The 42,588-nt window shown below is 41.7% G+C and carries 33 protein-coding genes and 1 tRNA gene (1 of these 34 cut by a window edge); 12 read left to right on the plus strand and 22 right to left on the minus strand.

The genetic code is table 11. The features are described 5' to 3' along the window. Window positions 1-557: the 5' portion of a helix-turn-helix domain-containing protein gene (locus tag BLQ87_RS31010; protein WP_074612786.1), read on the minus strand. 505 nt of this gene lie to the left of the window's left edge; the window shows 557 of its 1,062 coding nt (coding positions 1-557); its start codon is at window positions 555-557; its stop codon lies off the left edge, out of view. 127 nt (window positions 558-684) lie between these two features. Between BLQ87_RS31010 and BLQ87_RS31015 the strand changes: the two genes are divergently transcribed. Next, window positions 685-3,294, plus strand: a complete 2,610-nt coding sequence (locus tag BLQ87_RS31015) for an MGH1-like glycoside hydrolase domain-containing protein (protein ID WP_074612823.1) — start codon at window positions 685-687, stop codon at window positions 3,292-3,294. On the opposite strand, the gene BLQ87_RS31020 is transcribed toward BLQ87_RS31015, so the two are convergent. Then, window positions 3,265-4,788 (minus strand): AMP-binding protein, encoded by a 1,524-nt coding sequence (locus BLQ87_RS31020; RefSeq protein WP_074612787.1) that lies wholly within the window; start codon window positions 4,786-4,788, stop codon window positions 3,265-3,267. The genes BLQ87_RS31015 and BLQ87_RS31020 overlap by 30 nt on opposite strands. After that, the gene (locus tag BLQ87_RS31025) at window positions 4,772-5,632 is read right to left on the minus strand and encodes an SDR family NAD(P)-dependent oxidoreductase (RefSeq protein WP_216857889.1); all 861 of its coding nucleotides are present in this window, start codon (window positions 5,630-5,632) and stop codon (window positions 4,772-4,774) included. Before BLQ87_RS31025 ends, BLQ87_RS31020 begins: the two co-directional genes overlap by 17 nt. 105 nt (window positions 5,633-5,737) lie before the next feature. On the opposite strand from BLQ87_RS31025, the gene BLQ87_RS31030 reads away from it, so the two are divergent. Both BLQ87_RS31030 and BLQ87_RS31035 read left to right on the plus strand, forming a co-directional pair. Beyond that, the gene (locus tag BLQ87_RS31030) at window positions 5,738-6,403 is read left to right on the plus strand and encodes a DUF2625 domain-containing protein (protein WP_074612788.1); all 666 of its coding nucleotides are present in this window, start codon (window positions 5,738-5,740) and stop codon (window positions 6,401-6,403) included. A gap of 7 nt (window positions 6,404-6,410) precedes the next feature. Beyond that, window positions 6,411-7,025, plus strand: coding sequence for an HD domain-containing protein (locus BLQ87_RS31035; RefSeq protein ID WP_074612789.1), 615 nt, complete (start codon window positions 6,411-6,413; stop codon window positions 7,023-7,025). On the opposite strand, the gene BLQ87_RS31040 is transcribed toward BLQ87_RS31035, so the two are convergent. Next, window positions 7,022-9,058: a hypothetical protein gene (locus tag BLQ87_RS31040; protein WP_143010605.1), complete on the minus strand. Its 2,037-nt coding sequence runs from the start codon at window positions 9,056-9,058 to the stop codon at window positions 7,022-7,024. The two genes, BLQ87_RS31035 and BLQ87_RS31040, sit on opposite strands and share 4 nt — an antisense overlap. Before the next feature lie 105 nt (window positions 9,059-9,163). On the opposite strand from BLQ87_RS31040, the gene BLQ87_RS31045 reads away from it, so the two are divergent. Beyond that, window positions 9,164-9,733: a DUF922 domain-containing protein gene (locus BLQ87_RS31045; protein ID WP_074612791.1), complete on the plus strand. Its 570-nt coding sequence runs from the start codon at window positions 9,164-9,166 to the stop codon at window positions 9,731-9,733. Window positions 9,734-9,788: 55 nt separating this feature from the next. On the opposite strand, the gene BLQ87_RS31050 is transcribed toward BLQ87_RS31045, so the two are convergent. Next, complete coding sequence (locus tag BLQ87_RS31050; RefSeq protein WP_074612792.1) at window positions 9,789-10,526, minus strand: LytR/AlgR family response regulator transcription factor; 738 nt, start codon at window positions 10,524-10,526, stop codon at window positions 9,789-9,791. Then, on the minus strand, window positions 10,523-12,019 hold the full coding sequence (locus tag BLQ87_RS31055; RefSeq protein ID WP_074612793.1) for a sensor histidine kinase: 1,497 nt from the start codon (window positions 12,017-12,019) through the stop codon (window positions 10,523-10,525). Before BLQ87_RS31055 ends, BLQ87_RS31050 begins: the two co-directional genes overlap by 4 nt. A 204-nt stretch (window positions 12,020-12,223) precedes the next feature. Here BLQ87_RS31055 and BLQ87_RS31060 point away from each other — a divergent pair, with 204 nt between their 5' ends. From BLQ87_RS31060 to BLQ87_RS31070, 3 genes are all read left to right on the plus strand, one after another. After that, on the plus strand, window positions 12,224-13,129 hold the full coding sequence (locus tag BLQ87_RS31060; protein WP_216857890.1) for an ABC transporter ATP-binding protein: 906 nt from the start codon (window positions 12,224-12,226) through the stop codon (window positions 13,127-13,129). Further along, window positions 13,123-16,656 (plus strand): M1 family aminopeptidase, encoded by a 3,534-nt coding sequence (locus tag BLQ87_RS31065; protein WP_074612795.1) that lies wholly within the window; start codon window positions 13,123-13,125, stop codon window positions 16,654-16,656. Before BLQ87_RS31060 ends, BLQ87_RS31065 begins: the two co-directional genes overlap by 7 nt. Before the next feature lie 144 nt (window positions 16,657-16,800). Next, complete coding sequence (locus BLQ87_RS31070; RefSeq protein WP_074612796.1) at window positions 16,801-17,760, plus strand: XAC2610-related protein; 960 nt, start codon at window positions 16,801-16,803, stop codon at window positions 17,758-17,760. 159 nt (window positions 17,761-17,919) lie between these two features. Here the strand turns inward: BLQ87_RS31070 and BLQ87_RS31075 are convergent, their stop codons facing one another. The 9 genes from BLQ87_RS31075 to BLQ87_RS33935 all read right to left on the minus strand — a co-directional run bounded on the left by BLQ87_RS31075 (window position 17,920) and on the right by BLQ87_RS33935 (window position 28,337). Beyond that, on the minus strand, window positions 17,920-20,055 hold the full coding sequence (locus tag BLQ87_RS31075) for a hypothetical protein (RefSeq protein WP_143010606.1): 2,136 nt from the start codon (window positions 20,053-20,055) through the stop codon (window positions 17,920-17,922). Window positions 20,056-20,100: 45 nt separating this feature from the next. Further along, window positions 20,101-22,848: an outer membrane beta-barrel protein gene (locus BLQ87_RS31080; protein ID WP_143010607.1), complete on the minus strand. Its 2,748-nt coding sequence runs from the start codon at window positions 22,846-22,848 to the stop codon at window positions 20,101-20,103. A gap of 89 nt (window positions 22,849-22,937) precedes the next feature. Further along, window positions 22,938-24,185, minus strand: coding sequence for a 6-bladed beta-propeller (locus BLQ87_RS31085; RefSeq protein WP_074612799.1), 1,248 nt, complete (start codon window positions 24,183-24,185; stop codon window positions 22,938-22,940). Window positions 24,186-24,244: 59 nt separating this feature from the next. Continuing rightward, window positions 24,245-25,486 carry an O-antigen ligase family protein gene (locus BLQ87_RS31090; protein WP_143010608.1) on the minus strand — a complete coding sequence of 414 codons (1,242 nt, stop codon included), beginning with the start codon at window positions 25,484-25,486 and terminating at the stop codon, window positions 24,245-24,247. A gap of 545 nt (window positions 25,487-26,031) precedes the next feature. Next, window positions 26,032-26,460: a MauE/DoxX family redox-associated membrane protein gene (locus BLQ87_RS34315; protein ID WP_074612801.1), complete on the minus strand. Its 429-nt coding sequence runs from the start codon at window positions 26,458-26,460 to the stop codon at window positions 26,032-26,034. Then, the gene (locus BLQ87_RS31100) at window positions 26,444-27,493 is read right to left on the minus strand and encodes a hypothetical protein (RefSeq protein ID WP_074612802.1); all 1,050 of its coding nucleotides are present in this window, start codon (window positions 27,491-27,493) and stop codon (window positions 26,444-26,446) included. Before BLQ87_RS31100 ends, BLQ87_RS34315 begins: the two co-directional genes overlap by 17 nt. Before the next feature lie 45 nt (window positions 27,494-27,538). Then, on the minus strand, window positions 27,539-27,739 hold the full coding sequence (locus BLQ87_RS31105; protein ID WP_074612803.1) for a hypothetical protein: 201 nt from the start codon (window positions 27,737-27,739) through the stop codon (window positions 27,539-27,541). A gap of 4 nt (window positions 27,740-27,743) precedes the next feature. Further along, entirely contained in the window at window positions 27,744-27,935 is a 192-nt protein-coding gene (locus BLQ87_RS33640) for a hypothetical protein (RefSeq protein ID WP_143010609.1), read from the minus strand. Between the two features lie 162 nt (window positions 27,936-28,097). Next, on the minus strand, window positions 28,098-28,337 hold the full coding sequence (locus BLQ87_RS33935; protein WP_172665004.1) for a helix-turn-helix domain-containing protein: 240 nt from the start codon (window positions 28,335-28,337) through the stop codon (window positions 28,098-28,100). A 1,042-nt stretch (window positions 28,338-29,379) separates the two neighbouring features. Here BLQ87_RS33935 and BLQ87_RS31115 point away from each other — a divergent pair. Together BLQ87_RS31115 and BLQ87_RS31120 are read left to right on the plus strand one after the other, a co-directional pair. Next, the gene (locus tag BLQ87_RS31115) at window positions 29,380-30,366 is read left to right on the plus strand and encodes a hypothetical protein (protein ID WP_074612805.1); all 987 of its coding nucleotides are present in this window, start codon (window positions 29,380-29,382) and stop codon (window positions 30,364-30,366) included. A gap of 80 nt (window positions 30,367-30,446) precedes the next feature. After that, window positions 30,447-31,478 carry an adenylate/guanylate cyclase domain-containing protein gene (locus BLQ87_RS31120; protein ID WP_074612825.1) on the plus strand — a complete coding sequence of 344 codons (1,032 nt, stop codon included), beginning with the start codon at window positions 30,447-30,449 and terminating at the stop codon, window positions 31,476-31,478. A 50-nt stretch (window positions 31,479-31,528) separates the two neighbouring features. Here BLQ87_RS31120 and BLQ87_RS31125 read toward each other — a convergent pair whose 3' ends face one another. From BLQ87_RS31125 to BLQ87_RS31155, 7 genes are all read right to left on the minus strand, one after another. Further along, window positions 31,529-31,966 (minus strand): tail fiber domain-containing protein, encoded by a 438-nt coding sequence (locus tag BLQ87_RS31125; RefSeq protein ID WP_074612806.1) that lies wholly within the window; start codon window positions 31,964-31,966, stop codon window positions 31,529-31,531. Window positions 31,967-32,022: 56 nt separating this feature from the next. Further along, window positions 32,023-32,325 (minus strand): hypothetical protein, encoded by a 303-nt coding sequence (locus BLQ87_RS31130; protein WP_143010610.1) that lies wholly within the window; start codon window positions 32,323-32,325, stop codon window positions 32,023-32,025. 82 nt (window positions 32,326-32,407) lie between these two features. Further along, window positions 32,408-33,187 carry a hypothetical protein gene (locus BLQ87_RS31135; RefSeq protein WP_074612808.1) on the minus strand — a complete coding sequence of 260 codons (780 nt, stop codon included), beginning with the start codon at window positions 33,185-33,187 and terminating at the stop codon, window positions 32,408-32,410. 6 nt (window positions 33,188-33,193) lie between these two features. Continuing rightward, window positions 33,194-33,922 carry an MIP/aquaporin family protein gene (locus tag BLQ87_RS31140; RefSeq protein WP_074612809.1) on the minus strand — a complete coding sequence of 243 codons (729 nt, stop codon included), beginning with the start codon at window positions 33,920-33,922 and terminating at the stop codon, window positions 33,194-33,196. Window positions 33,923-34,058: 136 nt separating this feature from the next. Then, the gene (glpK, locus tag BLQ87_RS31145) at window positions 34,059-35,561 is read right to left on the minus strand and encodes a glycerol kinase GlpK (protein WP_074612810.1); all 1,503 of its coding nucleotides are present in this window, start codon (window positions 35,559-35,561) and stop codon (window positions 34,059-34,061) included. Between the two features lie 51 nt (window positions 35,562-35,612). Beyond that, window positions 35,613-37,175, minus strand: a complete 1,563-nt coding sequence (locus BLQ87_RS31150; RefSeq protein ID WP_074612811.1) for a glycerol-3-phosphate dehydrogenase/oxidase — start codon at window positions 37,173-37,175, stop codon at window positions 35,613-35,615. A 271-nt stretch (window positions 37,176-37,446) separates the two neighbouring features. Continuing rightward, the gene (locus tag BLQ87_RS31155; protein ID WP_074612812.1) at window positions 37,447-38,439 is read right to left on the minus strand and encodes a helix-turn-helix transcriptional regulator; all 993 of its coding nucleotides are present in this window, start codon (window positions 38,437-38,439) and stop codon (window positions 37,447-37,449) included. 157 nt (window positions 38,440-38,596) lie between these two features. On the opposite strand from BLQ87_RS31155, the gene BLQ87_RS31160 reads away from it, so the two are divergent. The 3 genes from BLQ87_RS31160 (at window position 38,597) to BLQ87_RS31170 (ending at window position 42,388) form a co-directional block, all read left to right on the plus strand. After that, window positions 38,597-40,846: a TonB-dependent receptor domain-containing protein gene (locus BLQ87_RS31160; RefSeq protein WP_074612813.1), complete on the plus strand. Its 2,250-nt coding sequence runs from the start codon at window positions 38,597-38,599 to the stop codon at window positions 40,844-40,846. A 56-nt stretch (window positions 40,847-40,902) separates the two neighbouring features. Further along, window positions 40,903-42,099 (plus strand): hypothetical protein, encoded by a 1,197-nt coding sequence (locus tag BLQ87_RS31165; RefSeq protein WP_083362154.1) that lies wholly within the window; start codon window positions 40,903-40,905, stop codon window positions 42,097-42,099. Between the two features lie 213 nt (window positions 42,100-42,312). Beyond that, a tRNA-Lys gene (locus BLQ87_RS31170) sits at window positions 42,313-42,388 on the plus strand. The last annotated feature ends 200 nt before the right edge of the window (window positions 42,389-42,588 follow it).

Here is a 42,588-nt window from a genome sequence, read left to right on the forward strand (position 1 = left end):
AAAAAGCTGATGAAGATGACCACATTTCCAAAAAAGATCATCAGCAACCATACCTCAGCGGCAGTAAGCTGTTGCCCTTTTGCAATCATCTTCTTTAGGGTATCTTTGATCACAAAGCCGGAAACAACAAGAAAAATAAACCATTGGCAATAAATAACCTTGCCAAAATATTGATTCCAGAGCCCTGGATAATTTTCATAAGGATAACAGATCCCTACAACAAGCACCGGCAGAAATAGCAAAGCAATCATCCATTTCCAGGATTTAGGCATGACCTCCAATCCCTTAACCGCAGATTTTAGAAAACAATAAAGGAGCGGGCCGATGAAAAAGCAGGCCGAAAGACCAATCTGCAGGTAAATCTTCGGCAAGTTGCCATCAAAATATACAAAGACGGATTTACCAATCCGTACACTCAGGGCAAACAATAAGGCACCAAGGAAATAATTGCTGAGGTACTTCTTCTTCGTAAAAAAGGAAAAGTATAAGCTCAGAATAAGCCCGTTGAAAGCGCCCAAAGCACTAAAAAAAAATAAAAGTTCCTTACCGATGTTCATAAATGGCTATAGCTTCTGGCATTTCAAATGTAATTCTTTTTCTGCGAATAGCCCGCAAATTGACATTCATCTGCATTTTAAGCAAAGATTAAAGTGCTAACTTTAAAGATCAATTTTAATCATGCAGATGAGTCAGGAAGCAAAGCGCCTAAAAACAGAGGGTTGGAAAAAATGGGGGCCATACGTATCGAACCGCCAATGGGGAACTGTGAGAGAAGATTATAGCGATAACGGTGACGCCTGGCAATATAGCACCCACGACATGGCCAGAAGTAAAGCCTGGCGATGGGGAGAAGAAGGTATTGGCGGCATCTCCGACGACCGGCAGCTCTTATGTTTTGCGCCTTCTTTCTGGAACGGAAAGGACCCTATACTTAAAGAAGTCTTTTACGGCCTCACGAACAGCGAAGGCAATCATGGGGAAGATGTAAAAGAACTTTTTTACTACCTGGACTCCTCACCCAGCCATGCTTACCTGAAAATGCTGTACAAATATCCGCAACAGGCATTTCCATACGAATCACTGCTTCAGGAAAATGCCCGCCGGAGCAAGAAAGATCCTGAATTTGAACTGATAGACACCGGTATTTTCGACAACAATGAATATTTCGATATTTTTATTGAATATGCGAAGTCCGATACCGAAGATATCCTGATTAAAATCACCGCCCATAACCGAAGCGCAAACCAGGCGCCTTTAACGGTGCTCCCTACCCTTTGGTTTCGCAACCGCTGGTCCTGGGGACATCACGACAAAGACCTTTCCATTTCAGAAAAGAGCCAGGCAGAACTGGCCATCCAGCACCATACTTTAGGGGATTACTTCTTTTACGCAGAAAATCCATCACAATGGCTGTTCACGGAGAATGAAAGCAATACCATGAGGCTCTATAACTACGACAATGGCAAACAATACTATAAAGATGCGATCAATAGCTTTGTAGTAGAGCACCTAAAGAAAGCGGTCAACCCAGCGGGAACAGGCAGCAAGGTGGCTGCATTTTGCCATTTCGATATCCCTGCCGGTGAATCCGTAACCTTACAATTCCGGTTGTGTAAAGGAATCAATAAAAAGCCATTCGCGGATTTCCAAAAGATCTTTGCGCTCCGCAAGCAGGAAACGGACGATTTTTATGAGAACTTACAAAAGAAAACCAAATCAGTCGAAGAGCAGTTGATTCAGCGTCAGGCTTTAGCAGGATTGCTTTGGAATAAACAGTTTTACAATTATAGTGTGAGCCGCTGGCTGAAAGGCGACCCTGCCGAACTTCCCCCTCCGGCAGGTCATAGCAGTTCCCGAAACCTGAACTGGAAACACATCAACAATGCCGATATCATCTCCATGCCTGATAAGTGGGAGTTTCCATGGTATGCCTCCTGGGACCTGGGTTTTCATTGCCTCAGCCTCGCACTGGTAGATGCCGACTTTGCCAAACAACAGCTCTCCATGCTCTGCAAAGAATGGTACATGCACCCCAACGGACAGTTGCCGGCATACGAATGGAACTTCGACGACACGAATCCTCCGGTTCATGCCTGGGCAACATTAGAGGTCTATAAAATGGACAAACAGCAAAATAATGGCAAAGGAGACCTGTTTTTCCTGGAATCTGTTTTCCAAAAACTACTGATCAACTTTACCTGGTGGGTAAACCGAAAAGACGATAAAGGAAGTAACATCTTTTCCGGAGGCTTCCTCGGTCTGGATAACATCGGGGTGTTCGACCGCAATACCAAACTTCCCTCGGGTGTACGCATAGAACAGGCAGACGGAACGAGCTGGATGGCCATGTATGCACTCAATATGATGCAAATCTCGCTGGAACTGGCACTCCATAACAAGGTTTATGAAGATATGGCCTCCAAATTCTTTGAACATTTTCTTTATATCGCAGGAGCAGTCATGAACATCATGGGGGTTGGTGATACGGGACTCTGGGATGAAGAAGATGGCTTCTTTTACGATGAATTGTCTACGGACGACAGCCATTCTGTCAAGCTGAAACTGCGCAGCATGGTGGGCCTGATTCCCCTGTTTGCGGTAGCGGTCATCACAGACGAGACCTTAAAAAAACTGCCTGAATTTGCCGCCAGGATGCAATGGTTTCTGGAACACCGCCAGGACCTGGCTTCCCTGGTTTCCCGCTGGACAGAAAAAGGAACGGACGATAAACATTTGCTGAGCCTGCTTCGTGGTCACCGGATGAAACTGATCCTCAACAGAATGCTGGACGAAGCGGAGTTTTTAAGCGATTATGGCATCAGAAGCCTGTCCAAAAGCTATGAACAACAGCCTTATGTATTTCCAACGGAAAAGGAAGAATTCGTGGTCAAATACGTCCCGGGAGAAAGCGACAGCGGCATGTTCGGCGGCAACAGCAATTGGCGGGGCCCGATATGGATGCCGGTGAATTTCCTGATCATCCAGAGTCTCCTTCGCTTCCATGATTATTATTCGGATGATTTTAAGGTGGAATATCCCAAAGGCTCCGGAAACTTCAGCTCACTGAAGGAGATTGCCCATGCCCTCTCCCAAAGGCTGATTTCGATTTTTAAACAGGATGAAGATGGCAAACGCGCCTGTTTTGGAGGGTATGAAAAACTACAAAGCGACCCGGAGTTCAAAGACTACCTCCTTTTTAACGAATATTTTGATGGAGACAACGGTAAAGGACTGGGTGCGTCCCACCAAACCGGATGGACGGCATTAATCGCGAACCTCCTGATCGAGCCATAATCTGGCGACTTTTCTATCTGGCTTTCCCATAGGGGTTAAAGGAATTGCTTCCGTAAACACCAGATGTTTCGGCATCTGGTACCGGGCTGCTTTTCCGGAAAGCCAGGAAAGGATTTCTTCTTTTGTAAGCTGCTCCCGGTCATGAAGGACAACAAATGCAGCCAAACGCTGTCCGAATGTTTCATCCTCAACCCCGGTCACCAGTACTTCCTTGATCAAGGGGTGCTGCATCAGCAGGAGCTCCAATTCATAAGGATAAACATTCTCACCTCCGGAAACGATCATATCATCCGAACGGCCCAGAAGGTAATAATAGCCGGCTCCGTCCTGATATCCCATATCTCCGGTGCTGATCCATTGATCCTTTTCTGCAGACCAGGCGCATTTCAACCAGAGCTGCCCCTCCCTGATCTGAAGGCTAACGCCATCCAGCGGTTTCCCTATTGTTCCAGGATATTTTTTCAAGTCCTCAGGTCCCGCAAGCAGGCAGACACCGGCTTCAGATGTTCCATAAAGATTGTATAGTTTATTGCCTAAATTCAGCATCGCATCCCCGGCTAAAACCGGAGAAAGCACCGCCCCACCGGAAATGATACATTTCAGCGACTGAAGGGCTTCTTTGTGCTCCTCCAGCATGCGCCGCAGCATGACCGGCACCAAGGTGACCGATTCAATCTGTTCCTCCCTGATCAGTGCACAAGCGGCCTTATGGTCAAATCCGGTCCGGATATAAACATCTTTTCCCATCAAATAGGAGAAGCAAAGTGCCGCGAGCCCAAAACCATGCGCAATGGGCGTCGCCACATATACCGACTGATAATTTTCAAATTTCAACCGGTCCAGCAGGGATAAAAACAATCCGGTATAGGCAGAAACAGAAGCTTTTCTTGCAGCAGATTTATAGAGCCCTGTTGTTCCTGAGGTTAGAATGACCACCCGGTTAAAACTCGATCTTTTCAACTTTTTCCCGCTCCTCAGATGGGCCGCATCTTTTAAATAACGGGATACAGTGCTTTCCCCTTCCCCATCAGCAGCAAGGCTTCGGTTTTCATAGCCCATCTCTAAAATCAGGGGAAGAAACGAAGCGTCATAAATGATAAAATCAAACTGATGCTGTTTCACCTGCCTTGTCAACTGTGCAGTCCCCATTTCTGAATTGAGCAGGTACACATCCGTCCCCAGATAAGCGGCAGCAAAGAGCGAGCTGATAAATGCAGGATGGTTCGCACAGACAATGGCTATTTTATTCCCTTTTTCGATCTGGTGATTTTCCTTCAGCCTGATGGCGAGGTTCTTCACGAGATGATACAGCTGCAGGTAGGTAAAACTGTCTTTTTCATGGACTAAAGCCAGCCTTTCGGGATACAACCAAGCCCCGAGACGTAAAATCGCCATGAGGTTTACCCCTCTTTTGAATAACGCTTTCAGCAGATAAAAGATGCCTTTTACAGAAAAGAGCTTTGCCTTTTTCAGCAGTCTAATGGCCTTTAGCATGGATCTTTTTCTTGAGGTTCGCGGAAATGAAGAATTCCCAGGGACGCCGAAACAGCACAGAGAATACCTGCGCAGGAAAGACCCACCAGGGCGAATAAATCCGGCTTCTTTTAATGATCGTCCGAAAGATAATTTCTGCGGCTTGTTCGGGTTGCATCGCCGGCATTTCCCGATAGGCCAGCGTTGGTGCCATCATGCGGGTGCGGACCAATGGAAAATAAAGGGAGGAACAGGCAATCCCCCTGGCTTTCAATTCCGGCGAAACACAGCGAAACCACTGATCAAATGCTGTTTTAGAGGCCTGATAAGCTGCCCATCCTGGCGCAGGTGCCAACAGCACATTGATGGCCGAAATGTTGATGATCTGCCCCTGCTGCTGCTCCAATGCAGGAATCAGCTTCAACATCATTTGCACCGGAGCTTCATAATTAAGCGCCATGGTCCTTTTAAAATCGTGAAAACGATCCAGCGAATCATAAACAAACCTATGGATCGACTTTCCGGCATTGCTGATCAGAATATCCACCTTCTCTAAGGAATACTGCCTCATGTACACGAATAAAGCGTTTAACGCTTCTTCATTTCTGAGGTCTGCAGAAAAAGTATGAACGATGGCCCCTCTTGCTTCCAGATCTTTTTTTAGTTCATGCAGTTTTTCATCTGTACGGGCTACCAAAATCAGTGTTACCCCTTCTCTTGCCAGACCATAAGCAACACATTCCCCAATGCCATAACTGGCTCCTGTGATCAACACAGTTTTGCCTTTTATGGCCCTGTTCAGGTCCTGTTGGTTTACTTTTACCGATGGAAACAAGAGACGTTCCAGTATTTTCTTCTTTTCCAATGTTTTACAAATTATCCCTGGTCCTGCTTAGGTTTCTTACTTTTAAAAGATATGAAGTTAAGAGAAATTTAATAACTTGAGCGCATATTCAATTGAAAAACCCAGATGCGTAAAGTAGAAGAACTGATTAATGAAGCAGATCCGGGATGGCCGGTAGTTCAGGAATGGATCGAAGCAGCAGTAAATAAAGTAGAGATTTTAGCGGTTGATCCGGAAAAAGCAACAGATGCGCTGTATAAAACTCAGGTCACTACACGTTCCCCAATGGGCGCAATTATATATATGACCGGCGGCATCCTGATTGATGATGGATGGATCAGGATTCTTGGTTCAGGAAGTCCGAAACTGAACCGCTCTTTACCGGACTGGAACAAAGGAAAAGCATTTGATAATTTTGGAGATGCCCCGGCATTTTTGATCGTCGCAGATGATATCCTTGGCGGTTCCTTTGTCTTAAATGGTGGCGGCCTTGGTGAAGACGTAGGAAAGATCTATTATTTTGCACCAGATACCCTTTCTTATGAAGCGCTGGACCTGTCCTATTCGGAATTCCTCACTTTCTGCTTCGATAATGACCTGAATTCCTTCTATCGTGGTTTCAGGTGGAAAGACTGGAGAACAGAAGTTTCAAATTCCCCGGGCGATCAGGCTTTTGGATTTTTTCCTTTTCTTTGGACAGCCGAAGGTAAGGACATAGAGAAAAACTCCAGAGAACTGATTCCTGTTGAAGAAGTGTATCGGCTAAACCTTTCCTTCAGGGAACAACTCTAAAACCGGGATGTTAAAGGAAACTTTTGTAAAGCTGGCAGCTACCTACACAGACGACAACCTGCTGATCAATGAGTTGTGGGAAGAAGTTAAGGCTGCCCATTCGACGCCTAAACGACATTACCATACCTTAAAACATCTTGAAAACCTATTGCACCAGCTGGAAGCGGTAAAGGACCAGATCAAAAACTGGGACGTCATCTTGTTTACGCTTTATTACCACGACATCGTTTACAATCCTTTAAAAGATAACAATGAAGAGAAAAGTGCAGAACTGGCGGAAGCCAGACTCTCTGTGCTTGCTGTACCAATAGAACTTGCCCGGCAATGTAAACAACAGATCCTGGCGACAAAAAAACATCTTTTGAATACCGATCCCGACACCAACTATTTTACCGATGCCGACCTCTCTGTTTTGGGGCAAGACTGGCCCCTTTATGCTGCTTACGCCGAAGGTGTAAGAAAAGAGTATTCCATTTATCCCGATCTGATTTACAAACCGGGAAGGAAAAAGGTGCTGCAACATTTCTTACAGATGGACCGCATTTTCAAAACGGATTATTTTTACAACAAGCTGGAAGCAACTGCGAAAAGAAACCTGGAACGGGAATTGGAAGCGCTTTAACGCTCAGTTTCTACTTTAAACAAACCCTTGTATTTATTGCGCAGACCCTCCGCTTGTTCGGGAGAAAGCAACACAAAGTTCTCATCAAGTAAATCCTGACGAAAAAAGTTACTGTCCTCGGGTAAAAAGTAAATGCCATAAGGAATACCTGCTTCCAAAAAAGCTTTGTTAATGGTGTTGATCATCAGATTGTTCTCCCAGGTCTGTCCTTCATTCTCTACTTTAAATTCATATTTCTTTTCCTTACAACGGAAAGAAAAAACCAACATTTCCTGGTCGGCATCTCCTTTTTCCGGAACCTTTTCATAATCGGCTACATATGCTGTAAGCACGTCCTTGTCCGTCTGCAGCAATCCTTTAATGCTCAGGTTTACCTGATACAAAAAACGCTCGAAAGTCCATGCTCCTCCCCCTGAGTTAAAAGCATTGGGAAGTTCTAATAACAAATTAGAAACAGATACCGGATTTTTCTCTCTGAATGTGGCAATGAGCTGCATGCGCTGCGCTTTATTTTTCAGGATGCATGAGGCCAGAAAAAAATCAACAGCTTCCGTAACCTGTGCACGTGTGAATCGCTGTGTCAGGTCATAACGTTCCCATGCGGTGTAGCTATAATCTCCGGGAGTACCGTTATAACAAGGGCTGATCTTACTTGCCATATATACATTTCTGGCAAAAGCTTCCTCTTTCTCGTTCAGCAGGGTCATCAGTATTGTTCCTGGTTCCTGGGATTCATAACCTGTAAACAGACCATGTTGTGTAAAGTACAGCCGACGCGGATCTTTCTGGTCTTCCAGGTAATGGTTCAAAAATTGAAAGTTCTGGGGCAAAATCCAGCTTTCTAATTCCCGCTCCTTTATCATTTCTTTATACAGAATATCATTGATCTTCACGTAAATATAAAACTGCCGGTTGTTCGGATACTTCATTTGGTCTTCCGCTTCGTCTTTTAACACATGAACTTCAAGAGCTGAATATTTGAAATTCAACAGTCTTGATGCCTTTTGCAAAACCAACTCGTAAAGCTGCTTTATTTTATCTGTGGGAATCTGGCCATAATCATCCCTCGTCATGTAATCAAATGGTTTGATCTCCGTTTCGTAATCCAGGCTCAGGTAGTTTTTGGTCGTTAAGGCCAGGTCATTGATGTTCAAAAGGGTATCTCTTTTGTAATTTTCAACCAGTTTCGTTGCAGCAGTTTTGTTTATAAAACCACTGGCAATAAGGCTGTCTAACAGGGAAATCTGTTGTTGCCGGTAATAAGGAAATTTATCATGGTAAGTGATCAGCGCTCTGATGTCGTCCATCATCCGGCGCTGACTTACCGAAGAGATGATTTCCTTTCCGTTATTGAACTTATCCTCCATCCTGGTATCTGCAGCATCGAGCAAACCTGCTTTTTTAAAGATAGCCAGCCATCCTAAATAAGGCTTAACCTGCTTCACCCGTTCCTCCTCCAGCGCTTTCGTATCTTTATCGAAAGAAACACTAAACTCAATGGTGCTGTCCCTGTAAAGCGGTTCCATCGCCGGGCCAAAATAGGCCCCAAAACGATCGGCTAGTATTTTTGTAGAATCAGTACCAGAACGTCCGTCACGATAAAAACCGGCGGCAGTATATAGGAATTGGAAAACATCCGTACGCGTTGGAAAATTAGTGGCAAGGAAACGCTCCTCCCTGATGGCGTATTCCTTTTCAAAATCAGGTTTTAAATTTAAGAGGGAATCAAAGTAGCTGATGGGAAAAATTCCCCGGCCAGGAAGGATATCGGTATAATCATTGAGAAAATAGACAGAAGAATTGGCCTCATCCAAAAAAGCCTTATGGAAGCCTTTGTATACTTCCAAAGGTTTTTTCTCCGCAAACCTGAGCAATTCGGCCTTTCCCTTTTGGGTTAACAATTGCTGATCGGTGAGTGATTCTGCAATACGGTTCAGTTCATCTGCCGATAGACGCTGTGCAAATCCAACATGATGCAGCAGCACAAGTAAAAAGAGTATCGCCCCGATACGGGCAGGGATTTTAGCACTCATCAATTATTTTTTTATAGGTATAGATCAGGATTCTGTAGCAAATTAGCCAAATATTTCTACGGATGAACAAAGCTTCTATTGCTATTTTTTATTTCTTTGTAAAATATGAGCGTTTCCCTCAAACAAATTTACATTCCTGCATGGATCATCGTCATCCTATGTGTTTTTAATCCGCAGCAAGTCTTTAGTCAGCAAAACAACCTGGACAGAATCGCATTGAGATGGGACTCATTTCGTAAGGTGCCCAACAGCAAACGTCCTTTTATTGCTTATACTGCCCATAAGACCATGCATAAATATAGGGCCACACAACGCGGAAATCAACTCTCCCTTAAATTTGAGGTGGGCGTCACACTGGATACGCAGCAAAGCTTTCTGGATCCTAACAAATTAAAAACGCTGGATGCTCCGGGCAAAAAGGCATTGCTAAATCATGAACAGGGACATTCTGATCTTGCCATTATCTATGGCAGAGTCCTTTATAGCCGTTTATCCAAAGGAGAATACAGCATCGCCGGCTATAAGAAAGAAGTGAAAAGCATTTACGATTCGGTCATGAAAGAACTGGCCCGGCTCAATATAAAATATGATATGGAAACCGAGCATGGCCAATATGAAGAAGAGCAGCAAAAATGGGATTTGTATTTTAAGAAGGGGCTCGAAGGAAAGTCTTAGCCTTGCAATAGCTACTTTAACCTTGCAGTAGCTGCTTTGCTTCGTGGTAGCTACTTTAGCCTTGCAACAGTTGCTTTAGCAAGTGTTTATAGTTTTTCCCCAAAGGCAGTTGCGTCGCATTTTTCAGGTATATCGTATTTCCTTCAATGTAATGCACAAACTTCTTGTTTAAGATATAGGATTTATGAATCCTTACAAAGTTTTCTGCAGGAAGCTGACTTTCAAAACTGCTCAAAGTTCTTGGCGTCAGGAGAAACCGCTGTTCTTCCCAAACTTTTACATAATTCCCCAGGCTTTCCAGATAACAGATTTCATCCAGGCGAAGCAGCACAAATTTCTTATCAGACTTGATATAGATCTGTCCTGGTTCAGTAACCGGGTTTGGAACTGGATTTGAAAGCGTGCTTGCTGTTGCGATGCCGGCACTGCTTTTTAAAGTATGCTCTGCAAGTGCCCGGTTTACAGCTTTTAAAAACCGTTCAAAGCGAAAGGGTTTTAACAGATAATCACAAACATCCAGATCGAAACTCTCCAAAGCATGTTCTTCATAGGCAGAAGTAATGATGATCAGCGGGCGCTGTTGTAATGTTCTTAAAAAATCCAGGCCGTTTAGCTTGGGCATCCGGATATCCAGAAAAATGAGGTCTACCGTATTTTTGCTTAAAAACTCCAGTGCTTCTGTTGCCCGGTAACACTGTCCGATGTTCGCTAAAAAAGAGACATCTGAAATGTATTTCAAGATCACATCGTGTGCCAGAGGTTCATCATCAACGATTAAACAGCGCATGCTCATAACAGGTTCAGGTATAATTCAGCCTTAAAAATAGACTTATTTATTTCTGTTTTCAGCATGTGTTCGCCAGGATATAACAAGGCCAGTCTCCTTTCCAGATTCATCAGACCAATGCCCGGCGTTTTTCCCGCCACTGGTTGCTCAAATGAATTTTCACAGCTGAAATAAAGGGTTCCGGCTTTACATTTCAGGAAGAGCTTCAATACGGCCCCCTCTTCGGCGGGCTCGATGCCATGCTTAAACGCGTTTTCTACGAAAATGATCAGCAATAAAGGCGCGATGGGCTGGTCTTCATTGTCGATCTCAGTCACAAATTCTAAAGTCAGGTTTCTCCTCAGGCGAAGCCGCTGCAACTGTATGTAATCCTGAATGTATTTTACTTCTTCCGCAATTCCCACCAAATCTTCTTTCCCTCTGTAAATCACATAACGCATCAGTTCAGAGAGCTGGAGAATGCTCTCCGGTGCTTCTTTTGCCTGCTGCAGACTCAATGCATACAGGTTATTCAGTGTATTGAAGAAGAAATGAGGGTTCAGCTGCTGTCTCAGCAAATCCAGTTCGGTCTGTGTTTTTTCCTTTTCCAGCGCAACGATCCGGCTGTTTTGCCTTGCCCATTGCAGGGCCAGTACGATGGGCAAACTGACCACCATGATTCCTGCCGCCGAAAAAGCATTTTCCATTTTAAAAGGATTACTGGAAATGGTTTCTCCCATAAGGCTGTTGATCGGCAGGCTGATTAAAAACTGCCCAAGGACAGGATATAAAAAGGCCACTGTTGCCAATACACTCAGCGCATACATCACCCTTCCCTGCTCCTTTAGGATTCTGGAAACCAGGAAATGACTGTTGATATAAAACAACAGGTAACCACATAAATACATCAGCAGAAACTGAAAGCTATAACTCAGGAAAGTCCAGAAATGATGGAAGATCAGGCGGAAGTTCAGTTCCAGGTAGATGAGGAGGTATCCCTTTTCCAGGTACTCCGGCTTTTCCAGCGAAGAAACGCCCATTGCCCCCAGAATCACCGAAACCAACACCAGACTGAGGAGAATGGCACCGTCAAGATCCAGCTTTTTCAACCAGTTCACATGCTTTACCTGAAGCTGAAAATAACGGTTAACCTCCAGTATCACTTCAAGTACCAGGGCCAAAATACCAGATACAAAAATAACACCTTCAAAAAAACCCCAGGGTTTTAGCCAGATCGTAAACAGCGTGCTGGCAGGCAGGCAAAGACCAAAACAAATCAGCCAGTATCCGATATAACGTTTCCTGTTTAAGTTGGCCTTTAACCGGCTTTTATGCCAGGAAAAGAACAGCGCAGGAAGCTGAGCCAAACCAAAAACAAGGATTCCTTTTAAATAGTTGCCCCAGCTGGAATCGGCCTCTTCCAGATTGTAGAGAATGGCAATCCAAAGGACCAGGCCCACAAAAAAAAGGAATTCCTGATGCAGCAAGCCCCGACCTGATTTAACTGACAAATTATTCATAAACGCATAAAGAACTATAAAGGAAGGCTGAATATGTTGGAACTACAAATCTTAATGACGAACGTCCTGATTTTAATGATGAAGGTAAAAGAATGCGAATATCAGTCAATAATAGCCGTTCATCACGACACTCCACTCCTTCCTCACTTATAATTCTTTAGCATTCCGATCTCTGCTAATTTACGTCCCAATCATATCCATAAAATGATGTACAGACTGCAAATCATCCAGCTCAGTAAGAGCTATAGCAAAGGGATCAAAGCTTTAGACAATGTTTCCCTGAATATTTCCAATGGCTTATTCGGGCTTCTGGGACCTAATGGTGCAGGTAAATCCTCGTTGATGCGAACCCTGGCCACCCTGCAGCGTCCCGACAGCGGGCAGGTCTTATTTTCCGGGACAGACATTCACCTTCATCCCCAGGAGCTGCGCAGTCAGCTGGGTTACCTGCCTCAGGATTTTGGTGTCTATCCCCGAATTTCCGCAATGGATTTACTGGACCACCTTGCGCTGCTAAAAGGTTTGTTAAACAAAAGAGAGCGAACACAACAGGTGATGGCCTTATTACAGCAAACCAATCTGTATGAGGTCCGCAAACAGTCGGTCAGCACCTTTTCCGGAGGGATGAAACAACGCTTTGGCATTGCCCAGGCGCTACTGGGAAATCCACAGCTGATCATCGTAGATGAGCCTACCGCCGGACTGGATCCACAGGAACGCAACCGCTTTCATGACCTCCTGAGCGAGATCGGGGAACAGGTAGTGGTCCTGCTTTCCACCCATATTGTAGAGGATGTGAAAGACCTCTGCCCTGAAATGGCGGTGATGGCCCGGGGTAAAGTGATGCTTCAGGGAAAACCTGCGGAGTTAACAGAAACGCTAAAGGGACAGGTCTGGCGTAAAACAGTCTCCAAAGAAGTATCAAAAGTCTACCAAAATTCTTTAAATGTGATTTCTACCCGAAGCTTAATGGGCAAAACACAATTACATGTATTGGCAGAAAGCTGTCCGGACACGGGATTTGAACCTTTTTATCCAGGTATGGAAGAGGTCTATTTTTCTGCTTTGTTTGGCGCACAGGGAGCCGGAAAGGAAGGAAACCAATGTTAAGGTCTATGCTTTGGTTTGAGCTGAAGTATCACTTTAGCCAGATTACGTTTAAGATTGCTGTGCTGTTGTTTTTCCTATTGGGAATCCTATCCACTACCTTGAATTTTGGCAGTGAAGAAGTGCATAAAAATGCACCTTACGTGGTCAGCACCATGGTAAGCCTGTTAGCTTTGTTCTCTATTTTTGTGAGCACCCTATTCTGCGCAAATGTGGTATTGAGAGATACCACTTATAAAATGGAATCCCTCTTGTTTACCACGGGAATTAAACGCCTGCCTTATTTCATGATCAGAATTCTGGGCCTGGTCATTTCCGTATTTATGATCCTGGCAATTGCAGTGCTGGGGCTATTTATGGCTTCATTGTTTCAGGATCCTGCTCAGCTTGGTCCTTTTAAACCGGCATACTTCCTGCAGCCACTTTTTGTGCTGGCACTTCCAACGGTAGTACTGATCAGTAGTCTCCTTTTTGCAGTGGCCATCCTGAGCAGAAATGTGAAGCTTGTTTACGTATCCGGAGTTCTGCTTTATGTGTTATACTTACTGGGCTCTATTCTTGGAAACTCTCCCTTAATCGCCAATTCCGCACTAAAGCTGACAGAACCGGATCTGCTGACGGTCCTGGCGGACCCTTTCGGACTGGCTCCGTTTTTTCAGGAAACACGTTCCTGGACAATCGCTCAGCGCAATGAACAACTGTTTGGACTTCAGGGCGATTTTCTGCTGAACCGCCTGGCCTGGACGGGAGTTGCATTATTGCTCCTGGCAGTCAGCTACCGGTATTTCAAATTCCGTGCCTCCTCAGATGCAAAAAGTAAAGCTCCGAGGGAAAAAACACAAGTGTTTGATAAGGTCTGGTACAGAAGACATCAGGTCCAGCCTTCGGGAAAAAGCTATTACCGGGCAATATTCCGGAAACAACTCAAACTGGAGATCAGCGCGGTATTTAAACATTTTCCTTTTTTCCTGATGTTACTGATCTGGGCTTTTCTGATGGCGATTGAATTAAAGGACCATCTTTTCAGCGGGTTTTATGGCATCCATTCCTACCCGGTTGCCGAAAACATCATAGAACAACTGATGGCGGTCCGTCCGGCAATGTTACTGATCGTCTTTTATGCGGCCGAACTGATTTGCCGGGAACGGAGCGTAAACATACAATCCCTGATTTACAGCAGTCCGGCGCCAAACCTGATTTTCTGGGCTTCCAAGGCGCTTACGCTTGGTCTGATGGTGATGTCCATCATCAGTCTGAATATTGGCATTGGGATCGCCACACAGCTTTTCAACGGGCAGTTTAGCATTGACCTGCCGGCTTACCTTTCCCTGTACTATTACGCAGGCCTGCCTTTATTTTTGTTTGCCTTGCTGGTGGTATTTATCCAGACTTTAATCCCCAACAAATACCTGGGTATGATGGTCAACCTATGTGTTGCCGGATTGATTTCATTTAGCCGAAGTATAGGAATTGAGCATTACCTGTTGCGTTATGCAAGTGTTCCCCGCCTGGAATATTCTCAGCTGAACGGCTTTGGGCATTATGCAACCGCTTTCAACTGGTATATGATTTACTGGACGGCTTTTGCCCTGCTCCTTTCCCTTCTGACCATTTCGATGTGGCAGAACGGCAGACAACATAGTTTTAACGAACGCCTGAAATCCATTGGAAAACACCAAACAAAAACAGGCCGACTGGTTTTCCTGCTAAGCCTGGCGGTATGGCTCGGCTCGGGAGCTTACATTTATCATCAAACGAACATCATTGGAAAATACAAAAGCAGTTTTGCGCAACAGGACTGGCAACTGCGCTATGAAAAAAAATATAAAGCAACGGACAGCCTTCCCCAACCGATCATCAGGGCTGTAAAAACTCAGATCGCCCTTTACCCTGAAGATCAAAAATACACCCTCAGTGGCAGTTACCTGATGAGGAATGAATCGGAAAAGCCAATTTCAAAAGTCTGGGTCAACATAGATCAGGAGGTGCATACGGCGAAAGTTGACATTGAAGGCGCTACCAAACAGGTCCATGATGCTGAATTTGATCAGTATTGGATTTCTCTGAAACAGCCTTTATTACCTGGTGCGAGCCTAACAATGCAGTTTTCTATGGAAGTGATCCGTTCGGGATTTATGCCTTTTAACAACGAAAACTCCCTGCTCAAAAACGGAAGTTATATTGAGCTGGAAAAGTACCTGCCCTCAATTGGCTATAACAGCGGAAATGAAAGTGATGATCTCATTGCCAGGAAAAAAGCAGGACTACCAGAAGTACAACCCATGACCAACATTCCCGATCAACAGTACCATTTAATCGATTATGAGAGTACGATTTCTACCCTTCCGGACCAGTATGTAGTGAGCGTAGGAACTTTACAACGCAGCTGGACAGCAAACAAACGCAGGTATTTCCATTATAAAACCGGGAAACCGGTTAATTTTATGCTGGCCTTCAGCTCGGCAAGGTATACCCAAGCGAAAGCACTGTACAAAGACATGGAGCTGACCGTATTTTATCAGGAAGGACATGAATATAATGTCCCTGCCATCCTGCAGGGCATGAAAGATGCGCTCGACTACGGTAACGAACATTTCAACCCCTACCCTTTAAAACAACTTAGTTTCGCAGAAATTCCGCAGTATCGCGGAGCGGCAACGGCCTATCCCGGAGTATTGTTTGGCTCAGAAAAGATCATGTTTCTAAGTGACTACCGGGATACTTCCAAAGTGAATTATACTTATGCAACTACAGCACATGAAACGGCACATCAATGGTGGGCGCATCAGTTATCTCCGGCCAATGCTCCCGGCGCCGCATTCCTTACCGAGTCTTTGGCAAAATATACAGAGGCCAAAGTAGTCGAGCATCGTTTTGGAAAAGCCTACTTAAGTCCTTATTTAAAAGCCGATAACCTATTGTATTTCAACATGCGCAACATGTCTAACCAGGAATTACCTTTGGCAGTAACCACAGACCAGGCCTTTGTTCGTTACCAAAAAGGCGGACTCAGCCTGTATGCAATTTCTGAAGCCATTGGAGAAGCGCAGTTCAGCGCGGCTTTACGCCGGTTATTGGATAAACATATGGCTCCGGAAAGGAAAGCTTTGGCAGAAGACCTGATACAGGAGTTGTATGTTGGCGCATCGGCCAACCAGAAGCAAGGTATTGACGAAGCCCTGAGGAAGGTCATTACCTATTCACTAAAAATCAAACCGTTAAAGACTAAACGGTTAAAAGATGGCCGATACAGCGTCACCCTTCAGGTCAATATTGATAAAAACGAGTTACAGGCATCCGGACAAAAGCCGCTACGGGTCAGCGAAGATTTTGACATCGCCTTTTTTGACCATCAGCCAGGAAGCTGGGACCAGCGTCCAAACCCCTTTTATCTTCAAAAACACCATTTCAGCAAAAAAGAGACAGTCGTGACCATTATTCTTAATCAAAAACCCAAATCAACGGGAATAGATCCTTACGGTTATGTTTTAGATGAAGACCAAAGGGACAATATGCAGGAGGTCAAATAAATAAAATTTTCGTAGCTATCGGAAGCCGGGCAAATGCTCAGGTCCCGGTAGCTAATTTCGTCCAAATTCGCTAACTTTCCAGCTTCCCTGCTTTTAACAAAAACATAGAAAACTCCGGCAGGGAAAATTAAAGTTCAGCAATAAATGAGAATAACATCATCCCTACTATTAATCCTTACTTTTTTCGTACTCACAGGGCAGGCACAGAAATCCAGCATTGCCATTACCCGTCATTTCAGTGGAAAAATTGACAAGTACCCTATCGAAATGACGATTACCAGCTATCCTGGTAAAGATTCCATCAGCGGAAGCTATCACTACACCAAAAGTGGCAGTAACAATGCGATAAATTTAAAAGGAACCTTAAACAACAACACCCTAACCCTCACTGAATTCAATTACACGGTAAAGAACAAGGAACTGATCACGAACATCACCGGCTACCTCAACCTGGAAATGTCCGAAAACTGGGGATTAAGCGGTGTATGGGCAAATGCTAAAGCAGATAAAAAACTAGCAGCTTCTTTAACTTGTCTGGAGAACAAACATGCCTATAATCCGGTAAAAAACCGGTACAAATTCTTACAATATACCATCGACAAATCAACCGTCAACTACCCTGGTTGGAAAATTGACAAGATAAAAGGGCTGGATATATTTAATGAAAAAGGAAGTTTGATCCAATCCTTAAAAGGCTTTGATGAATACATTTACGATAGAACTGCCGAAGTAGAACTTGAAGACTTAAATTTCGACGGCTTGCTGGATCTAAAGATTCAGACCTACCTGCCGGAACAAACAAAAGGAGATATCGCTTACTTGTATTACCTCTACCATCCTGTTCAAAAGAAATACATCCGCAGTCCGGAACTCGAAGACCTGGAAGTTTTAAGTTTTGATGCTAAAAATAAGCTCATCCTGAAAAACTATGCGGATGGAAGTGGCAATGAATCTACACACACGTATCAATGGCTGGATGGTAAGTTCTACCTCGTAAAAAAAGAAATCAATTATGAAAACGACGATGCCACCTATTACGAAGCGTACAAAATCATCAATAAGAAATCAGTAAAGGTCAAATCCTACAAATCTAAGGGTCAATAACTAAAGTAACTATACCAATTTACGATAAGAAAGAAAACTCAAGGCAATTGAGAAATAAAGATCTGTTGATGTACTCATAAACAATCAATCGTTGTTTATGAGTACATCAATAGAAAACTTCAAATCCTTCGATTTGCACCGTTTACCTGCATTAAAGAATTATTTAACGTCGGTATAAATAAATCTTTGATTGCCCTCGGAGTCGAAGATAAAAGGAAATTCTTCTTTTCCTCTGCTTAAATTTTTAAGCCAATATAATTTATTTTTGTACATTTTTGGAAAAAGCAAATAATTATACTGCGCTACTTTGGTTTCTATTTCTTTCCATTCATTAAGCTCGAAATTTAATAGTTGATAACTATCACCAGGAGTAATCCCATTATCAGCGTTTAACGGCGCAAACCGTATGTGTGTAATCACCTGTGGTTCGGACAATCGCATCGTAACGCTTGGGTATGCACTGGGGGCTGTTCCCATTTTCCCATCGTACTCCGGATAATTCTTTCTTTTCTCATAGTCGCTTTCTATCAGCCGGATCAATGTCGTGTCCCCTCTGCTGGTATCCGCCGATTTAAAAACCGGTAAAGCTGCTGGCATCATTACATTAGTATAATTATATAGCTTTTTTGTTAAGAACTGTATTTCGGCTATTGTAAATGAATGATTAGTTCTTGGCGCTTCTACTTTATAAAATTTATATGGTTTTGTGTTGTTTAATGTAATGTCCTGCAGATAAGGTTGTGGTTCAAAGTCTAAAGTATATAAAGTATCGCAAGGTGTAAATTTGGCATTATTTGAGGCCAAAACAACGGCACCGATTAATTTTTTTGCCAGAGCTATCATTTTATCCTTCCTCGGAAATTTCCTGGTCACCACTGCATCGATGCGGTTTGCTTCCTTATCCTTTGATGCAAACTTTCTTACAATTCGCTTGTTCCGGTTTGTACTGTCTATGTTCAGGATAAAAACATCTCCAAATGGGATTAATCCATCATCTTCATCGTAATAAACAGGAAAATATAGCCGACCAGGGATTACATTTTCAAAAAGCACTTTACTTTTTTTACTGTTGATAATACCCCATGTTACGGGCAAAATATCAGTAGCTCCACTGTTAAAGGTGGCTAAATAAGCCAATTTGTTATTTGTTTTCTTTTTGAATGGCAATGTTAACGACGTAGTTTGAATTCTTAGCGCTGTTTCATCTTTTATAAAAGGGCTCGATAAGTTTTCAGGTATCGTTTCCTTGTCATTTTTCAAGCTATAAGGATTGGCCTGTTGCACCGCATAATTTAAGGTATACAAATTCATCCAACCGTCGTATTTTTCATAGGGCATATCCATTATTTCCGGAACTCTGTCCAGATTACCAGAGGCAAACATAGCATAATGTCCAAATTGAGTTGGTATGGCGCAGGAAGAGTGCTTACCTTGTAACATTTTATAAGCGATATTATAATTTGCTGTGGTGGGTATCCCCATAGCATTAAGCACCCTCGAATCGAAACTGGTGATATCAAAACAATCGAAGTCGGGAATCCCATTAAAAAAAAACTCTTCGAACCCCATTCTTGTACTTAAAGGGTATCTCCCTAATAATTTCTTAAAATTATCTATGGTAACGTTGTAATATTGTATCACCTCAGACATATTACTTTCGGTTACATCCGGTAAATATTTTGAAAAAAATAGATAAAGCTCTTTTCCCGGTTTTCTGACATTCCTACCTCTGACCCTTTGAATGCCTATGGTATTTTCACAAAAATCAGTAAAGGCCAGCTGCCTGACAAAGACTGAATTTTCGCGCAGCCAAAAAGCGTGATCGATTTGTTGAATAAGAAAATCGGCACTTAAATGTTCAACTGCAGGTAAATTATTGTCCTTTTCCCTTTCATTGAAATGAGTAGTATCGATTATACTTCTCATGTATTTGTTTGTCCGGGCCAAGCTATCCGTTAATGCTTTTGATGTTAAAAAATCCAGACTTTTGTCTTTCACCATCCGGTAGTATATAGAGTCCGCAATCTTCAATATGTTAATAATTGCAGCATCATCCCCCGTGCTGTTTTCTACAGAGGTATGTCCTGGCAAATTAGCGATTAGAAAACCTGCCGCTTTATAATGCATACTATCTCTAAAATTATCAGTCCCATAATGTTGCATTACTTTTTCTAATGCTGCGCGATTATTCCCGGCCTGTGCCAACGCCTCTTCTACAGCTTTTGGAGAGGCTAAATTTTGCGCCATTAAAAAATGAACGCAACATAAAAAAATCAATGTAAAAATTAATCTCATTTTATTATTCTTTATTAAAACGGTTACTTCCTGAATTTACGCTACTCATTTCTTATTGCTTTTTCCGAATTTTCGGGGATAGTACGACATTCCGAAAATAAAATATTGCTGCAATACATTTTGAGTACCCAGTGTAATTAAACCTCCCCTATTTCCACTAATTATTGAGGTATTTTGGTGTAAGATATCCAACGCAGAAAATTTCATCTCCAAATTATCCCCCTTCAGCAGTCGATAAGTTAGACTTGCATTCCAAATATTATAGTTTATATCCTTCGAGCCCGTTGCCCTTGTTGTAGAAAACGAAATATTGCTGTTTATTCTTAACTTTTTGACCGGATTGTAACTAAAGCTTAAAGAGGAAGACAAATAAGTATTATTAAAATTATCCCTTTCATAATCAGACTGGTAATTGAGGGTCTTAACGAACTGTTGCTTTGCTTCTATAGCCAAATTCGCTTTATAGGTATAGTTGATACTTAAACCATTATTAAAATAATTGGTAGTCCAGATATTTCTGATACTATTTATAATTGTTGGGATTTGGGCGTAGTTATATTCGGTATTAAAATTCAGCTGAACCTCACTAACCTTTAACTTTATAGCTTTGTTTATGGACCCGGATAATCCATATGTATAGTTATCGCTATTATTTATTGCAAATATTGTCCGCACATTCTGGTCGTCTATTTGAGTATTATCTATGATATTGTTGTGGATTTTACTGTAGCTTGCACCAAGTTTATATTCGAAATTATCCTTTTTATCATTGTTATGCTTGAAATTAAAAGCCAGAGACTCCGTTCTTTCTTCGCGCAGATCTAAATTAACCCTACGCAAAAAATAAACATTCGCACTATCCGTAAGTGGGGCAATTTGCGAAATCTGCGGAATGCCTGTTTTATGCTCATAACTCAACGAAAATATTTTTCGATAATCCCCATACTGATTGTCTGAATAGCTAACCTGGGCAGCAGGTAGAAAATTGGAATACAAACGATCAATATTTTGAAAACCCTTATCTGATTTGTTATTTTGATAATAAAACTCCTGCTTTAGATCGAGCGAAAAACTCCATGTCCTATCGAATCTATTGGTTAAATTCTTATTTATAATCCGATTCAAACTAATTGCAGGACTGTATATTAAGGAGTTATATACCATATTATTAGTTAAATAAGTATTGCCAATCAGCTGGCGTGTTGATTTTTGATAATCATAAACTTTATTGTGATTTTTAGTATTGCTTAAATTCAGGTCATTCCGTAAATCAATTTCAAACAATCCGAATTTCCTAACTCCAAAAATCAATTTAATAATCGCCGGTAAACTGAAATCGAAGTGCTGATTGATACCTTGAGAACGCTGATCATATTGACGGTTAAATAAACTGTTTTTTGAAGCGTCATTTATTGACCGAAAATCTGTCCTGGTCTCTCTACGATTCTCTTTTTCATTAATTTTCATTGAATAATTGAAAAAGAGACCCGAAAACCGCGTATCAACATCCCATAAGTTTGGCTGGAAGCTGAAATTTGAATTAAATCCGTAGGACTTATTATTCTCGTTGTTGCTGTTCACATTATTGCTTGTACTTACAATTTGCTTATTATGGTCGGATGAAACACTAGAGCTGCTGCTATTTGACCTGGCATTGTTAAGGTTTATATTTTGCGAAAAATTAAAACTGTACCTTTCTCTTGCAAATTGATAACCGGTATTAAAGCGATGGCCAACATTATCCACATTGCTGTTATTTCTATTTTCTTCCAAAATATCACTTTTGCTTCCAGTAGCAGTCGTAGTTTGGCTGCTCCCTTCCTGCTGGATATGGTTGTTTTGGAGAAAATATTCACTCGTCAACATATTCTTGTTTTGTGTTTTGCTCGCTAAATCTCTAAAATCATATTTCAAGGTATATCCTGCAGAATTTGGCTGATTTATCCCTGATGTCCTGAAATCAGACATGTAATCGAGTTGGACGCCGATGCCTTTATAAGTACTATTGCGCAATAACGTATTTATATCTCCGGGGACCTTGTTAACATTGTTACTTGCGCCTACTAAAGACAATTCGAATTTTGGCGAAAACACATTAAAACTCAAATCTGACTCGAATTGTTTATTTGTTCCCAATCCTCCTCCAATCTTTCCGAAATAGCCGATGTCCATCCCCTTTTTTAGTTTCAAATTCATATTTAAACTGGAGTCCTGTAGATTTTTTGGGTTATCAACGGTATTGTAAACCTGAATTTTTTCCAATGCATTTTTAGGAATATTTTCAATGGAAATTTTGGCATCTCCCCCCATAAATTCTCGTCCATTCACCAACAGGCTCTTTATTTCACGTCCATTTACAGTTATCCTGCCATCTCCCCACTGAGTGATGTTTGGGATCTTTTTCATTAAATCCTGAATAACGGCATTGCTGTCCAGCTTAAAAGCTGCGGCATTAAATTCCAGGGTGTCACCATTCATTTGCATTGGTGGGATGGTGATGACCACCTCTTCCAAATTATTTGATTTTTGATTTACATAAATTGTTTTAAAATCGAGCGTCCTGGCGGACCTGCTTAATGAGAATTTTTTGCTAATCTGATCATAGCCGACATTGCTGATGACAAGTTTTAACCGGGTAGCAAGTGGCAAATCTTTAAAACTGAATTCACCTAGATTATTGCTGACCTGATAACTCAACAATTTGTCTTCATCTATCAGATAAACAGATATTGTCGTAGATTTCATCGCATGGTTATAAAGGCTATCCCGTATAACTCCATTAACTGTGCCCATCTCCTCCGCTTTTTTACTTTGCGCGAAACACTGTGTATGCAGGAAACAGGTAAAAACAAAAAAACAAGCAATCAAAAACCTTATCGTGTTCAATGCTTAGGAGTTAATTTAATGATAACAGGATTGTCCTTTTTGTTCCCTTTATTGAAATAATTTTGCATCACTTCAGGATACTTGTAGTTCTTCTTTTTTTCCTGATTATAATAAGAAAACAATTCTAACGAAGACAATGATGCATAAAGGTGCTTTCCGTCAAACTTTTTGAAATCATTATCCCATCCTCCGATGATTGGGAGATGATGAGAAAGGCTATCCGGGTCTAGTCTGTTTAGTGAGATTAGATGATCATTTTTCAGATCATAAACAAAGGAACCGTTTCTCCTGATATAAGAACTTAGCGAACCACATTTGAAATATAAAAAATCACCAATTTTAAAAGTATAGCCAACGCCATATATATTTTCTACATTTTTGAAGAAGTGATTAATTTTCTTTCCAAAATAAACCTTGTTTGTATTAAAATCTTTAGGAATCGTATTTTTGGCGGGAAATATCAATTCATATGCCGCTGATATTCCCTCACTATCTATCCGATAAATATTGTAATCATAATACCTTACCGCATGTAAGATATCCGGGCTGTCAGTTTCAATAAAACTAGGTCCACCTACGGCAAGATCACCAGACTTACTGTATTTTCCGGTATCAATTTCAAAATATTTGGCAGATGTTTTTCCATCTTTTATTAGCGCATATTGGTAAAGTGACTTATCTTTTCCTTTTGAATCCTGATAATAACTAACAACTTTTGTATCCCCATTAAAATTATAAAACTGCGAAGCTCTATGCTTTTGTTTCTCCTCTATGGTCTCTTTTATTCTTTTCGCATTTGTATCAAACGCATACAATTTACCGGCAATATATACCTGTATGATGCAATCCGAGCCGGTTTTTTTTAAACTGAGGCCATACACATCAAGGGTTTCTGAATTTAATCTTACTCCTTCCACAACTTTCCCAAGCTCAATTTTCACCTTGAATTTTCCGCTTTTTTCAAAGATCAGGATACACTTCGTATCATTATCATATATGATATAGTTATCTTCTGAAACTTCCAATTGTGTGATATCTCCAAACAAACTTTCCTTTGTAGTTTCCAGTGGAACGTAGCTGATCTCGGTAAACACCTGCAACATACTTCCTCCATTGGCAGCACTCGGATCAATCCGGAGCGTTCGCACATTTGACTTGTTTACAGTATTTTCCTGCGCAAAGGTCCTCACGCTAAATAAGGTTGTCGTTAAAAATAACGACAGATAAAAAAAAGGTTTATTCATAATTGTTCAATAAGTACCGCAAGCACGATTTTATTTTTTATTTACTACAAATTTTAATACTACCTGGTAGAGGGCAAATGTCTGTTGATCTCTACAATTTCATTTTTGATCAACACAACGTCACCAGACAAAATCTTAACTGGCATATGCAAAGTGAAATTCGCCAGTTGTTTTGCTTTGTCTACGCGCTGCACTTTTTGGTATAGTTTAATTAATTCAAGTCGGTAGCTGAACCTTGAAGGAAGATAATTGACCAGCCATTCAAAATACTTAATCGCCTTGGAATATTGTTTTTGCTCGATATATAAATAGGCTAAAATTTCAATGGATTCTCTGGAGATAAATTTCTTTTTAGACTTTTCTAAAATTTTAATCGCTGAATCCACATCAGAATTATGCTCATATAGATAATTTCCATAATCAGCCAGGAATTTACCATCGTTTTTTAGATTTGAATACACATAAGTATATCCGTTATTATCTTGTACCGTTGTATCCATATCTTTTTTGATATTGACCCATTGACGGACTGCATCGTATTTTGGATATAAAAATAAAATTGTAAGCGCAGATGATATAAAAATTGTGGTCTTTAAGTAAATACCACTTTTTGTCAACACCGCTGAAAGATTATTTTGTAAAATGGCATCTGATAATGCTAAATAAAAAATTAAGATTAATAAAACACCATTGATATGCAAAGTATAGTAAGTAAGGGCGCAGCAAAATATAATTAATAAACCTTTTCGAATTCCTTTAAGTAAGTCGCTATTCACAACTGCTGTTTTTCGAAGAAAACGACTGAACAAATAAATCAGAAACACAAAAAGCAAGCCTCCAATCGAAATAAACAATTGGATAAATTCATTAAAAATTACATACGTTTCTCCCGCATTCAGAAAAAAGGCCAGGCCCGGATCTGAGTTATTCTTGAAAAAATCTGATTGCCACTGTGGATAATTCCAAGTGAAATTCCCCAAACCCAGCCCCCAAAAAACATAGTCTGAAGCATTCAAAAAGGCAATTTTTATCATTAAAAGTCTTCCCAACGAAGATCCGGTCTTAAGATAAAACAGGTAATAAACGATAAAGCCAGAAGCTATTATAGCAGTAGCCAGCGAGATGATCTTAATATAAAGGCGCTGTGTTCGAAGCCAATAAAAGATCAGGGGAAGACCATAAGCCAAAAATATCGAGATTAATGCCGTTCTGGATTTTAAGAATAGTACAATACCGGATACAATCAGCAGATATACTCCAAAAGATAGGTATAAATACACCCCTTTCAGATTTCTTTTCATTACACAATAACATAACGGTATAAAAATAATGCTATATATTGCATACACGCCTGTATTTCTTAAACCACCTTCCAGGTTTATACTTCGAGTGGTTAGCAGGTTAAAAGAGGTAAACAAGATTTGGGTGATGTATATAAAAAAAATAATATACATCAGCAATACCAGTTTATCCGTATGAATAGATCTCAGCAGGAAAAACATTAAACCAAAAGAAGCAATTGTACCGGCATACTCATTGCCATTATAGACCCAATATATTTGTCCACCCAATAGCATCATCACCAACATATCAGAATTGCGAATGCCTGCCTGGCTGTCCAGCAAAAGGAAAAGCGACCAAAAGGAGGTTGCAACCGCACTGAACAATGCTATAGTATAATAACCATGCTCATATATTTCAAAATTAAACGCAAATTGGAAAGAGGTTAATGCGTATATGAATAGCGTCACGAAAAATATGATGACCACCCCCTCTCTTGCCAGCTTAAAGGAATTTACCTTCAAACCAGATGATCTTATTGATAAATCCATCATTCAAATATTTCTCATTCCACTTCTGTAAAAAAACTATAAAGCATAAAAGATATTGCCATAAAAAACAGGTTAAAATAGATATGCTGATTCCAGGACAAAACTTCTAACAACCCACCGCAAGTACATGGTAAATAAGGACTTAATGTCATCATCATTATGATATATCCGGTAAACATAAACAACAGCAAAAAAGACAGGAGATAACCTAGTTTTGTAGTTCTATTGGAAAACAACAATATTGGAATCAAAAATTCAATCGCTATCACTATAATTGCGATATAGGACGTATACGTATTTGCAAAAAAGGGCGACTTATCCAGATTGTTCACAAACAATTCGAACTTATTTGCCTTTGAAAAAGCAGAATATAAAAATAGTATGAAAATTAAATAGTGACCAAGTAGCAAAACATACTTTCTGCTTTTATAAGCTAAAATCATATACTATAGTTTTATTTGGATATTGAAGTACGAGTGTTTTTCCCTGTATTAAAAAGTCCTGGATGGGTTCTTTACTGTATCTTGTAATGTAAATGGTACCAATGTACTTGCATGATTTTTTGGTATCATATACATCAATCAGATCATTTTCATTTTCCGGATCATTTTCGCCATCATTATCGGCTCTGACGTAAGAATTCACAAATAAAAGACCATCAGCAATTTGCAACAATTGATTAACCGGCCTTGGAGCCTTAATAAATTTAGTAATTGTGTTATTTCTTATCGTAATCGTGTTCGGTCTGGTGGTAATCGTGTCAATGGTGTGAAAACGAATTTCCTCACTGAGTGTTGAATCGATTACCGATATGTTGTTATTATAATAATTCACGTAAAACAAATTCTTTCCGAAACGACTGAACATACCATCGTCAGTCATAGACTCTTTTATAATCTGACTCTCTTTAGCAATGCGTTCATTTCCATCCTTATCAAATGTATTTGCCGTCAAAATCAGTTGATTCTGTTTCTCTCCCTGAATAAAGGCAAAAAATGAACTATCTGAGGACGGAATGGCGTTTTCAAAGTAGGTGTTGAATTTATAGACGGATTTTATTTTTTGTGACCTGGTGTCAAAGACAAATATTTTTTTATCATTATTACAATAGATATCAATCAATTGAGGGTCTGTAGGATGAATTGAGACATTGACAATATTTTGTGGATTTATGATTGCAGGTAACTTAAGGAATGTTTTCGTTTGATCAGCATTGAATACAATCAGATTTTTATCCCCCATCTGATAAATAATAATTTTATCACCAGTTAAACCGACAATACTATAGAACTGTTTTTCTAAACCAAAATCGTTTCTGGGGTGTAAATTTATAGCCAGGGGTTTTCTTTGAAAGCCTCCTTGTTTTAAATATTTTTGACTTGCCTTGTTGGCAGAAAAATTATAATAGAAGGCAATTAAAACAGCTAAAGAACAAATTAGACCGGCTAACAGAAGATAGGTACTTTTTTTTTTCATTTCAATAAGTGATAGAAATGGGGATTACTCCCCATGTTCTTGTTGTTAAGGCTTAATTGTTAATACTCCCTTAATCGTCTTTGTGACGCCAAGAGGTAAATGGATAACCATACAAGTGTTTGTAAAGGGAGCTACACAATTCCCATCACTTCCACCACCTGCTGATTCTGTCTCAGCTTTTGCGCTATTGAAACTAAACACTGCGATAACTGCGGCTGTTAGGCCTAAAATAATTCTGTTTTTCATTTTTTTAAGGTCTTACGTGTAAAACTCCAGTTTTTGTTGTGGTCACTCCATTTATTACAATCTTGTAACATGTGTTGCTAAATGGCGCCTCGCAGGTTCCACCTGATCCTCCTCCAGCAGATTCAGTTTCAGCCATTACTGTACTGAAAGTGAATACTGACAAAACAAGAGCAATTAAGCTTAAGGTTTTTTTCATTTTCATTTAAGTTTTATTGTTAAATTAATTTTAGATCTACCGTCACGTGAACGATTTAAACAAACTTATAGCTTAAATAACTATTACTAAAGTCAATTTTGACTGATTTTTTCAAAATTCTCCATAAATTTCCAAGATATGACAGGGATAGAAAACACCCTGCTAAGTTTTTTTACCGACAAGTAAACAAGGCAGCGAAATGTTCATTTCATCATCTAACAGATCTGCAATCTTGATTTCAAAAACCTCGGCAATTTTATAAAGTATTGATAAGGTTGGTTCACTTTCATTTCGCTCATATCTTCTATATGTACTTTCTGAAATTGATAATTTCTCTGCCATTACGATTGGTTCAATCTTTCTTAAAACGCGGATTATTTTAAGTCTGTGACCGATTTTCATATTTAAATTGTTAAAAAAATTTGATAAAATTTGGTATACTAATCCGGAACTTTCAATATGCTTTATCAGCCATATCTTAGGGCAGGCCTCGGAAAAACAGGCCAATATTTTCCCTGCCGGAATCGAATTCATTTAATGCAAATACTAATTGATCAGTTTTATCGTTTAGATTTGAAATTATTTGATGGAGCTCTTTATACGCCCCTCTCCGCCGGATGATGTGTCAGCCTTGAATACTGTAAATTGAAATGATTAATGTCGATACAATTGTGGGATTGATTCTTTATTCATACGGTTTGGTTTAAATGGTTTAGTTTAGGTTTAGTTTAAAAAAAACATGAGCGCTCAGGATATGCCGATTCTACAAATAGGCTTATTACTTATCAATGAAGTTAAGATGATTCATAAAAGAAAAACATTATAACATTGCGCAAACGTTTGTTTAACGATATGGCAGCAAAAGTGTTAATTTATTTTCCGCGCGGAGTTACACGTTATAATATCCTTTATAAAGTTCAGTTCTGTCTGGCTTTTTTAAAGCTTAAACCATTTTTCATCTGAGTAAAACAGCTCTATAATTAGGTTATTTCAATTACAGATTAAGCCAATTAAGGCCAATAAAATGGAGTTTTTTTTGCTAATCAAGCCTTTTTAAAGGTAAACCGGATGAAAAAATGTCACCGGAGAATTGGCATGACTACTATCTTAATTTGATGATTCATCCGCCATAATATTTAGAATTTCTATCCATTAAATTACATATTTTACTAAAACATGCAGAGGGGCATTAATACCCCCAAACTGACGACCTCAGACGACTTATTGTCATAAACAAGGCTAACATCCTTCGTTTATGTGGAAATTATGGAGATAAAGTGCCAAATTTGACGTTTCAATCAACAATCAATCGTTTGCGTAATAATACTAATACACACTTCATTTAACGAACTCACCTTATTGACATTGCCGTATCCTGCCAAAGCACAGCAGTGCCAGGGTTACCAAAATGAAATTTCCGTATTAAAGAAAAATCAATAAATCTATGGGTTCCAAACGCTTCTTCCTGTTAATGCTCACCTGCAATTTATTCGCCTTCGGCGCAAAAGCACAAATGGACACTTCACATGTAGAAATATGGGGTGTACCTAATGGCTATTCAGAATTTGGCTACATGCGGTTTCTGAATGAGAAAAAAGTGACGGCCTGCATGCAGGATTTGAAAGTATCTGGTTATAAAGAAGCCTCTGTTATTGGTCTTGAAGGACTTCGGCTGGTTTTATTAAGGGCAATCCCTGTCTATAGTTTTAGTCCCCCGGCAAAGAAGCGAAAGCTCTATCCACCGAAGAAAGTGATCGATTTGCTTTACTTTGGAATCGATAACGACGAGGTTAATTTTGTCAAACAGGGTTATTTTGATTTCCTGAACAAGGATTCCGCTGCTGTCGATAAAACGATCGCCATATATCAGCAGCTTGGTTTGCAGATTAAGAAGGAAAAAGTTTACGAAAAATTTGATTTAATCAGGAGCTTAGACAGTACCGATAAAGACAGCTGTCTGTATTTTTTAAAATGGTCCGCTGAGGCAAGGATGAAATCTGCTGCATTGCTGGGATATGTTGCTCAAGCCAGGTCTAAAGCCGATATGCTTGCCCTATTTCCTTTTTTACTGGACTTTACCGTCGGAGATGAAGCCACCACCTATCTAACCCGTTATTTAAGCCGGGTTGAACTGAATGCCCTGGATTGGCAGAAGCACCACACGATGTTCGTGTCCACCTTAAATTGCCCCGATCCTTTTAGGGCTACCACGCTCATGGAGCTTTATCAGGAAGAAAAACATTGTAAGCGTTATGCCAGGCAAATTTTGGCGGATGGGAATGTGACGATAGTTGAAATACTTAAGGGCCGGAGAAGGGAGTTGGATGAGCTAAAAACTAAAACCGTTAAATTCTTAACCTACCTGACAGATCAAAAGTTCGGGAAGGATTATAATGCATGGTTAAACTATATCGGTAAAACCAATCTTTGATATACTTACCATAGTTGTTCTTTGCTTCCCTTTGTGTAAATTTAACTCAACCAAAACCAAAGGAAAGACATTTCATGGCAATGAATAGAAGAATGCAGTTCAAAATAAAACAGCTTTGCATCATCATAGCTTGCTGGATGATCATCGGTTTTATCATTGCAGTATACGATCACCTCGTCTTATTGACGCATAGTGCTCAGGGGCCAGCCCCTGGCTATACTTTTCCAATGGCGCTTGCCATCAATATGGGCGCCGGAATGTTCGGAGCCATCGTTGGCGGCAGTTTTCTCGTGTTTTATGTCAATGTCAAATACCAGGATAAGTCTTATGCCTATACCGTCATTGCGGTTACCCTTTCCTTCATTCTGATCATTGTCATCATTAACATCATCCTGACTATGATGGGCAAGCCAGACCTGCTCAGAATGGCTAAAAACGGATTGGTATGGTCAGTCATTGTGGCCATTACTCAGTTTCTAATCCAGATCAACAGCAAATTTGGCCATGGCATCTTTTGGGACATCATCCGTGGAAAATACAATACCCCAAAAGAAGAACGCAGGATCTTCATGTTTCTCGACATCAATTCCTCCACCAGCATCGCCGAAAAGCTCGGCGACCAGAAATACCATGAGTTGTTAAAAGACTTTTTCAGCGACATTACCAACCCGATCATCGACAATAAGGGCGAAATCTATCAATACGTCGGAGATGAAGTAGTTGTAGCCTGGAAATATGAAGATGGCATTGAAAACGGCAAATGCATCAACTGCTTTTTCGACATTAAAACACAGATCAATAGTCTCCAGGAGAAATATAGGAAACTGTACGGTGTTGTTCCTGCTTTTAAAGCGGGCATTCACTGCGGAAAGGTCATTGCCGGAGAAATCGGGATCATCAAAAGAGACATCACCTATTCCGGCGATGTGCTCAATACCACTTCCAGAATCCAGAGCCTCTGTAAGGAGTTTAACCAGGAAATCATTGCTTCTGCAGACCTGATCACCGAACTCGGGATCACGAGTAATTACAACCTGCAAACACTGGGCTCAATCAAGCTGAGGGGAAAAGAAAAAGAGATGATGCTGGTCGCCCTGGCCCCGGTCAACTAAAAAAGCCGTCCTAAGACGGCATTTTCATCGTATCAAAACTAAAAAAACTATTATTTGGATTTCTCTTTCAAGAGTGTCACTTCTTTCTTCAACAGCTCAATTTCTGCCTGCTGTTCTTTAATCGCAGCCACCAATACCGGAATCAATTGTGCCGTTTCCACTTCATTGAAGCGCATGATCTTCGAATCGTTCTTTCCTGCAGGATAGCTCTTCGCGCTTTCATAAACCATTGCCGGGAATTCAGCTTGTACATTACTCGCTAAAAAGCCGTACTGCTGACCAGCCGGAAGCTTCAGAAAATTATATTTTTTGGTATCATATTTAAAGGTCACCGGTTCCAGTTTTTTCAACTGCCCGATAGAATGACCAATTTTATCAATATTTACTTTTAATGCGCTTTCGTCAATTTTTTGTGCCTGAACAGTTACTGCAGAAGCAGTCAATAAAAGTCCTAGTACAGAACCTTTAAATGCTAAAGGATATTTCATATGTATATAAATTAATGTAGAAAATTCTTGAATTCTTAGCCCGTATTTTCGGGTAACTAAGCGCTAAGATCGGGAGGCGGATTGCTCAGCGTAAGGTAAACCTTTGCCATATCCGGAAAGGCAAAAGGGGGAAATACCGGATCAATCACCATCACTGAAACCGCCAGCATCGCAGGATCTGTAAAATCCTCATCCAGGGCTTCTGCCCTTTCTCCCGCTTTCTGGTCCTGCTCAGGAATTTCTTCTTCCTGCTGATCTGCAACCTGTTCCGTTTGATTAAAAACAGCTGCATACAACGGAGCACTCTTTACCAGCAGGAAAGAGAACAGGAGCAACAGACAGCTTAACTTCTTCATCATAGATCCTGCAAATTTGCAAAATAAAGAGGGGAAAATGGTCATGTTTCCACCATTTTCCCCCTGAATTATTTAACCAGTCGTTTTAAAAAATATTCGCAACCAGTTGTAGCGTACCGGTTTTATGCTCCGGACTAAACATGGCCGTTGCAGCCACCGGAAGGTGGTATTTAAACAGAACCAGGTCTTTATTATAGGTAAGGCCACTATTCACGATGTTCGGATGATCCCCGTAAAAGTTTTTCTCTCTGCCAAAGGCAAAACCTCCACCCACAAAGACATGCAGGCTACTGTTTTCTTCATCCTGCCAAAGCACCTGATCCACCTGTACATAGTTCGAATAGGCATTCGCCCGCTTTCCATTTGCTTTCACATAGGTATCTCTTCCCGCCACAATCGTATTCCAGCTTAAGGTTAAGGGCAGTTTGAAATCAAACTTATAGGCAATTCCTGCATCGATAAAATGCGAGGTCGATCCATTGTTATAATTAAAAAGGTTCGCATTCGGGAAATCGCTGAAATTGTTAATGTCCCAAACACTGACCGTAAAACCTTTCTTCGTATAGCTCACATAATAATCAAACTCTTTGTAATTTCCGTTCAGACTTGCACCGCCCCAGAATCCCGCCTGAAAGCTCCCATCTTTGGATTTATAATGCAGGTCTACATCCGAGATCGGCGCATCCGACACTTTAAAACCTCTCCAGATGTACAAGCTCCGAAGCTGTAAATTCGCATCAAAAGGTTTGTATTTTTTAATCGTTTTTTCGCTCTGATTCAGGGCGGTACTATCTTGTGCCTGAAGCGTCAGACCAGATAACAACAGCAAAGCAACAGCTACCCCACAATTCTTTAACCTATTCATATTTCTTTATTTTAACATCAAATGAAGGAATGCTGCCAGTGCAGCTCCTGTAAGCGGACCTATTACCGGAACCCAGGCATAAGCCCAGTCGTTTCCCGCTTTGTTTTTGATCGGAAGCAACATATGCATGATCCTGGGCCCAAGATCTCTTGCCGGATTAATGGCATATCCTGTGGTTCCTCCAAGGGAAAGCCCAATCACCCAGACCAGTAGCGCCACAGGCAAAGCGCCTACAGAACCCAGCCCTACCACTTGTTTGGTATTCGCAATTTCCGCTCCCGTGATGTGAAAAATGGTGAAGACCAATACAAAGGTGCCGACCACTTCACAAATGAAATTGATGCCGTAATTTCTGATCGCCGGTCCGGTGCAGAATACCGCCATCTTCGCGCCTGCATCTTCTGTACGGTCAAAATGATCTTTATGGGTAAGCCATACCAGAAAGGCGCCCATCATTGCCCCTAAAAACTGGGCAACAACATATCCCGGCACTGCTGCCCATGGAAAAGCACCGCTGATGGCCAGTGCTACCGTTACTGCAGGGTTCAGGTGCGCTCCGCTATACGGCCCCGCCACCACGACCCCAACAAATACCGCCAGGGCCCAGGCCGTCGTGATTACGATCCAGCCACTGTTATTTCCTTTTGTGTCTTTTAAGACCACATTGGCTACTACGCCGTCGCCCAATAGAATGAGCAGCATAGTACCAATCATTTCTGCAATAAATGGTGTCATAGTGTTTGTTTTTGGTTGTTATTGATTGAAAATTTTGGGCAATAGTCTTCCCCCGCAGGGAGAAAACGTTCAAAATGAACATCTCTCCCTGCGTAAAAGCAAGGCGTTTTTATTAAAATTTAAGGGATTCTTTTCGCTATTCTTCCGACCAGTTCATGGTCCTCTCTACTGCTTTTTTCCAGTAATGCAGCAGTTCTTTCGCTTTTTCTTTTTCCATCTCAGGCTCGAATTTCTTCTCTACCGCCCATTGTTTCTTGATCTCATCTACACTTTTCCAGTACCCTACTGCCAGTCCGGCCAGGTAAGCCGCTCCAAGCGCCGTGGTTTCCAATACTTTCGGACGGATCACATCGCTGCCAAAAATATCTGCCTGGAATTGCATCAGCGCATTATTTTCTACCGCACCACCATCTACGCGAAGTTCTGTAGATTTCTTTCCGGAGTCTGATTCCATGCTTTTCAACAAGTCACGTACCTGGAAAGCAATGCCTTCCAATGCTGCACGGGTAATGTGGGCGGAAGTTGTACCTCTGGTAATTCCGAAGATCGCGCCACGGGCATACTGATCCCAATACGGTGCTCCTAAGCCAGTGAGCGCCGGTACAAAATACACCCCGCCATTGTCTTCTACCGAAGCGGCCAGCTTTTCACTTTCTGCCGAAGTCCGGATAATGCCCAAACCATCACGCAACCATTGAATCGCTGCACCACCTACAAAAACACTACCTTCCAGCGCATAAGTAACTTTGCCACCGATCTTCCAGGCCACTGTAGTGAGCAAATTATTTTTAGAAAGCACAGGTTTATGTCCGGTATTCATCAACATGAAACATCCTGTACCATACGTATTTTTAGTCATCCCCTCCTCCACACACATCTGTCCGAATAGTGCGGCCTGCTGATCACCGGCGATACCTGCAATCGGAATTTTAGAGGCAAAAAGTGTCGTTACCGTATCTCCATAGATTTCTGAACTCTGTTTCACTTCAGGAAGCATGCTTTCCGGAATCGTTAACAGTTCCAGCAATTCCTTATCCCATTCCATGGTATGGATGTTAAACATCAGCGTCCGGCTGGCATTAGACACATCTGTGATGTGCATCGCGCCACGGGTAAATTTCCAAACCAGCCAGCTGTCTACCGTACCGAAACAAAGTTCTCCGTTTTCTGCCCTTTCCCTTGCCCCTTTCACATTGTCCAGAATCCATTTCACTTTAGTTCCGGAGAAATAAGCATCAATCACCAATCCTGTTTTTGCCTTCACCTTATCCGACCATCCTTGTTCCTTCAGCTCGTCGCAGTATTTTGCCGTTCTTCTGTCCTGCCATACAATCGCATTGTACACCGGAATTCCTGTTTCTCTATCCCATACAATCGTCGTTTCCCGTTGATTCGTGATCCCGATCGCTGCAATGTTTAATCCGTTCAAATCTGATTTCGCAATCACTTCTGCTGCTACGGACGACTGTGAGTACCAGATCTCATTCGCATCATGTTCCACCCATCCCGGCTTAGGAAAAATCTGTTCAAATGGCTTTTGCGCTACCGCAACAACCTCCCCGTCATGGTTAAAAATAATGGCGCGGGAGCTCGTGGTGCCCTGATCTAGCGCAAGTATGAATTTTTGGTCTGGATTCATATGATATAAGGTTTAATTAGGTATAAAATTTAATTTGGTTAATCTCAAAAACTAAACGAGCGTATAAGTTTTGGCCAGTTTTGTAAAGTCCTCCAGCTCCTGTGCTACCCAGGCCTGATCCAGTTTCAGCTCTTCAGCGATAATCCCGGCAACCGCCGGTGCTGCTGCAACTGCGGCATGTACATCCAGGAACAACAAACGGAAACGACGGCCTAAAATATCTTCTACCCTGCGGGCATATTCATTTCTAACCGCCCATACCACCATGGCTTTGGTATATGGATATTCCGGCACCAATCTTTCCAGCAAGGCCGGATTTTCGTTGATCAGCTTTTGCACTCCTGCGATGTCAGCGCCGTAAAAATGTAAAGGATCCGCACGGTTTGGCTCCGGCACATAACCATGAATATGAAGTTCTTCCGTTACACATTTTTTTGCAGGGAGGAAGTTCTTTTCAATCGCCTTGTCCAGCGTATCCTGTGCCATCCGGCGAAAAGTAGTCCATTTTCCACCCGTAATCGTGATCATTCCGGAATCCGAAACAATGATCTTATGACTTCTGGAGATTTCTTTAGTCTTCGCTCCTTCTGCTTTCGGTGCTGCCAATGGACGTAAACCTGCAAAAACAGCGAGTACATCCGAGCGCATTGGTTTTTTTACAAAGTATTTTCCTGCGGTAGAAAGGATAAACTCAATTTCCGTATCCAGAGCTCTTGGCTCCAGCTCGGCATGATCTACCAAAGTATCCGTCGTACCCACAATCAGTTTATTGTGCCATGGCACGGCAAAAAGCACCCTGCCATCATCCGTCTCCGGGATCATCAGTGCATTTTCACCGATCATAAAGGAACGGTCCAGGGTGATGTGCACCCCCTGACTCGGACGCACCAAATGCGGCGCTTCCGGTTTGTCCATTTTCAGGATATTGTCTACATAAACACCGGTGGCATTGATCACGATCTTTCCAATCTCCTCATAGCTTTCGCCGGTTTCTATATCTTTCACTTTAATCCCGTTCACTTTCTTTTTATCATCTTTCAGCAAGCCTTCTACCTTCATGTAGTTCAGCACCGTTGCCCCGTTTTCAATGGCCGTCTGTGCAATGTTCAGCGCCAGACGGGAATCGTCAAACTGACCATCATGATAAACCACCCCGCCTTTTAAACCTTCCTGTTTGATAGAAGGCAAAGCTTCAATGGTTTTCTTTTTGTTGATGTATTTTGAAGCGCCAAGACTGAGCTTACCCGCAAGCAGATCGTAAAATTTCAATCCAATGGTATACTTCACATTATTGAACCAGGAATAGTTCGGGATCACAAAGGTTTCGTTTTTTGTCAGGTGAGGTGCGTTTTTCAACAACAACCCTCGCTCATGACAAGCCTCACGTACCAGACCAAGATCACCCTGTGCCATATAGCGAACGCCACCATGCACCAGCTTCGTCGCCTTACTGGAAGTTCCCTTGGCATAATCCGCCTGTTCTACCAGCAAAGTTTTGTAACCACGTGTGGCCGCATCCATCGCAATACCTAAACCTGTAGCCCCACCACCAATGATGATGACATCCCATTGGGTGCCGGCAGCTAAATTCTGTATCAATTGAAGTCTATTCATAATGGCATCTATTAATAAAACGAAACTTTCAATTAGTTTCATTTACTTTCACAAATTTGTCTTATTCTACTTTCATTTCCAAATTATTCCTAAGTTTTTTTCTGAAGCCAGCAATTATCAGGAAAGCAGCAAAGCCAAAAACAGTTAAAAAAGCAAGCCAATGAACATTTAAGCAGAATAATTCAAAATCTATAGCAGCAATAACCACACCAGTAAACGGCAGGTATTTATGTTCATTTTACGAAAGCATTTGAAATTAAACAGATCGAAACTATCCGTTTTTAGCCCCTTTAAGGATGATGCTGGGCGGGTATCCCCAATATTGTTTAAATGCAGCAGTAAAGTTCGATAGGTTCTGGTAGCCCAAAAGCTCCGCGATTTCCCCTACATTCTTTTCCTTCTCCAACAAAAACTGCCTGGCCTGTTCCATACGAACCTGCTGCAGGTAACCGAACACGGTAGTGCCAAACAACTCTTTAAAGCCTTTTTTTAGCTTAAAATCATTCGTTCCCACCTTATGCGCCAGCTCAATGATCGAACACGGCGTACTGCTGTTCAGGCGGATATAATCTTTTGCCGCATGGATCTTTTCGACATCCACAGGCTTCAGCGATTGCTTCTGTCCTATATTGGATACCACGTCTGACAGGTCCAGCTGCAAAGCGAAAAGCTCATGTATCTTAGCTTCCAGGAAGATTTTACGCGTTAATCCGGAAAAAGGGCAGGTTTTCATTTCTCCGATAATCCGCTTCATGGCTGGCGTAACCGGCAAGGCTTGTTTAAAAAGCTGGGTAGAAGCACCTCCTTCCATTCCTTTAATAAACCGGTCCAGAATTTTATGCTGCCCATACCATTGGTCCAGAAATCCGGCCGTTAAATGGATATCGAAGGTTTCATATGCTTTCCCTTCTTCAAATTCCACAAAACCCATCCCCCCTTTTAAGCTCAGTAAGTTCTGCTGCATGCCTTCTACCAGTTGTCCCCTTTTTCCCTTTTCACCAAAGCGAACAGGGTTGGTCAGGTTGAAATGCATCTCCAGACAAGGATGTTCCATCTCAGAATTAAAGAGCAGGTCCTTATCCATCTGGTAATTGCCATTTAAAACAGAGCCGATTCCCAATCCGCTTTCCTGATAGCTGATCGTTCCAAATTCATGGTCCAAAGAAGTAGTCGTTTCTAAAACGAAACCATCCGAAAGGACTGTCGCCTCTGCCTGATCATAAAACAACTCTTGCAAAAAATTAGACTCCAGACTAAACTTCATACACCTCAGATTATTTGGAAAGCGTCTAAATTACGAAAAGAATAAATAATCCCAAATTCATAATTCTTGCTCCCTAATTGGTAAACAGCCTTTTTGTAGCCCGATTACTTTTGCATCGCCTTTAATCACCTATCCTTAAAGGCAGTTACACAAAAGGATGATCATAAATAACTTCTACAAAAAGCCACTGCTCACCATGACCTGGTTATTTCTAATCGGCTCCGCCGCTGCGCAGGACGTCAGAAAAGACAGTGTTTCCAAATCAAAAGCACTGAAGGAAGTAGAAATCAAGACCCGCACAAAAATTAACGAAATAAAAGCATCCCCCGTTAACATCACGGTTATTGATGTGAAAAAAGTACATGGAGAAAGTGGAAACCTCGTTGACCTCATCAATCGATCCCCCGGAGTCAGGCTGCGAAGCGATGGCTACCTCGGTGCGCCCATCAACATCTCCCTGAATGGACTGGAAGGCAAGGCTATTGCGCTGTTTAAAGACGGAATCCCCCTATCCGTTTTCGGCCATAGCTTTGACCCCAGTTTACTTCCAGTCAATATGCTCGATCGTGTAGAGGTTTACAAAGGCGTATTGCCCGTATCGCTGGGTGCAGATGCATTAGGTGGCGCCATTAACTTCATCAGCCGCTATCCTGCCAAAAGAACAATAGACCTTTCTTACGAGATCAGCAGCTATAACACGCATCGCGCCTCCCTTACCTTTTATGCACCCTCCCCTAAAACGCAGCTCTATACCGGACTCAATGCCTCCTTCGCTTACTCCGATAACGACTATACCGAGCAAAGAGAATACAACGACAGGCCCAACAGCTCCGAACCCTATTACGAAAGGGTAAAATACCTCAACAACAAAACCAGAACTGCCACTGCCGAAGCCTATATCGGCCTCCGCCACCAAAGCTGGGCAGATGACATCCGCCTTACCCTTATTGGCTCCAGCTTCTACAAAGGCGTTCCCTTCATTCCTTTTGCTACACCAAGGTATTTTGCGGTACATGCTTATTCCGACGAAAAGAACATCACGCCGATGCTGCGTTACGATAAAAAACTCTTCAACAACAAGCTTGAACTCAATGCAGTCGTTTCCTATAGCTGGGTAAGTACCATATTCCGGGATACGAGCCTAAATAAATACGACCGGTATGGCAACTTTATAAAGCGGGAAACGCTTAGCCCTCAAATCAGAAGAGAACTCCAGGGCACAGGGCGAGACCTTTCTTTAGACTACAAAATAGCCGCCCTGAGGTTCAATGTCATTTACCGCGTCAATGCACAACATACGCTGGAATTTAACAACGTCTACACCAGCAATCAGCGCGTCGGATCAGACCCATTAGGTGGCATCACTGCTTTTACCAATCTCGATGTGTATCGGACTCCCGCCAGGTACAGCAAAAACATCACCGCAGCAGGCCTTCACTCCTGGCTGCTCGACCACAAACTGGAAAACATGATTGCCGTTAAACATTACCGCATGAACACTTCCGGATTCTCCAACTATCAGGCCGAAGGAGGAGAAAGCATAGAACGGAACTCCGAAAATAAATGGGGATGGATGGAAGGACTCAGTTACCGGCCTCATGAACGATGGCTGGGTAAAGCATCTTACGAATACGCCACCCGTGTACCCGATGATGTAGAAGTTTATGGCGATGCAATCAGAACGAGTGGAAACTTCAATTTAAAACCAGAACGCAGTCACAATTATAACCTTCAGGTACAATATAACAGTCGTAAGCGGGGCGTCGGAGGCCTGGAAATTATGGCGAACTACTTTATCAGAAACACCAGTCAGCTTATACAGCTGTACCGGGACATTCCTAAGTCTTATTACCTGAACCAGGATAAGGTAAAAATACAGGGAATCGAATTTGATGTCCAGTACCGCCCTTTCGCCCTGCTCTCTCTTGCCGCAAACGCCACTTATCAGGATGTGAGGAATTACCAGACCAGGTTGTATTCCTATGGCCCATTGCTTGAAACACCGCTATACAAGGGGCGCCTGGCCAATACACCTCCCCTGTTTGGCAATGTACAGGCAAGGTTGCATTTCAAAGATTTCCTGCAAAAAGGCAGTACGACAGAAGTGTATTGGTATTACAGTTATACGCACCGGTTCTATAGCCAGAATTACGACGACAGTGCTCCGGGGGCTATCGGATTCTTTGAACGCTTTCCTGAGGGCTATGCAAACCAAAGATCCTGGTTGCCACAGGATGGCCGAATGGGCCAGCAAAACCATTCCATAGGCGTCATGCAAAAGTTAGCGCATCCCAATGGAACGCTGAGCCTGGAATGTCACAACCTAACCAATCAGCAGCTCTTTGATAATCTGTATGTCGAAAAACCCGGCAGAACCTTTCACCTCAAACTTAGCATTTCTTTATAACCATAAATACATAAAAAACCATGTTTAAACAAATCAAACCCGCTCTACTTATAGCCATGTGCGCAATCCTCTTTGCTTGTAAAAAGGATTCGAAAGTAGTTACGCCCCCGCCAACATCAGATCCAAAAAGTACCTGGATCATTTATAACGGAGAAGCCAACTGGTCCGGATTAATCAGTCCTTCTCAAGGTCTTCCTACCGGAGAGTTTCCTATATCGAGTCTTAAAGGTGGTTACCAGCTAGGTTATGCTGCAGGTGGCCGTGTATTCGGTAAATACATCTATAAGCTAAACAGCAACGCTAAAAAGGGTATTCAGCGCCTGGAAGTTAATCCTGCAGGAACTGTGGTGGAAGCCGGATTCCTGGAAACGCCTTTCAGCAGCGATGCGGAAGAAGGAAATTTCCACATCAGCAGCGCGGATAAAGGGTATTACTGGGACTCTTCCAGAGGAAGAATGAAAATTCAGACCTTTAATCCGACCACAATGGTTCGTACGGGAGAAATCGACCTGAGTTCTCTAACTAAAGGCGCTGCTTACGAAGCCGCAGGACAATTGGTGATTGCAGAGAAAGAAGGCAAACTGTTTGTAGACCTTCAATATGGCACCAGAACGGCAGCATGGCAGATAGTACCTGATGATGAAAATGTATATATCGCAGTGATTGACATCGCTTCTCAGAAATACGAAAGCACTACGCAATATGCTAAAGCGTCTAACCTTGGCCTTTTTGGCGATCATCCACTCTGGAATGTGGATGCGGTAACAGGAGATTTATATCTGGTAGCGGTAAGCAATATGAAAACCCAAACTCCTGAATCAAAGATTCTACGGATTAAAAAAGGCTCTACTGCTTTTGATGCGACATTTCATCTGAGCATTAAAGATTACCAATATCCAAGTGATTTCAATGCAATATTCGCTCATGACGGCAAGATCTATACGAAGATCTCTTCCCGCCCTGCCGGATATTACAGCGGTGGAACACATGGAACGAGATACCGTGATGACATCTGGTACTGGACTTCAATCGATGTCTTAACTAAAAGAGCAACGAGGTTAAACATCCCGGTAGACAATTTCTTCTGCTACCAGCAACCTTTCCTTGCGGACGGCAAAATATACTTCATCTCGAACAATGCAGTGGATAGCTTCTCAGGTTTGTATGAGCTGGATCCGAAAACCGGAACAACTAAAGAAAACTTCCGTTTAAAAGGCGGCAGTAAGTTAATGGGCGTTAACAGGCTTCAGTAATACAGATTTATTAAAAGAGGAAAAGCAGGTTTTCCTGATGTTTTCCTCTTTAATTTTGAGATTGGGTATTATTTCTGTTTTTTACGCAAAAACATTTTAGCTGGATTTCAATGCTTTACAATATTTTGTTAATAAATGTTCAAATTTAACACCATTAGGTTGGCAACTTAATTTTAAAATTCTATCTTTGCCGCTCTTCAAAACATCGAAGAAGATTCCGTAGCTCAGCTGGTAGAGCATTACACTTTTAATGTAGTGGTCCTGGGTTCGAATCCCAGCGGGATCACCAGATTTAGAATCAAAACTTATAAAACCCCTGCAAACAATATGTTTGCAGGGGTTTTGTTTACCGGGAAACCCAAAATAGGCATCAATATTTATAGTATAGCATTTGGGATCAATGCCAAAAGTTGTGGAGCAAGTATTAAAAATATAGCTTTGTATTTTTATATAGTTTCAATTTATGCCATCAGCTGCCGCGTCCTTGCT

The sequence above is a fragment of the Pedobacter steynii genome (genome assembly GCF_900103665.1).
GTDB classification, from domain to species: Bacteria; Bacteroidota; Bacteroidia; order Sphingobacteriales; family Sphingobacteriaceae; genus Pedobacter; species Pedobacter steynii.

Bases quoted from the DNA above. Each gene is read 5' to 3' on its own strand.
- BLQ87_RS31015 (WP_074612823.1), top strand. From the start codon at position 685: ATGAGTCAGGAAGCAAAGCGCCTAAAAACAGAGGGTTGGAAAAAATGG.
- BLQ87_RS31020 (WP_074612787.1), bottom strand. From the start codon at position 4,788: ATGCTAAAGGCCATTAGACTGCTGAAAAAGGCAAAGCTCTTTTCTGTA.
- BLQ87_RS31030 (WP_074612788.1), top strand. From the start codon at position 5,738: ATGCGTAAAGTAGAAGAACTGATTAATGAAGCAGATCCGGGATGGCCG.
- BLQ87_RS31035 (WP_074612789.1), top strand. From the start codon at position 6,411: ATGTTAAAGGAAACTTTTGTAAAGCTGGCAGCTACCTACACAGACGAC.
- BLQ87_RS31040 (WP_143010605.1), bottom strand. From the start codon at position 9,058: ATGAGTGCTAAAATCCCTGCCCGTATCGGGGCGATACTCTTTTTACTT.
- BLQ87_RS31045 (WP_074612791.1), top strand. From the start codon at position 9,164: ATGAGCGTTTCCCTCAAACAAATTTACATTCCTGCATGGATCATCGTC.
- BLQ87_RS31050 (WP_074612792.1), bottom strand. From the start codon at position 10,526: ATGAGCATGCGCTGTTTAATCGTTGATGATGAACCTCTGGCACACGAT.
- BLQ87_RS31055 (WP_074612793.1), bottom strand. From the start codon at position 12,019: ATGAATAATTTGTCAGTTAAATCAGGTCGGGGCTTGCTGCATCAGGAA.
- BLQ87_RS31060 (WP_216857890.1), top strand. From the start codon at position 12,224: ATGATGTACAGACTGCAAATCATCCAGCTCAGTAAGAGCTATAGCAAA.
- BLQ87_RS31065 (WP_074612795.1), top strand. From the start codon at position 13,123: ATGTTAAGGTCTATGCTTTGGTTTGAGCTGAAGTATCACTTTAGCCAG.
- BLQ87_RS31070 (WP_074612796.1), top strand. From the start codon at position 16,801: ATGAGAATAACATCATCCCTACTATTAATCCTTACTTTTTTCGTACTC.
- BLQ87_RS31075 (WP_143010606.1), bottom strand. From the start codon at position 20,055: ATGAGATTAATTTTTACATTGATTTTTTTATGTTGCGTTCATTTTTTA.
- BLQ87_RS31080 (WP_143010607.1), bottom strand. From the start codon at position 22,848: ATGGGCACAGTTAATGGAGTTATACGGGATAGCCTTTATAACCATGCG.
- BLQ87_RS31085 (WP_074612799.1), bottom strand. From the start codon at position 24,185: ATGAATAAACCTTTTTTTTATCTGTCGTTATTTTTAACGACAACCTTA.
- BLQ87_RS31090 (WP_143010608.1), bottom strand. From the start codon at position 25,486: ATGAAAAGAAATCTGAAAGGGGTGTATTTATACCTATCTTTTGGAGTA.
- BLQ87_RS34315 (WP_074612801.1), bottom strand. From the start codon at position 26,460: ATGATTTTAGCTTATAAAAGCAGAAAGTATGTTTTGCTACTTGGTCAC.
- BLQ87_RS31100 (WP_074612802.1), bottom strand. From the start codon at position 27,493: ATGAAAAAAAAAAGTACCTATCTTCTGTTAGCCGGTCTAATTTGTTCT.
- BLQ87_RS31105 (WP_074612803.1), bottom strand. From the start codon at position 27,739: ATGAAAAACAGAATTATTTTAGGCCTAACAGCCGCAGTTATCGCAGTG.
- BLQ87_RS33640 (WP_143010609.1), bottom strand. From the start codon at position 27,935: ATGAAAAAAACCTTAAGCTTAATTGCTCTTGTTTTGTCAGTATTCACT.
- BLQ87_RS33935 (WP_172665004.1), bottom strand. From the start codon at position 28,337: ATGAAAATCGGTCACAGACTTAAAATAATCCGCGTTTTAAGAAAGATT.
- BLQ87_RS31115 (WP_074612805.1), top strand. From the start codon at position 29,380: ATGGGTTCCAAACGCTTCTTCCTGTTAATGCTCACCTGCAATTTATTC.
- BLQ87_RS31120 (WP_074612825.1), top strand. From the start codon at position 30,447: ATGAATAGAAGAATGCAGTTCAAAATAAAACAGCTTTGCATCATCATA.
- BLQ87_RS31125 (WP_074612806.1), bottom strand. From the start codon at position 31,966: ATGAAATATCCTTTAGCATTTAAAGGTTCTGTACTAGGACTTTTATTG.
- BLQ87_RS31130 (WP_143010610.1), bottom strand. From the start codon at position 32,325: ATGATGAAGAAGTTAAGCTGTCTGTTGCTCCTGTTCTCTTTCCTGCTG.
- BLQ87_RS31135 (WP_074612808.1), bottom strand. From the start codon at position 33,187: ATGAATAGGTTAAAGAATTGTGGGGTAGCTGTTGCTTTGCTGTTGTTA.
- BLQ87_RS31140 (WP_074612809.1), bottom strand. From the start codon at position 33,922: ATGACACCATTTATTGCAGAAATGATTGGTACTATGCTGCTCATTCTA.
- glpK (WP_074612810.1), bottom strand. From the start codon at position 35,561: ATGAATCCAGACCAAAAATTCATACTTGCGCTAGATCAGGGCACCACG.
- BLQ87_RS31150 (WP_074612811.1), bottom strand. From the start codon at position 37,175: ATGAATAGACTTCAATTGATACAGAATTTAGCTGCCGGCACCCAATGG.
- BLQ87_RS31155 (WP_074612812.1), bottom strand. From the start codon at position 38,439: ATGAAGTTTAGTCTGGAGTCTAATTTTTTGCAAGAGTTGTTTTATGAT.
- BLQ87_RS31160 (WP_074612813.1), top strand. From the start codon at position 38,597: ATGATCATAAATAACTTCTACAAAAAGCCACTGCTCACCATGACCTGG.
- BLQ87_RS31165 (WP_083362154.1), top strand. From the start codon at position 40,903: ATGTGCGCAATCCTCTTTGCTTGTAAAAAGGATTCGAAAGTAGTTACG.